We start from the raw sequence: 57,352 nt of genomic DNA, 5'->3' as shown, positions 1-57,352 counted from the left end.
CTCGAATCAAAGCACAGGTGGAGTTTTTAAATTTGACAGCAGTGTAACAGGCAACTATGAAATAGTCATCAGCAGAGATGGTAATGATTTTGATCCTGCTAATCTACAAAACCGAGTCCTGCGGGGAACGATGACGGCATCTGGAGGTCAAACCGTTACCTGGGATGGTAAAGATAATAGTGGCAACTTTTTCCCCGTTGGCACAGACTACCCAGTTCATATCACAACTCATGCTGGTGAATACCACTTTCCTCTTATAGATGCTGAAAACAGTACCAAGGGAGGGCCAACTTTTACTCTCCTCAACGTTACCAATCCTTTGGGAAATAATACAGGATTTTACGACGATCGCGGCTATCGTACCTTGTCTGGAATGGATGTGGGAACACCAGGTAGTGTCCTATGTGGAAATTCCCCACCGTCTATATCTAACAGTAACCTGACAACAGGATTTAATACTACTAGCACTCAGCGTGCCTTCGGTACAGCCAGTGGTGGTAACACTAATACAGTTTGTACAGGCTCCTTTGGTGATGTCAAAGGATTAGATATATGGACTTATGTTCCTAGTAATGCGGTTCTAACCTATTTAAATATTATCCCAACAACTTCTTACCAAGTTTCACCATTAGCGGGACAAGTTATCATCAACGAGGTGCTTTACAACGAAACAGGTACTACTACTGACACCAATGATGAGTTTGTTGAACTCTACAATGCTTCTACATCCCCTGTAGATTTGAGTGGTGTGAGGCTGACAGATGGCAACCTCATTGTCGGTAGTAGCGATGCTGCCAATGGCTTTCATTATACCTTCCCCAGTGGCACGACTTTACAACCTGGGCAATATGCTGTCATTTGGATTGGTAATAATAATGCCAACCATCAAGCAACAGCAGCAGCTTTTCAAGCTTGGTTGGGACAGACTCCCAAACTCAATAATTCCGGTGATGATGTCTGGTTATACGATAACCAGAATAAAATTATTGACTATATCGCCTATGGTGCTGGTAGTGAGGTTAACACACCTCCCCAAAGTTCTCTAAATCTCTGGGACAACACCTATCAGTCTTCCTTAATTGGGGCTAATTCGGGCCAGTCTATCAGCTTGACCCCCAATGGCAAGGATACTAATGTCAGTGCTTGTTGGGAAGCAACCACCAGTGGAAACGCCAAAACCCGGTGTCCAAACTACTTACCAACTAGAGACACTGATACTACAGGTAGCCGTGTTACCAGCGTCGGGGAAAGCAATAACGGTGCTACTGCTGTGAATGCAAAGCTTTTGTTAGTAAAACGCATCACCCGCATCAATAACCAAGATATCACCGACATTGTAGATGGTCGCAGCGACGTTGCGATTACTGCTGCTAATTATGTCCCAGAACCCTATGCCTCTGATGATAACTATCTTACATGGCCTGCTGGTTACCTGCGAGGATTGATTAATGCTGGGACTGTCAAACCAGGAGATGAGTTGGAATACACTATCTACTTTCTCTCTAAGGGCCCGAGTGATGCTACTAATGTTAAATTCTGCGACCTAGTTCCTAGCAGTACTACTTTTATTCCGACTGCGTTTAATGGTTATACTCCTCATGATGGCGGCTTAGGAGGAGCAGATCAAGGTATTGCCCTTGCTGTTAGTTCTAGCAGTCCCACAGTTTACCTCAGCAATATAGAGGATGCAAGCGATCGCGGACGCTTTTATGCTGCTAACGAGCCAACCCCATCATACTGCGGTACTAACACTAATGGAGCTGTGGCGGTGAATATCACGCGGAGTCCAGATTTACCCAATTTAGCCAAAGATTCTTACGGCTTTGTTCGCTTCCGCGCCAGAGTGAAATAATAGCAAGTGAGGAATGAGTAGTTATGAGTTAGAAGTTTTGAATCTTTAACTCATCACTTATCACTCCTAACTCATAACTGTTTTGCTAGCCGCCGCTGACTGGTGGAATCAACACGACTTCATCCCCATCTTGTAGTAGGGTATCTGGTTCGACAAATATTAAATTAATCCCAAAGCGGGTGATGTCACGCCATTGGGAGAGTTCCGGGTGTTCAGCTATGAGGCGATCGCATACTGCTTTGACTGGCATACTTTTAGGAAATTCCAGCACCAGTTCCGAAACCCTAAAGGCTTCTTGATAAACAGCAAACAGTTTGACGGTAACGGTGATTGCAGATTTAGACATACAACATGCTTTGGCAGTACCAGCAAGTAGTTTAATACTTGACAAACACCCTCAACTTTTGGGATTAATTATACATTACTAAGTAGATGATTTCACAAGTCTTAGCTAAAAAAAATTGCCTGACGTAGACGATAATATTTCTTAATCCAACATTTCTGGGTCAATTCCTAAAGCGTTGAGTTGTTTAGCAGAGAGCGATGTCTTCTCTACGAGACGCTACGCGAACGACGGGCTACGCCTACGCAATTTCTCTACAATTCTCTCCCGCTTTTGTCGCTCAACTTCAGTGCCTTCATAACCTGTTAACAATAAATTTACTTGTGCATCCCACCAGCGTAACCAAGGTAACTCTGCATTCTGATAAAATCCCTGCCAGATTCCTAACTCTACCCCCATAGGAACAATTGGGTAATGTCCGCGTTCATTGGGTTTCATCACTTGATAAGCATTATCGACTAGGTGGTAAACTTCTACCTGCGCTTTTGCTACTTCATAAATTCCATAATAAGGCACTCGAATTGCCTGCTCATAAACCCAAAACTTACCAACATTTCCACCTTCCCCTTGAGATGGCGGTGTGTTATCTCGTTCTTCTGAACCATCTCCAGAGACAAATTCCAGCACAATCAAGGGCGCGACATACTCCTTCCACAGGACGTATGAACGCCGCATTTTACTGTCAAGGGTCTTACGATGATTGCGAATATTTTCTATATCCTCCCATCATTTGCATTAAGTAAGTCGGTACGATAAAACCCATGTATGTTTAGTTTTGTAAAAACTATGGAATGACCAATTTATTGGCTATTTGCAGATTTTACATTTTGTCACATAGCTTGATTTTTTGACGCCTACTTACTTAGACTTAACTCTAGCTTATGTCACCTTAGTAGTAGCAAAGGAAATTAGTGACTTTGATTAAAACTTATTCATCCTGTAAACGAGCGCTGGGAATTGTTACAGTGGCATTAATCTTTATCATGCCAACAATTAGTAGTAGTGCTAAAGACAATCAGTGGAGATCGGATAATCAGTGGAGGTTAGGTGGTCAGAACCTAAACAATACTCGCTATCAAGCAGGTGAGAGATACCTCAGTCCAAAGAATGTAACAAACTTGTCTCCCAAATGGATTTTCAGTGCCGGAGGTGAACTCTCTGCTACGCCAGCAGTTGTAGATAAAACTGTATATATGCCTGACTGGGGCGGTAATTTTTTTAAGATTGATGCACAGACGGGTACACAGATTTGGGCAAATAGCATTGCCAGCTATATTAATGATCCAAGTATCCCAAAAGCTGTCTCGCGCACAAGTCCAGCACTTAAAGGGAATAAAGTGATTATTGGTAGCCAGGAAGGTGCTTTCCTGATAGCAGTTAACAAAGATACTGGGAAGCTAATCTGGAAAACAAAACTTGACAAACACCCGTATGCTATTATTACTCAGTCACCGACCATTTATGGCAATCGTGTGTATGTTGGAGTTGCCTCTTCTGAGGAAACAGTGGCTAACAATCCGAAATACCCATGCTGCACATTCCGTGGAAGCATGACGGCGGTAGATTTGAATACTGGAAAGCTTCTGTGGAAAACTTACATCGTACCGGAAAATTATGGTCAATCGGATGGCTACTCAGGTGGAGCAGTATGGGGTAGCACACCAGCAATCGATCCGAAGCGAAATTCGGTATATATTGCAACAGGCAATAACTACAATGTGCCTCAAAAGGTAAGAGATTGTATTGCAAAACTCTCTTCACAGACAGTTCCTGATGAGTCGCAATGCCTCGATTCCAATAATTATATTGACGCGATCATGGCACTTGATCTCGATACTGGCAAGATTAAGTGGGCAAATAAACTACAGGGATACGATACCTGGACTGTTGCCTGCTACTATGGCGTTATCTCCAATTGCCCTGACCCCAAAGGACCAGATTATGATTTCGGTCAGGCACCGATGCTTTTCACTGTTAAAAATGCTGGAAAATCGCGCGATCTACTTGGTGCTGGTCAGAAGAGTGGTGCCTTTTGGGCGCTTGACCGGGATACTGGAAAAGTTGTCTGGAGCCGAATTGTTGGTCCTGGTGGTCCTATTGGTGGAATAATGTGGGGTTCAGCTACGGATTGTCAACAAATTTATGTTGCGATTTCAAACTACGGATTTGAGCAGTACACATTAGAGCCATCACGTAAGACTATTAAGGGTGGGTCATGGAGTGCGCTTGATGCAGCGACTGGCAAAATTATCTGGCAGACAGCAGATCCAACAGGTGAAAGGGATATGGCTCCAATCACAGTAGCGAATGGAGTGGTGTATGGTGGCTCGATGGCATTTGGAGCCGATAAGAATAATATGTATGCATTAGATGCAAAGACTGGTAACATTCTGTGGAATTTTAACAGTGGGGGATCAGTAGTTGCAGGTGCAGCAGTGGTTGATGGTACAGTGTACTGGGGTTCTGGCTACAGCCGCATCCCAGGCGGGTTTAAGTCTAATAATAAGTTTTACGCATTCACAGTCTCGAACCATCGGTGATTAGCACGGGCAGAAAAAAGGATAGCCATCAATATCTTCTCCAACACATAGTAATATTAACTACAAATTGTCTTGAAGAAGATACTGATGGCTATGCCTAAATTTAATCATAATCAATTTCCTTGTGCAATTCCAGGATTTTAGACAAATACTTCATATCATGTCCGCTTGATTGCTTATTAAACTCAGGAGTTCCCCAAAGAGCCAAAGCTATGCTTTGTCTCCCCTCCCGAAGAGCGGGGAGGGGATTAAGGGGAGCCAGTGCGGTCTTCTCCCTACAGCCCTTCTCCTAAAGGAGACGCTCTTGCGAACGGGCATCCTACGGCGGGCGCTAGCCTCTCCCAATGTGAGAAGGGGAGACGCTAAAAGCGATAGCGAAGCGGTAGCGAGTCCGCGTTCGCGCAGCGTCTCGTAGAGAGCGTCTGGGGTCTCCCCAAGTGGAGCATCTGGCGTGTGGGGTGCAATGACTATGGGAATCACAACGAATTATGCGGACATGATATCACAACTGTTTTGAATCATGTAGCGATGCCTGTATGGATTTGTTGGATGCGATCGCGGGTAATATCATGTCCGGTCAATGACTTATCATTTAGACCGCAGGGGGGGAAAAGAGGCTTTTGGGATTTTTGCACAGATCCGGTAATCATAAGTGATTAACCGGACTTGATATAATACAGGAGCCGATTCAATTGTGGAGTTATCTAAACATCCTTAAAGCTAATCGTCAGCAACTCTTCTTAACTTTTACGCACTGAATAATATGATTTTCATGAAACACTAGGCTCATCACCAGTTTTAATCTCTTTCAAGATTCGTTCGACTTGGTTAACTTTTTCACCTCTATTCTGTGCTTTAAAAATATTTAAAGCTTTTTGTAGAGAAGATAGTGCCTCATCTTTTTTATTTGTTTGCCACAATGCCAGTGCAAAATTAGTTAGCCCCTCGCCATAATTAGGATTAATTTCTAGAGCTTTTTTATATTCAGTAATGGCTTCTTCCCAGCGACTTTGGCTAGCATAAACAATACCGATCGCATTGTAGGCTAGAGCATATTTTGGCTGGATGCGAATGGCTTCTCGATAAGAGCTAATTGCTTCTTCTGATTTCTTTTGCCGAAAAAGCACATTTCCCAGTTGAAAGCGTCCAAAGGCATCGTCTGGGAATTTTTTAATTAACTTGCGTAAATTTTCCTCTGCACCTGTTAAGTCTCCCTGATTAAATAAAGCATTGGCTTGTTGCATCATCTGCGATCGCTCTGGTGTCCCTGTATCTGAAGACTGTGCTAGTTTTTGTGGTTGTCTCTGTGCATACTGTTCAGACGAATCCAAAGAAAGTTTTGCAGGAACCGCTAACACTAATGGTGATATCCCCATTACAGTGATGATACTCAGCGTCATGCCGCTAAAAGATTGAACAAATGCTGATTTAGGTTTGTGCTTCAACTTCATCGCCCTGAATGCCTCAATAATGTTCTAATCTTTATGATAAATTGAGGTGCGTTAGCGCGTAAGAAATTACAAGACAGACGGTAAAGGCGCATATATATGCGCCCCTACTAGGCTCATTTGGAATTATTTACGTGCCTTCTCGTAATTTATCCAACACGCTTCTATCTTCCAATGTCGAAGTATCCCCAGATACCTCTTCACCCGCAGCTAGATTCCGCAGCAATCGGCGCATAATCTTACCCGATCGCGTTTTGGGTAAAGCATCCGTAAAGCGAATTTCTCCCGGACGGGCGATCGCACCAATTTCTTTGACAACGTGCTGCTTAAGTTCTTTACTCAGTTCCTCACTTGCCTGATAAGTGCCTTCTAGAGTCACAAAAGCAACTACTTCTTCACCCTTAAGTTCATCCGGTTTACCCACTACCGCTGCTTCTGCAACCGCTGGATGAGAAACTAAGGCTGATTCTACTTCCATTGTACCAAGCCGATGTCCTGATACATTCAATACGTCATCCACACGACCCATTACCCAAAAGTAGCCGTCTTCATCTTGTCTTGCACCATCACCAGCAAAGTAAGTATAGTTACCATCTTTGGGCGGGATATGTTCCCAGTAGGTGCGGCGGAAGCGTTCTGGATCGCCGTAGACTGTTCGCATCATTCCTGGCCACGGATGTAGCACTGCCAGATAACCGCCTTCGTTATTGGGTACGGTGTTTCCTTCTAAATCCACGACATCTGCAATAATTCCTGGGAAGGGAAAAGTTGCTGAACCCGGTTTGGTAGGAATTGCTCCTGGTAGCGGTGTAATCATAATACCGCCTGTCTCCGTTTGCCACCAGGTATCAACAATTGGACAACGTTCGCCACCAATTACTTTGTGATACCACATCCAAGCTTCTGGGTTAATCGGTTCGCCCACGGTTCCCAGCAAACGCAACGAAGACAGGTTTCGCGCCTTAGGATGTTGTTCTCCCATCTTAATAAATGCCCGAATTGCCGTAGGTGCAGTATAAAAAATATTAACGCCGTATTTTTCAATTACATCCCAGAAACAGCCAGGATTAGAAGTACGGGGCGCACCTTCATACATCAGCGTCGTTGCACCGTTGGAAAGGGGGCCGTAGACAATATAGCTGTGTCCCGTAATCCAACCTACATCTGCGGTACACCAATACACATCTGTGTCTTGCAGGTCGAATATCCACTTGGTAGTCATGTGGGTATACAAATTATAACCCGCAGTTGTATGCACTACGCCCTTCGGTTTACCTGTGCTACCTGAAGTGTAGAGGACAAACAGCATATCTTCACTGTCCATTGGTTCGGCGGGACAATCTGCTGATACTCCTTTTTGCAAATCATGCCACCAATGATCGCGTCCGCCCAACTGCATATAAGTTTCCTGTCCGGTGCGCTTGACAACCAGGACATTTTCTATACTGGGAACAGCACCATCAGCTAAGGCTTTGTCTACCTGTTCCTTGAGAGGAACGATCGCATCTTTGCGCCAACCACCATCAGCGGTAATTACCAGTTTAGCTTTAACATCAATCAAGCGATCGCGCAAAGCTTCGGCACTAAAACCACCAAATACCACACTATGGGGTGCGCCAATTCTCGCACAAGCTAACATCGCGATCGCTGCTTCGGGAATCATCGGCAGATAAATACCAACGCGATCGCCTTTTTGTACACCCAGTTGCTTCAACACATTAGCGAACTGGCAAACTTCTCGGTGCAATTGGGCATAGGTGAGGGTACGCGAATCACCTGGTTCTCCTTCCCAAATCAATGCTGCTTTATTTTTGCGCCAGGTAGTGAGATGTCTGTCAAGGCAGTTGTAAGAAATATTAATCTTACCGCCAACGAACCACTTAGCAAAAGGCGGTTGCCAGTCTAATACTGTATCCCATTTTTGGAACCATTCTAATTCTGTTGTCGCCAAGTCTGCCCAAAATTGTTGCGGATCAGCTTTGGCTTGATCATAGAGACGCTGATAGTCATCCAGGCTTTTGATATGGGCGTTCTGTGAAAATTCACTAGGAGGATGAAAGAGGCGGTTCTCTTGTAGGATTGATTCTATAGTTGGTTGAGACATGGTTAGTTATGAGTGCGATCGCTATTGTTACTAAAAACTATTCTTAGCCCAGTTGTGCTAGACAGTGTTTAGATTTTCGTTAAGCTAGGTGGAAATTGCTGAGTTATTTAGTTTACATTCATTTTCATCTATTAAAAGCAAGTGATCAAGAAATGTAAAGACGTTACATTGCAGTCTATCTACCGCGAATGTTGCAAAATATAAGTAGTCTTGACAAACAACGCCTCAAACTATGACACTTACCGTCGAAGCTAGCAGCCTATCTCTCAACGATGTTCATCGCTTTCTTAAACTAGACAAGCTTTCAAATGGTTCATTTACAGATTTCTTAAATTTAGAACCATTAACAGAGTTTGAACAGCAGGATTTATTGCGAATCAGAAGCGACTTTGAACGTTATTTAATGCTGGGTAAAATTTCTGAGGGGTTAGTTAAATTTTTAACAATCGCGCCACTAATGCGGTTAGCAGGATTTTACGATGTACCGATTCGCTTGACAATGGAAGATAGCATTGCGATCGCAGTCGAAGATGAAGACAGAAGAATTACCGGACGGATGGATATTTTAGCAATCAACAGTTTTCAAAGTAAGATTACGCCGCCATTTTGGGTTGTAGTGATTGAAACTAAAAATAGTGCAATCGAAGTTGGTGAGGGTTTACCTCAATTACTCACTTATGCTTTTAAGAGTCTAGAGCAACAAACATCAATTTGGGGACTAGCAACTAACGGACTGCGTTATCAATTTGTTCATTTAACACGTGACGAGCAGTCAACTTATCAGTTAATGCCATTATTAAGTTTAAACGAATCTCCAGATGCAATAGAGTTATTACAAGTTTTCAAAGCCATCTGCAAATTAGCGAATTTTCAGTAAATAAATTGCGGAGCGATCGCTGATGTCTGAACCTGCTACCCTAGAATTCATCTCTGATGGGATTTCAGAGGACGAAGTTATTTTTCCTCTTGGCGATCTACTTAGTGACGAACCACCCTTGGAAAGTGATCTGCATCGTGACCAAATCGATTTGCTGATTCGCATACTTAAATTATGGTGGCGAGAGCGGCAAGATTTCTATGCATCTGGCAATTTGACGATTTACTATAGTCCCAACCAAAGAAAATCAGAACATTTCCGTGGCCCAGACTTTTTTGTAGTTTTGGGAACTCAGAAAAAAGACCGTAAGAGTTGGGTAGTTTGGCAAGAAGACGGCAAATATCCAAATCTGATTGTGGAAATTTTGTCAAGTTCAACGGCAGCAGTTGATAAAGGTTTAAAAAAACAAGTTTATCAGGATACCTTCCGTACACCAGATTATTTCTGGTTTGACCCTGTAACAATGGAGTTTCAGGGATTTCATTTAGTTGATGGTAAGTATCAAGAAATTCAACCCACCACTGATGGACGTTTGTGGAGTCAGCAGTTAGAACTTTATTTGGGAGTTTATGAAGGTAAATTAAGATTCTTCACTACGGAAAACCAATTAATACTATCATCAGAAGAATTGGCTGAACAAGAAAGTTTACGTGCCCAACAGGCAGAAGAACGCGCCCAACAAGCAGAAGAACGCGCCCAACAGGCAGACCAAGAAATTGCTCGACTGCGGGAGGTTTTACGTATACAGGGCATCGACCTAGAGAATATTTAATGACATCAGGAAATTAATTAAGTACATTTTCAAGTTAAGATTTACTTATTAGTGTGTAAAAAAAGCATTATCTTCTGAAAGTAGGGCATCGTTTGCAAGCAAAAGAAATTAAGGATAAGCTAAAGTCCCTTATCGAGCAAGCCTCCTCGATAGATCATAATTTAGCGAGAAAATTAGATGAAATCAATCGTTGGGTAAAGAATATCAAGCCAGGTTCCCTGACTGCAAAACCATTTGTCATTGCATTTCTCTTAGAGGTGATTACGGATTCTACCATTTGGCTGATAATCAAATCCTTACCTTCAGAAGAAGAACAAAAAGCAAAGTTTGAGCAAATGACGCCGATCGAGAGATATTGGTATGCTTATCTCTTTCCTAGATGGATTAATGCAAGTGACTCCAAGTTTTATATTTGGAAGCAAAAATTGATGGCAGGCGAATTTAATCAGGTTGATCATGATATCATTAAATCAATAGCTCAAGATATTGTTCAGCGAGAAGGTAGTTTTTGGCAGCGTTATATCGCCGACCTTTCGATGGCAACAGATTTAATTGTTAGTCGTAACAATCAACCACTGTGTATTCAAGTAACTAGTGTTTCTGAAGAACTTAATCACCAAAAGTACCAAGCTTGGCAAAATACACTGCGATCGTGGGAAATAGAGAGAGGATTGTTCTTAAGTTACAATCCCAAGGATGCTAATTTTGTCAACCAGTTAGTCAACGTGGCCCTGTATAACAGTGATTATCTTTCTGGTGGCAAATATTTAAAATTTTCGTGAATTTTCTGGAATTTGATATTCCAGATTTGTGTTATAGCCTTATATACTTACGTGCCAATTACAGCTTTTATGGCTAATAAAAGAGAAACTCACAGCTGCAACAATCAAGTAGATACATTTGCGGAAGCTTTAGCAACAGCCCGACAAATGCAGCAAAACTGGCTAACTTACGGGGTTAATTTTGTCAATTTTTACGTTGAAGATGTAGATGGAGACTGGCTGGAAACGTGGGGAAATGACGAAATATTAGGTAATTCTCGATTAGATGCTATCAAGGAATTTTTGGTAAGTAATGATAGTGTAGCTGTTAGGGTAAGACAGCATTTAGGAGAGCGATCGCTGTTTGATTTTGCAGTAAACTTAGAAGAATCTTGGAGAATTTCTGAAACCAATGACAGGTTATCTGCGGTAAAAAATCTTTTAGCTGGTGAAGAAAATAGTTTTGATACAGATGATATTAGGTTAGTGGATTTAGCAAATACTCTGGTGGTAAAGTTGGCAGAGATTTTGTGAGATTTTTAATTGAGTAGTGGTAGATTAAATTGCCATTAAACTATAATTTACTGCTTTAGAAACAAAGCCTGCGTAAGCAGACTTTGTTTTCTTTTTCTCAGGCATAACAAGGAAAATAGAGAATGTGCGAATACATTTGGTGATACTCCCAACTTTTTAACACCCAAAGAGGGGCTTGGCATCAGAAATTACTTTTATCAATATAGCTTTATCAAGAAAAGTTAAATAAATTTTCATTTTGGGAATTATAGACCTATTGAAGCTCAGACAAGTAGGTCAAAAGCATTGATTGATGAAACTGCGAAACTATTATACCCTTCTGTGGAGAAATTGGTTGAAGAAATTGTGGCGGTTAACCACGCTTGGAAAGTCGCTTGTGAATTATTTGGGCATGATTCACCCCTATCTACTTCTTCACGGGATTTAAAAACCTGTTTGCAGGTGCGTTTATTGCGAAGCTATGCACCAGAACAGGTTTATCTAATTGAGGACAAAAAGGCAGAAGGTGAGCCAGTTTATAGCTTACGTCTCCGGGAACCTATAGGAAACCGCCTGTATGCAGAACATCTCCCAATGCGGATAGCTGAAGAAGTTCTTGCGGATAAAGAATTAAAGCAATTCAAAAAGATATAACCAAGATAAACAAGAGGTGTACAGCATGGATATAGCAAAAGTTTGGGGCATTATTTGGCATAACGAACCTTTTCATTGGACAGTTGCTTTTGTGTTAGTAGCCGCAATTTTTATTGAATTTTACACATTATGGCAGTATTGGCGCTCAGAGTGTGGCGCGACTGGAGCCTCTATTAAAATTTTGATGAAAAAGGGTAAAAATGTAAACCTTTCAAACGAAGTTCGCAACTGGTTAAAAAAGCATTTAGGAACCGATGATCTAAGTATAATTCAACAAGCGCAAAAGGATGGCAAGTTCGTACTGATAAAGTATCCATCTGTCTTAGCCCGCCCAATACCTCGAAGTTCCCTGCGTTTCGTGACAACCTTGTGTACTGCTATTGGTCTTTTAGGAACCTTTTATGGTATACAACAGGGACTCCAAGGAATTAATTTATCTACAGATAATCCCAAAGAATTGATGACTGCCAGTAAAGAGTTACTGGTGGGAATGAAAACAGCTTTTTCCACTTCCATGATGGGGCTTGGTTCTGGTAGCTTGTTTCTTCTAGTTTTGTTTGGGTGTGATTCACTACGGCAGAAACGGCGTGATAGTTTGCGTCAGAAATTGAAAGCGATCGCAACTTTAAAAACGGCAGATAATAGCAATAGCGATCTAGTTGAGGCATTTATCCGTGTAGGAAATAAATTGTCAGGGTTAAACCAACCCAGTGCAGAAGCCATTGGTCAAGCTGTAGGTAGGAGTATTGCAGAACAAAATGCCAACCGTGAAGTAGCTGAAGCACTTAGTCTTGTAGCAAAAAACTTGACCGGGCTAAAGCAGTTAAGTGCAGAAGGCATTGGTCAAGCTGTAGGTAGGAGTATTGCAGAACAGTTTGCAGGTTTAAATCAGTTATCAGCCCAAGCTATTGCCCTAGCGGTGCGTCAGCAGATATTTCCAGCTTTAGAAGCAATTTTCAAAGAGCAGAAACAACTCCGAGAACTCCAAGAAAATCAGGGACAGAAAGTTTTAGAAGAACTCATCAAGGATCTGCGAGTTCAGGTACTTGAACCCATTGCAGATAGATTAGATAGAAGTGCAGAGTTAACACAGCAAGCTTCCACCGCGGTGCTAACACTGCATAGAGAATTGGGTGGTATATCTCAAAATTTGGCAAGTTCCATCTTGACAATTCAGAACTTTCAAAAAGAAACTTTGGTAGAACTCAAAGTATTCGCGAACCATCTGGGATACACTCTCAATCAATTTCAAACAGATACAAAAGGTGTTTTACAACAAACAGCACAGGAAATTAATCGAGCTGTAGATCAAAGTATCCAAGGAATGACAGCCCAGCGAAGTGCTTTTGAAGCCAGCGCAGTGCAAGCTGCTGCTACCTTCCGAGGAATTCGAGAAGAACTGCAAATAGCGCTACAAGAACGCGCAGTAATAGAACAGAATATGCTTCAAGGATTTGCTAACAATATGGGGCAAACTTTGAGTCAATTCCAAACTGAAACTACGGGAGTTCTACAACAAACAGCCCACGAAATTAATCGAGGTGTAGTTCAGAGTATCGAAGGAATGACAGCCCAACGAAGTGCTTTTGAAGCCAGTGCAGAAAAAGCGGCTGCTACCTTCAAAGGAATTCGAGAGGAACTGCAAACAGCGCTACAAGAACGCGCAGCAGTAGAACAGCTGATGCTTCAAGCTACTCGGACTGGAATTATCCAAATTCTTACCCAAGCAAATACAACCTTTCATGAGCAAACTAATACTCTAAAAACAGTGGGTGATCAAGCCTCTGGCTTGATGAATGATGCAAAGGATAATCTTCTGGCCACTTTAGGAAATATTGACACAACACTCACAGCCACCCGCCAAACAGTAGAGAAAGATTTGACAAAATTCCGGCAAGAATATCAAGCGAATTTACAGATGTTTTTTCAAGAACAAAACAACTTACTTGAGGGGACACTAGGCAAACAACAGGAAGGATTATCTGGGGTTGTGAAAAATCTTGATCAAGTCTTCCGTGAGGAATTTGAAAGACGTAGTAAATTGACTCAAGAAGTAGACAAAAGTATGACTAAAATTCAGGAGTCTGTCGAACAAATTAACAGATTAGTTAGTGCGGCTGGATTAAATGATGCACAACGACTAATACAACTAGAAAATCTGGCTCGTGGTATTGGTCAGGAAGTGCAAAGAGTGGACGATTCGTACAGGAATTTGAATCGAAAATTTGACAATAGCCTTCAGTCTTTGCAGAGTCATCTTGAAGTTTCTATGCAAAGGAATGTTGACTCACAGGTAAGCTTTTTCCAACAAGCAGATACTTCTATGGCTAGAGTTTGCGGAGGTTTACTAGAGACAGCAAAAGTTCTAGTTGCTGCACATGATAACCGCCAATTTGGTACTGGTGGAAGCAATCATGGATGATTTGATCAGAGGTGAAATCAACACAGAGATTATAGAGGATGATGACTCTAGTATCTATCTGTCTATTGCCGATTTAATGTCTAGTTTACTAATGTTTTTTGCTTTGCTATTTATCACTGCCCTACTCCAGCTTGCTCAAAAGGATGTACCAAAACGGGTAGTAATTGGTAATGTTGTGGGACAGATGAAAAGCAATAATAAGCTGTCGCGTCTTTAATTTTCCAGAGTGTTCTCCTTGCAACAAGGGTTCCAGACCATGAAAAGTGCAAGTTATATACGCGACAGCTTATCAACGTCAAAGTCAACCCAGATAATGGGGATGTCAGTATCCAAGAATCAATTCTTTTTGCCAAGGGAAGTACAGAACTTAAACCAGAAGGTAAAGCTTTCCTACGCCGCTTTATTCCTGTTTACAGTGGTGTGATTTTCTCTAAACCAGAATTTGATCAGGAAATTAGCCGTGTAGTTATAGAAGGTCATACTAGCTCAGAAGGAGATGACAAAACCAATCTACAACTAAGCTTGTTGCGAGCATCATCAGTTTATACATACATTTTTTATGACATGAATTTCCCTACCAAAGCATCTTTAAGCCAGAAAATATTAGCTGCTGGTCGTGGAGAGATTGAATCTGATAAGAAACGTGATAATCCAGGCGATCGCAAGGTAGTTTTCCGTTTTCAGTTTCGCAGTGATGAGTTAAAGAAAGATATCACCAAAAGCTCTCTTTAAAGGAGAAACAATTTTGAATTTTCAGTTTTCCATTCCTTCCCTACCTGAAACTCCCCAGTGTAGTCCTAATCAACTTATTCAGCTTGCAAGTAAGTTACCAGATGCAACAATATCAATACCAAGTGTTGATAAAATATTGGAAGCTATTGAACAGGGTAAAGCTGATCAAGTAAGTCCGTTGGACTGGATTTACTGCATCCATGCTAAAGCGCAGTGGGATCAGCAAAATATTGACCGATGCAGGAAAACATCAGCAGCTATTTGGAAGGTAGCAATTTCTAACTTATGGTTGCAACATCAGCTATTGTGGCGTTTAGCTCTTTATTCTAGTGGTCAGGAAGAACAGGTTTTAGCACAGTCTCTAGCTGAATCTTTTGATATTTTTGCTAATTCTGGCTTAGTTAGTCATCTGCTACCAGTTCAAATTATTCGGGCGCTTCGCAGTACACAAGCAGGTAGAGAATTAGCGAAAATTGCTTGCGAAAAGCGTGTTAATCGAACTGGATTGCTAAACAACATCCGAGACATTTTACCTGCTTATATTCCATTGTTTAGCCAATTTATAGAAGATATAACTCCCGATTTCTCTACAATTACTTCTCCAAATCATCAGCAGGTACAATGGCTGTTAATATGTTTAGATGAAATGTCAGATACTCAGCAAATAAAAGCTGTTAGTTATTTACTCACTAATGTTTCCAATAATATAGCAACCAATCATTCTTTACTGGTTGATTGGTTGCGAAATAACTATAGAAATGGTGAAAAGTGGTATAAACTTTTAGATCCAGCAAGGCAAAAACTTAGAGAGTGGATTGGAGGTATCAATTATGGTGACTTCCAAAAGTTAGTAAATCTCATATTGAATAGGCTGGATTTACAAGACTTCGAGTCAAATCAGCTACGTAGACGCAGAGACTTTTGGGCTAATTACAGTAACCGCTTTGAACGGCTTCGCATCTTGTTACCTAAAACATCACAAATTGCCATCGGGTATCAAATTCAAGATGATGTTGATCTACTAGAGGATGATGGTAGCGACCCAACAGAAGTCTGTATATTTGATTTTGGTGAGTGGTTTGTAGTCGAATTCTTTCGTGGAAGAGGTAGTGAGACACGCCTGTTTCCAAAAAATTCCAGAAATGAGCAAATCCTTTTTGGTGAATCCACTCTTTCAGTCAAGCGGATTCGTTGTCTGGGTGGCGATAAGCACGATCATCTATTTCTTTGGCAGGAATTTTCCCCCACTTGGCTTAAAAATCATGGAATTCTGCCTAATCCAAATACCCAGCCTTCCAGAAACCCTACACCAGATCAATTACGAAAGCGAGAAAACAGGCTTGAGCCGTGGAAAAGAGAAATTGAACGTCTAGAACGGGAAGCTAAAGTCTACTGTAACAAGATTTGTTTTTTAATAGACTGAAAATTATTACCTTGAATCATCATCTAAAAACAGCGTCTCTAAATCACGATAGCCACTCACTACCCGCACAACTTCAATCCCCTCTGCAATTGACCGATAAAATATCAAATAATCATCAACTGGAAAGCTACGCAGCGCAGGTAAAAGTTCATCCCGTCTACGTCCCATACTGGGAAACTGTGCTAAAGTATCCAACTTTTGAGTGATGAGTGTGAGCAATCTATCTGCAACATCTGGATTACCAGCAAATAGGTAATCGTTAATTTCTTGTAAGTCTTGGGCAGCTTGGGGCGATAGAAAATATAAACTCATTATTGCGCCTGAGCCTTTCTCAAAGCTTGGTTCTTTTGACGCAGTTGCTCGATTACTTCTCTACCGTCGAGTCGTTCTCCGCTATCAAGTTGCTCAACCCCAATCATAATTTCCCTTTGCAGTTCCTCAAACCGACCTTTATAAATACGTTCCCGTTCTTCCAACAGCCTAATACCTGCAAGAATCACTTCTTCTGATGAGGTGTACTTCCCACTTGCAACCTGACTTTGAATAAACTGCTCAAGCTGGGTTGTTAAGGAAATATTCATGAATTATTACCATATTTTTGTTCTCATATTCTAATTCTAGATGCGAACTGACAGCAGTCCATTGCGATCGCATTGAGCTAGATACTAAAACCTTTGGCGTATTGAATAACACACAATATACCCAAGTTGTACGGCGATCGCATCCATTCAACCCCCTTCAAAATGCACCACAACCACGTTAAGCTGGATTAGAGTAGCAATTTATTGCGCTTTTTAACATGAAAATCTCTGTGACTGCCAAATTTTAATTTTTTCTGCTTGAGAAACCTGGAATGCTAGACCAAATTTTTGATTACCTCAACTTTCATGTCAGCCTTGAAGCCCCAATAGTTCTGCTGATCCTGATATTTTTAGAGGCGGTGTTATCTGCCGACAATGCGATCGCCCTGGCTGCGATCGCTCAAGGGCTGGAAGACAAAGAACTTGAGCGTAAAGCCCTCAACTTTGGTTTAGTCGTTGCATATATACTGCGAATCACCCTGATTCTTACCGCCACCTGGGTGCAACAATTCTGGCAATTTGAATTATTGGGCGCTGCTTACCTGCTGTGGTTGGTATTTCAACACTTTACCTCTCAACAAAGTGAAGACGAGCAGAATCACGAACCGCGTTTTAGTTCGTTGTTGCAAGCAATACCCGTGATTGCATTTACAGATTTGGCATTTTCTTTGGATAGCGTGACAACTGCGATCGCAGTTTCTCAAGAAAAATGGCTGGTGCTGACGGGTGCAACAGTTGGTATTATTACGCTGCGATTTATGGCGGGATTGTTTATCCGTTGGCTAGACGAATTTGAAAACCTAGAGGATGCAGGCTATGTAACTGTAGCCTTAGTGGGCTTGCGCCTATTGTTAAAAGTGGTGAACGATGATTTAGTTCCACCAGAATGGATCATGATTCCTGCGATCTTCCTAATTTTAGGCTGGGGATTTTCCAAGCGTATTGGCACTGAATTACCCCAAGTAGAACCGGAAAAGAGCGAAGTCTCGAAGTAAGGAATAATATCATGTCCGCTTGATTACTTATTAAACTCAGGAGTTCCCCACCCCGCCAAAGCTATGCTTTGTCTCCCCTCCCGAAGAGCGGGGAGGGGCTGGGGGTGGGGTTCTTTTATTATGGGTAATCTGGCGGACATGATATTAAGAATTAAATAACATACAATTTATGTCCCCATCTTACCTCACCCTCAATCCCTCTCCTTATAAAGGAGAGGGATCGTGAGACAGGATGAAGTTTTGCATTTTATTTAATCCACGTTCCTAAGAAGAGGAAGATGAGGGAGATGAGGAAGAATAATAATTGTTCATTTGCTCTCCCCATTACCCCTTATCCCCAGAGGGGACCCCACTCCCCACTCCCTAATGTTTTACTCGTGCAACCAAGGGGTTAAGTGTGGTTGCCAACTTACCAATTCTTCATCCTTAAACCACAGGGCTATTTCCTGTTGCGCGGTTTCTGGAGCATCAGAACCGTGGATCAAATTGCGACCAATATTCAGGCCAAAATCGCCGCGAATCGTTCCCGGCTCTGCTGTTAAGGGGTTCGTCGCACCAATAATCTTTCTCGCAGATGCAATGACGCCATCACCTTCCCATACCATCGCCACCACTGGGCTAGAAGTGATAAATTCCACTAAACCACCAAAAAAGGGACGTTCTCGGTGAACATCATAATGTTGTTCAGCCAATTCCCGACTGACTTTCAGGAACTTTAAACCAACTAGGGTAAAACCTTTAGTTTCAAAGCGACGGATAATTTCCCCCACCAATCCCCGTTGTACTCCGTCAGGCTTAATTGCTAAGAATGTACGTTCCATTGCTGTTTCCCAAAGCTTAATAAAGTTTTTATCTAGTCATTTGTCCTTTGTCCAGAGGTTTTGCACTAATGACCAATGACTAATGACTAATGACTAATGACCAATCAGAGTTTATCTCAGAAATTATCTTTGGGTGCATATACGTTCCCAGATGAATGCGCTAAATTGTTAATTTGTGGGTGAAAAACAGAGGTCAGGAAGAAATGGGTGTTGATTCAACTGCTACATCTGACGAGGTGGTACTACCGTCCAATGGACAAAAATCTGAAGTGAAAAATCATAAGCAAAAAAAACTCTTACCACCTAGTACTACCACAGGAGATTTACCTCGCTCCTGGAAAATTGAGGATAGCGAAGCGTTATACAGGATTGAAGGTTGGGGACAACCTTATTTTTCCATTAGCGCTGCTGGTCACGTCACCGTTGCACCCAAGGGCGATCGCGGGGGATCTCTTGACTTGTTTGAATTGGTCAACGCCATGAAAGATCGCAACTTGGGGCTTCCCATGTTGATTCGCTTTTCCGATATTTTGGAAGACCGGATTGAGCGCTTGAACGCTTGTTTTAATAAAGCGATCGCCCGCTACAACTACCCTGGTGTCTACCGTGGCGTGTTTCCCGTCAAGTGCAATCAAGAGCGGCATTTGATTGAAGATTTAGTGAGATTTGGCAAGCCCCATCAATTTGGTTTAGAAGCTGGTTCCAAGCCAGAATTAATGATTGCTTTAGCTGTCTTGGATACACCAGGAGCATTGTTAATTTGCAACGGCTACAAAGACCGAGAATACATCGAAACGGCAATGTTAGCCCAAAGACTAGGGCAAACACCAGTCATCGTCTTAGAACAGATTGAAGAGGTTGATTTGGTGATTGATGCCAATCGCCAGTTAGGTATTAAGCCGATATTAGGTGTTCGTGCTAAACTCAGTACCCAAGGCATGGGACGTTGGGGAGCCTCTAGTGGTGATCGCGCTAAATTTGGTTTGACAATGCCTGAAGTAATCGAGGCTGTTGACAAGTTACGGGAAGCTAACCTCCTCGATTCTTTGCAGTTGATGCACTTCCACATCGGCTCCCAAATCTCTGCCATCAATGTGATTAAAGATGCCATCCAAGAAGCCAGCCGCATTTATGTGGAATTGTCGATGCTGGGGGCAGATATGAAATACCTTGATGTTGGTGGTGGCTTGGGTGTAGATTACGATGGCTCCCAAACCAACTTCTATGCATCGAAAAATTACAACATGCAGAACTATGCCAACGACATCGTGGCAGAGTTAAAAGATACCTGTGCTGAACGGCAGATTCCCGTACCAACACTGATTAGTGAAAGTGGACGAGCGCTCGCTTCCCATCAGTCGCTGCTGATTTTTGATGTTCTGAGTACTAGCGATGTCCCCCTCGACGCGCCAGAACCTCCGCAAGAAGGAGAATCCCCAATTATTAATTATCTTTGGGAAAGCTACCAATCGATCAACCAAGAGAATTACCAAGAGTTGTACCACGACGCTGCACAATTCAAAGAAGAGGCCATCAGCCGCTTCAACTTAGGAATTTTACGCCTTAGAGAACGAGCCAAAGCCGAACGCCTCTACTGGGCTTGTTGTCAGAAAATTCTCAACATCACTAGACAGCAAGAATACGTACCCGATGAACTGGAAGACCTAGAAAAAATTATGGCTTCCATCTACTACGTGAATATGTCAGTGTTTCAATCAGCACCAGATTGCTGGGCGATCGATCAGCTATTCCCAATTATGCCCATCCACCGCTTAGATGAAGAACCAACGCGGCGAGGAATTTTAGCAGACCTAACCTGCGACAGTGATGGTAAAATCGACCGCTTTATTGACCTGCGCGATGTCAAATCGGTTTTAGAGTTGCACACCTACAAGCCCGGAGAACCCTATTATTTGGGGATGTTCTTGAATGGAGCTTACCAAGAAATCATGGGCAATTTGCACAACCTATTTGGCGACACCAACGCCGTTCACATCCAATTAACGCCCAAAGGCTACCAAATTGAACACGTTGTCAAAGGTGACACCATGAGCGAAGTGGTGAGCTACGTCCAGTATGACTCCGAAGATATGGTAGAAAACATCCGCCAGCGTTGCGAAAAAGCATTAGAAGAAAAGCGCATCACCCTAGCGGAATCTCAGCGACTACTGCAAACCTACGAGCAGAGTCTTAGAAGATATACGTATCTAAATAGTTAGGATTGGGAATGGGGCATTGGGCATTGGGCATTGGGCATTGGGCATTGGGCATTGGGCATTGGGCATTGGGCATTGGGCATTGGGCATTGGAAAACTCTTCCCAACTCCCCACTCCCTATTCCCCATTCCCCATTCCCCATTCCCCATTCCCCATTCCCCATTCCCCATTCCCCATGCCCCATTCCCCACTCCCTAATTTACATTTGTCCCCAGCAATTCCTCTATTGCTTGTCGCTCAACAGGGGTATGTGATGGCACTGTCTGACGGGCATCGGTAATCAGCCAATCTAAAGCAGCCGCTTGAACATCGATCGCAGCGCCAGTTTTATCCACGCAATAACGTCCAAATACCAGCTTATCGACTAACCGGACTCCGGGGCCCAGGCGCGACCATTCAAAAATCACACTGTTATCTACTGTTGCACCACTACATATCCAACAATTGGGGCCAATCATCGCTGGGCCGACAATTTTAGCTCCGTCTTCGATTCTGGTCATCCCACCAATGTAAACTGGGCCTGTGATATCCACTTTGTCCCAATTTACGGCAACATTTAAGCCAGTGTAGATGCCAGGGGCAACTTCATGACCAGGGATTTGCACATTTTTGATTTCACCCAGCAGCACACCGCGAATCGCCCGCCAATAGTCTGGTACTTTACCAATATCTACCCATTCAAAGTCCATAGGAATGGCGTAGAAGGGGGCTTTGATTTCCACCAATTTGGGAAACAATTGGCTACCAATGTCATATTCGACAGCAGAGGGAATATAGTTAAACACCTCTGGCTCAAAGATGTAAATACCTGTGTTGATGTTGGTGCTGAGAGCTTCTTCAGTTGAAGGTTTTTCTTGGAAAGCTTTGACACGACCATCTTCGTCAGTCACAACTACACCGTAGCTAGAAACTTCTTCTTTGGGGACAGATTTTGTAATAATAGTAGCGATCGCCCCTTTAGCTTTATGCCATTTAACCGCCGCAGTTAAATCCAAGTCAATCAAAGCATCACCGCACAAAACCACAAAGGTATCATCAAAAAACGGTGAGAAGTCTTGGATGCGGCGCATCCCGCCAGCTGAACCTATTGCTTCCCCCTCCAGTTTCCCCTCGTCATCAATTTTACCTTCAAAGGAATAGGCAATCTGTACCCCAAACCGTTGACCATCACGGAAATAGTTTTCTATTTCTTCAGCCAAATGACTAACGTTGACCATGATTTGGTCAAATCCATGTTTGCGTAACAGTTCCAGCAAGAACTCCATCACTGGCTTTTGCAGGATGGGAATCATTGGTTTGGGAATTGTATAGGTAATTGGACGCACGCGAGTACCTTTACCAGCCGCGAGAATCATCGCTTTCATAAAAATTTATTCCTCAACCACAAGCCAGTTTACTTTTATCAAGTGATAAGCTAATCATCAGTTTTATTTCTGCTCTAAGTTATCTCTCAAAACAGGGATAACAGGAATTTAGTGGTTATTGCAACCATAGGTATACTTAGATGACAAGCGATCGTTTATCTTTTCAATTTACTCGGATTTTGGGGCTGAAGCACAAATCTATAAATTATCTGTAGGGCTACTTTTGGTTTTCTTAGTTCATCGGGTACTCAAACGGTTTGCAGGTGTTAGCTGAATCTCTAAGTAAGCGAATTTTTATCTCATGGTAAAATTCCTCTTGAAATAGCTCTACTTTCGATTGAGCCGAGAGTAGTAGTAGGGCCCAGAAAACGCTAACTAGTTGACTGCGTTTAGACTCATGTCCAGAGCCATTTTGGTTGGGAAGCTTTGTTTGAGTCCACAACTCTACAAGTTGTTCTAAATTCAACCAATTTTGTTCTAAACTTAGTTCTCTTGCTGACAAATTCAACACCTGCTCTAGTTCCCTGGCGACTTCTGTCAGATTTTCCTGGTGAGCTAACTCCAGCGCCTCCCGCATACTTTGGACGCTAGGCAAACGTCTAGGACGGATAGGTTTGCTGACTTTTTCTACCAGTTTCAGTTGGTTCGCCATAATCTGCAATTGCTTGATTAACTCTTGCAAAGTCACCCGGCGCTTTGGTGGCGGCATTGCCGATGGACGACGACGCAATTGCCGTTCTAATGGTAAACGATGACCCTGATGTGATACACCGTCTTCATCTTCTAATAGAGCATCATCTAATACACCATCTTCTAGAGCTACTACTGTTGACAACTGCGTCAACGTATTAGCTTTGAATAATACCAGCATTGATGCTGACAAAAATGCCTGTCCAGATTGAGATAAATCTGCTTCATAGCCTCTTCCTATTGACTCCGGTGCCATCAGTTCTAAGTAACGGTCAATCACCTCAATCACTTGGACATCCCAAGGGTCAATTTCTCCCTGTTCAGCTTGGGAAATCAGGAGTGTGATTGTTTCTAATAGCTCGGAAGCTTCCATCAACGGGTTCTAAGTTAATTAATGAGAATCAAAAGACCGTAAATTCAACACTAAACTCATTGACTATTGACAAAGCGTGTACTTTATGAATTCCCTTGCGCTTGTTTTATTCAGGAATTGCCTGCTGGCAGTATCTCCCGAAATTTGTAATCAATCACCATTGTGAATTGTGAGATCAGATTGTGCAACTTTTGACTTTGGACATTGGGCAATTCAATTTTGGATTTGGGATTTTAAATTTTGGATTAAATTTCAATCTAAAATCCAAAATCTAAAATCTAAAATTCTTGCTCCCCCTACCCGCTCAATCTAGGGGCGGGTCATGGGCAATAGTGACAGTTGATACAAAGTCACTCGGCTTGCCGCTCTTGATAGCATCGAAAGTGCCTTTAATAGTACCAGCAATGGGAACAGCAACAAGCGTCCCCAACAACCCAGCAATTTCAAATCCCATCAAAATAGAGACAAAAATCCAGATAGGATTCAGTCCAATAAAGTTGCCGAGTAACCTGGGCGCTAACAGGTTATCTTTAACCTGCTGCATGAGAATTGCCGCTATGGCAACTTGAACTGCTAACCACCAATTTTGCAGTAGTACTAAAATCGTCACCAGAGCAATGCCTAGAGACGCCCCGATAAAGGGAATGAGTTCTGAGATACCAATTAATATGGCAAACAACAGGGCAAAGGGCACCTTCATCACTAAGAAAATTGGCGTCAGGGTTAGCACCATGAACAGTCCTAGCAACAACTGGCTGAGGAAGAAGTTCTGGAAATTTAGGCGCAAGGATGCGGTAAGGGGATCTCCAATATTAGAGGGCAAAAGATTGATTAGACCATACCAGACGCGATCGCCATATAAAAGCATATAAAATGCAAGCACAATCACTAACACTACGTCAAGTAATCCTGACAGCAGTGTTCCAGCAAATCCCACTGCACCAGAAGCTAGCTGTTGCACTACATTCTGAATGTTGGCATTGATTTGACTGCTCACAACCCTGAGATCAATTGGCAAACGTCGTTGTTTTGCCAGCATCTCAAACTGCTCTAGGTTTGCTTGACTGGCGCCTAACCAATCAGGGATCTTATTTAACAGTTGGATTGTTTGGTCAATAATCAACGGCACTAGGGTGACACCCAGAATCCCAAGCAGGGTTAATGTTGCAAGTAAAACTATGATCACCGCCTGAGTGTGGGTGATCCGAGCCCGTTCAAAGAACTTAACTAGGTAATTTAGGAGAAAAGCCAGAATCGCCGCAATGCTCAAGACGGTAATGGGATGCTGGAAATAGCGAAAAAGCACAGACAGCAACCAGACATTAAGAGCGATAATAGGACCGCTCAGACCATAAATTAAGAGGCGTTGAAGGGAGGCCGAACGGCGCATTTTATGCAACCTATTTTAGATATACCTTGAGAGAATTTGTAAAATTCTTGATGGCAGTGATTATCATCATAGATTTTTTTAACAAAGATATATATAGAAAAGCATAAGCGTATCTGATAGCAAGGAAGTAAATCAAAATGGACAAAACCGTAGCTGACCTTCGTAAAGACTACACCTTGGAAGGTTTGAGCGAACTCGAAGTAGACCTCAATCCTTTTATCCAATTTAAAAAATGGTTCGATCAGGCTCTAGCAGGGGAACTCCCCGAACCCAATGCTATGACCATTGCTACCGTTACACCAGACGCTAAGCCTTCAGCCAGAATGGTGCTGCTGAAAGATTTCGATGAACGGGGCTTTGCTTTCTTCACCAACTACAACAGCCGCAAAGGACAAGAACTGGCAGAAAATCCTCTGGCGGCTTTAGTCTTCTGGTGGGCAGAACTGGAGCGTCAAGTCCGAATTAGTGGGTATGTGGAAAAAGTTTCCGAAACTGAGTCCGATCAGTATTTTCACACTCGCCCTGCCAATAGTCGCCTGGGTGCGTGGGTATCTAATCAAAGCGAGGTGATAGAAAGCCGAGAAGTTCTGGAGCGACGCTTGCAGGAATTCCACAGCAAATATGAAAATGAGGAGATTCCTCGACCGCCTCATTGGGGAGGCTTACGAGTGATCCCCACACAAATTGAGTTTTGGCAAGGACGCTCTAGCCGTCTGCACGATCGCTTGCTCTATAGCCGTTTAGATAATGGCACTTGGAAAATTGAGCGATTATCACCCTGAAGAAGAGGCACAGGAGCAGGGGGAGCAAGAATTTTAGATTTTAGATTTTAGATTTTAGATTGAAATTTAATCCAAAATTTAAAATCCCAAATCCAAAATTGAATTGCCCAATGTTAAATGCCGATTAGTTTACCACTGGGCGATCGCACCTTGAATTGCTGCCTGTGCTTCTGATAAAGATTGGGTACGGGCAGCATCACCTTCATTCATACTATTAGCGTTGATAAATTGAATGTCTGTAAGCCCAATAAAGCCAAAAATCGCCCGCAGGTATGGTTCTTGGAAGTCATAAGCAGCAGCAGGAGATGTCGCGCTAAAGTCACCACCGCGAGCTGTAATAACAACTGCCTTTTTACCCTCAACTAAACCTCTATAACCGCCTTGAGCATCTATAGCAAAAGTCCGGTTAGGGCGAACGATTTGGTCGATGTAAGCCTTGAAAGTGGAAGGTATATTAAAGTTATACATTGGTACTCCAAAGACGTAGCGATCGGCTGCCAAAAACTCATCAACCAGTTCGTCAGAAATCCTAATTGCCTCAGTTAATTCTGGGGTATGGGTTTCTGGTGGTGAAAATGCCGCCGCAATCCAAGGTTCATTAACGTGAGGAACTGGGTGATGCCCTAAATCTCGATAGGCGATCGCATCTTCAGAATGCGCTGCCCTCCAACCACTGACGAATTCTTTGGATAGTTCTCTTGACTGCGATCGTTCACCACGGGGGCTGGAATCAATATGTAGAATGTTTACCACCAGATATCTCCTGATTAGCTAGGATTTACTGCCTTGACTTTTTTTGAGTCTAAATTTTAAAGCATCACATCAGATACTAAAAGTAACTAGTTACTAAAGTAAAGTAGTTACCATAAAGTAACTGTTGGACAATTTTGGCTAACTCATCGATGTCTGTCTCTAAAAATCCTGATGCTTGCCCTGTCAATATTCTGATGTCCTTACTATCAGGGCCCTGGACAATGTATATACTGTGGGTGTTGTGTAATAGTGGGCCTACTCGCTTTGGTGCATTGAAGCACTTAGTCGAGGGCATCTCCACCAAAGTTCTGACCGAAAGACTGAGGATGCTTGAGGCAGCAAAGATTATTTATCGTCAATATGAACCAACTGTGCCACCCCAAGTAACTTACGGGCTTACAGAACGTGGTCAAGAATTAATTGATGTGCTTCATAAACTCAATGCACTAGCTGAACGCTGGTATGGCAGCGAACAACGAGAACATAGCAACACTAATGTTTAACTGATTGCTTGAATGTAATCTTTAATATAAATAAACTCACCAGGTAGATCGAAGAATCTCATAAAGATACCGGCATGAATATATCTCCCGTGCAGTTTGCGGATGACAGCTGGTTCATAGACTAGTTTTGGTCGGAAATTGATCAATGACGCAATCGGGCAGACACCGAGGATCAGTCGATGCTTGCGGCGATGGCGACCAACAACTTGAGCGTGTTTGTTCATACCCCAGAATCCATTATAGATGTACAGCAATTGACCTTCCGAAAAAGAATGCGTCGATTTTTGGACGTTAGCAGCAACCAGAGGAATGTTATCCTTGGTCGGGTTAATGTCGAGTAATGTACCACCACAGAAGTAGCCAAGTAGAATCTCATTGATCTTCTTGATGTGTTGTTCCTGCATAGAAGGCGTATTTTTGCAAAAAGCTGGGGGAAATGTAAAAAAGCCGATACATTCTGCATCGGCTTCGCTGACAATATTGAATAGATGAATAGTCTACTGTTCCTGAATCGCTGCTACTTTGGCAGGAAACTGAATTCTGGGATCTGGCATGAAATTGTATCTCAAGTACAATCCTCCCCAGACAAACAGGATAATTAACAACGCACCAATACCAAGGGGACTGGGAAGCCAGAATATAGCTTCTATATGGTTTAGCTCACCAGGCTGGAGTTTCCACAGTAGTTGATTGCCATTTTTTTCAGGCGCAATCGCAGTTTCAGTTAGTTGAATGTTTTTGGCTCCCCAAGGAGTCTTCAAGCTAAATTCCAAATCGAGAATTGCACCAGCATTAGCCAGGACATTACCTTTGCTGGCAATTAGAGACAGCGATCGCAAATCCAAATCATAAATCAACCGATTTCGGACTAAAAGTAAAAAATAATTCTGCTCCAAGAGGACATTTGATTCAATTTTCGGCAGTTCTGAGTCAGATTCGCTCTGCATAGACTCAGAGGGTTGATTAATACGGGAGTTAAAAAATTCGTTGAACTTCTCTTGCAATTCCCTACCACTACTAAAAGGAATTGTGACGATGATTTCTTCTTGGGAAACTCGCTGTGTTTTTCCTTCTAGTTGACGGGCGCGGCGCTCTATGCTGTTCAACCATTCGTAAACATAATCGCCACTAAAACTAGTTAGCCGCTCTCCCAATTTAATATGCTGTACTAGTTCGCCACTATTTGAGTTGTCAAAGTTAAGCCCCACATCGTACTTAACACAGCCAGTCAGTAGCAGGGATGTTAACAGCATTAGCCACAGAATAGGATTTCGCATGGGAAAGACGCGGTTGATTCGATTTCGACCATTCAGCCTCAACACAAAACTAAATGCTCTGATTAACCACAAGAAAATCTTTCCTAAAGTTAAAGAATTTGAAACCATAAATCTCCCCAAAAGTCAACATATTTTGGATTTTAAATTTTGGATTTTGGATTAACCCCACCAATAAACGGATGAAGCTCGAAGATTTTAAATTTTGGATGAGAGGATTTGTGTCAGCCACAAGGGTGAAAGCCCGTAGCGGGACGTTAGTCCGACATGAACCAAAAGATTCTTTAATCTAAAATCTAAAATCCAAAATCCAAAATTGTTATCAGCCAGGGGTTCCTGAAAAACTCAACCAAACCAAGTACGAGATGGTTAAACCAATGGCAATTAGCGCCACCCAGATAAAGCGATTATCTCTGGTATTGACCTGACTGAGGTCAACTAATTCTGGCTCTGTAGGTTTAGGCTTCTGCTGCACAGAAGATTTAGTAGGTTTAGCAGCTACAGAAATTTTGAGTTCATTATCAGGTAGTGTACCCAAATCGGGGATTTGGGTCATCCATTCGCTGGGTCTTTTCAGCTTTGGTGCTTTTAAGATGTAAAGCATCTGTCGCGCTTGTTTGCTGGTTTCAAAATGGGGATGGCGTTTGAGTCTTTCGCAAAGAGCGATCGCATCATCCGTGCGTCCAGCTGCTTCATAAGCTGTCACTAGATGAATTTCTACTTCGCCCCCAAGGCGAGAATTACGAGCTAACAGGGCGCTGGCCTTTTCTAAATTTTCTACGGCTTCGCGGTATTGCCCATTTTCAAAGGCAACTTTGCCAGTCTGGTAGCGGGTTTTAGCAATTTCTAAACTTTCTGCACTCACGTCTTATATACAAATCAGCACTGTTTTAATTTTGCCAATGCCAGCAATCTTTTTGGAATCTTTTCAAAGGCTGGCAATCTGAGAGTTGATAAACTTCTAAAATTTTAATAGGTAGCTGCGACTATTTTCTGATTAAAAATTCCGGTATCAAATGCAGGTGAGCAAAATATGTTGAAAATCAAGCATTCGCAACTAAATTGGCTCCTAGCAGGTATGACTTTAGCAGTTATGGGTGTAAGCATTGCTCCAGCTTGGGCCCAGCCTGTGATCGTGATTGATGGTGGTTATGGAGTCAGGCGTAGCTGCGGAGCAGCTTGTCGTCAGACATCGCCTGCTGTCGGTTCCTTTATTTATGGTAGTCCGATTCCCACACCTATGCCTGTAGACCCAGCAACGGGACTAATGCCACAACGCAATTATTACCCCGATTCTTACTATCCCCAGGTAAGGCAGCCCGATTCTTACTATCCCCAGGTAAGGCAGCCCGATTCTTATTATCCCCAGGTAAGGGAGAACGTGAGAAATTCCACCCTGATTAATCCAACTTTGATTAATCCGACAATTCGAGACTCAACCGTAGTTAATCCGGTGATTATCAATAATTCATGGCGTCGTACACCATTTAGCGGTGGGCGATCGCGGGTAATTATTACCTATCCCCGCTAGAGTAGGGAGTGTGGAGCAGAGAAGGAAAACTCCTAACTCCTGTACAGGAGACGCGATTAATCGCGTCTGTACTCCTCACTCCTATGAAGTAAACTGCGAACCGAGAATCATCGTCCCAATCCCAACATCAGTAAAGATTTCTAGTAACAGGGCGTGGGGAATGCGACCATCGATGATATGTGCTGCACGGACTCCTTGAGCAAGCGATCGCACACAACAACTTACTTTGGGAATCATCCCACCGCTAACTATACCATCAGCAATCAACTCGCGGGCTTCGCGGATATCTACTTTCGGAATCAAAGTAGATGGGTCTTTGTAATCTTTTAAAATTCCACTGGTGTCGGTCAGTAAAATTAACTTTTCTGCTCCTAGTGCAGCAGCGATTTCTCCAGCTACAGTATCGGCGTTAATGTTATAAGCTTGCCCTGTTTCGTCTGCGGCGACGCTGGACACTACCGGAATATAGCCATTGCTAGCGAGGGTGTCCAAAATCTTGATATTCACATTGCTGACTTCCCCCACAAAACCGATGCCTTCTTGACCTTGGGGACGGGCTGTAAATAGATTACCGTCTTTACCGCAAAGTCCTACAGCCAATCCACCAGCTTGGTTAATTAGGGCGACAATTTCTTTGTTAACTCGACCAACTAAAACCATTTCCACCACATCCATTGTGGCGGCATCAGTGACTCGCAGACCATTCTTAAATTGTGGTTCGATGCCCAGCTTATCTAACCAACTATTAATTTCTGGGCCACCGCCGTGGACTACAATTGGACGCAAGCCCACACAGGATAAGAATACAATATCGCGGATAACTTTGTCTTTAAGTGTGCTATCTTTCATCGCTGCGCCACCATATTTGACAACAACAGTGCGACCGGCGAATTGTTGAATATAAGGTAGTGCTTCGCTTAGTACACGTACACGAGTGGCTTCAGTTTGCCTGATGTATTCAGAATCGTTGTCCGTCATGAGGAGCCTAACAGAGAGAGTTAAAACCTATTTCAGTCAGTGTAGAAGATTTTGTAACCTGTAACAATAAGGCCAGAGGCGAGAGGAAAGAAGTAAGTTTAGTTAATATTTTGGCGATTTCAAAGCTGATTCATGGTCTGAAGAAGACAATTATTTTTTTGTAAGGTTCCCTGATTTTCCTGGAATTTATCCTGTAGTTCTGAATTGTAAAATGGTTTTTAGATCGTCTTCTTCTTCCTTCAGTACTTTTAAAGTCCATGAATTGCGATTCTACTATCCTAAAATAAGGACTAGCAACCCGAATCGAAAATTATTAGGAGAAATATGGATACATCGATTCTCGATCGGCTAATTGAAGAATTAAAAGTTATGCCTGAAGACTTGCAATATCGAGTATTGGAGTTTGCCAGAACTTTAGTAGGTTCGCAAATTCATGGTGTTCCAGGTAGACGATTATTACATTTTACCGGAACAATATCGCCAAATGATATTCAGTTGATGCGCGAAGCAATTGAACAAGATTGCGAACAGGTAGATATAGATGAGTGGTAGATACCTGCTTGACACTAATATTATTATTGCTTTATTTGCAAATGATAGAGCAGTAAATAATCAGATGGGAAATGCAGAAGAAATTTTTATTCCCAGTGTTGCTATTGGTGAATTATTTTACGGTGCAAGAAAATCAGGGCGATCGCAAGGAAATTTAGAACGTATTGAGGAATTTATTGCCATAAATACGGTCATTGGATGTGATGTAGAAACTGCCCGTAAATATGGTGAAGTTAAGAATAAATTGCGCCTCAAAGGTCGTCCATTACCCGAAAATGATATTTGGATTGCATCTGTTGCAATTCAGTATAATTTAATTCTTGTTACGCGAGATACTCATTTTCAAGAGGTTGAAAACCTACAAACAGTAGCTTGGTGAATACGTCTTGTACACAAGTAGCTTCAGCTTGCCTGATGTATTCAGAATCGTTGACCGTCATGAGCAGCCTAACAGAGAGAGTTAAAACCTATTCCAGTCAGTGTAGAAGACTTTGTAACTCGTCACAATCTCTGATACCAAAGTTGAGTATATTTGTACTGGTATTGAATGAATACAATTTCTGAGCGATGGATGAAGACACAAGAAGAGCGGAAGAAAGAAGAGAACTAAACCGACGTTTTGATACTGGAGATATTGAATTTCTCAATAGATTCTTCACACCCAATACAAGTACTGAAGAATTGCTCAAACGCATTGCTGCTGGAGAAAAAGAGTTTGTTGATATTTCCTTAGATGATCCTAATTTGAGCGGAATCAACTTGGCTGGAGCTAACTTGACTGGTGCTAAATTGTTGGGGGTTAACCTAAGTGGTGCTAATCTGGAGGGCGCTAATCTGAGTTACGCCTTCTTAGATGGAGCTAACTTGAGTGGTGCCAATCTAGAGGGTGCTAATGTTGCTGAAGCTTCCGTAGTTGGTGCTAACTTGGAAAATGCCAATCTTCGAGGAACTATTGGTTCCTTTGGTCACGCTCATGGGGCTTTCTACCACAATACTATTATGCCCAGTGGTAGGATTTTTGTTGGCCCAGATTGGGTTGAAGGGTAAACAATTCTCCGTTTCTGTGTGGAGTCACAGTGCTATTTTAGGAAAACTGTCGGCAACCAGTTCGCCGATTCAATACCTTTATTATCGACTCAAACCTCGCGTTGCAAACATAACAGATATTAGGCGATCGCACCTTCAAGCCTCTAAAATTGAAATCATTCGGCTGAAGCTAGGGAATGAAAATGACCACGCTGCTAATTCAAACTGAAAGCACACCCTTAACGGTAAATTTCCCCTCACTTGTGCAGATGACAACTGAGCAGTTCTATGAATTCTGCCAAGCCAATGGAGATTTACGAATTGAGCGTACTGCCAATGGGGAAGTCATCATCATGCCACCAGCTTTTTCAGATACGGGCAACCGTAACTTTAACATTGCTGCACAGCTTGGGAATTGGACTGAAGAAGATGGCACTGGCATAGGCTTTGACTCCAGTACAGGTTTTACGCTACCTAATGGAGCAATGCGTTCCCCTGATGCTTCTTGGATTGAACTGGAGCGTTGGAACGCCTTAACAGATGCACAAAAAGCCTCATTTGCACCAATTTGTCCCAGCTTTGTGATTGAGTTACGCTCCTCTAGCGACCGGCTGATAAAATTACAAGACAAAATGCAGGAGTATATCGATAACGGTGCATCACTAGGCTGGTTAATTGATCGGCAGAATCGAAAAGTCTGCATTTACCGTCCGAATCGGCAACTTGAAGTTTTGGAAAATCCCGAAGCAGTTAGTGGTAATCCAGAATTACCAGGGTTTATCCTACGGATGGCCAAAATTTGGTAACTTGAGTCTTCCTAATGAGAAACTTGTGTTTTGAGAACGCTAGGAATTGCCTCAAGTACTCGCTTGGCAACGTCTTCAGGTGTATCTCCCTCTCGCTCAATGATGTGCAAATCGGCTTGAGAATAAAGTGGTGTTCGTTGTTCGAGGAGCGATCGCAATTTACCTTTAGAATCAACATCTTGCAAGAGTGGTCTTGTGGTATCCTCAGCTAAACGGCTGTAAATTATCTCCACTGGCGCATCTAGCCACACTATCAAACCGTGGTGCAAGTAACCCCAATTTTCTCGCCGCATTACAATGCCTCCACCGGTTGCTATAGTCAACTTTGTAAAAGCACAAACTTGTGAAAGCACGTCGCTTTCTAACTGGCGAAACCGGGCTTCACCAACTTCTGCAAATAACTGATTGATAGATTTACCTGTTGCTTGGGCAATGACATTATCGGTATCCACAAACCCATAAGCCAATTCCTTTGCCAGTAAGCGCCCTACTGTCGTCTTACCAACGCCCATGATCCCAATTAAGTACAGATTGACTCCTTGTAATAAACTGCCCACCAGTCGCTTCGCTCCAATTATGAATTTTCTTAACTTTTAAATCCTAACTTTTTACTCTACTTTAAATGTCTTAGTTTAAGTTTGGGATGCTCCCACTTTGATTGCATCAATTGTTGGGTGCAGGCATATACTTGATGTTCTATCTGTTGCCGGATTTTAAAGAATTGGTATTAAATCATGCCTTGGGAAATTACTGCTGAGGAGTTGTTGGCTCGGTATGCTGATGGAGAGCGAGATTTTCGAGGGATTGAGTTGATCCAATCTGCTGAGGAACCTCAAGATAACATGATCGACCTCCAAAAAGCTATTTTGCGAGATATCAACTTGCGCGGAGCCTATTTGAGACAAGCCGATTTGAGTGAAGCTGATTTGACTGGAGCCGATTTGTTTGGTGTTTCTTTGGAAAGCGCTTGGTTGAAACGCGCTATTGTCAGGGATGCTAATTTGTATTCTGCCAACTTGCATTGGTGTAGTTTGCATGAAGCTGATTTGCGAGGAACGAACTTGGCTCAGATGAATGCTACTAGCGCTTTCTTTTGTGGAGCAAACATCAGTAGTTTCGAGTTCGCTATTCTGATTAAAACTAACTTCCGAAATGCTTACATCGCTCCAAACATTATTTGGAGTTATGGAAATTTTGTTTACGATACTACTATGCCTGATGGCACTATCAAAAGCGGCCCTTTTTTCGGAGAGTTTTAGCTCGGAGGTTGGGTTTCGTTCCTCAACCAACATTATATGACTGCTATCCAACCAAAACACATCAAACGCGCAAACAATCTCTTGTCCTCTGTTAGTTTTTTGTCCGGTGATTTCTGGCTGGCCTTGTAATCAAACTTTTTTATACCTAGCTTTTGATAATAAGTGAGTCACGCGACTCCAGTTTTTCACCTTGACTGAGTATCTAGTTTGGTTACTCAGCATTTCTTCTATGTATTTATATAATCAATTAGAAAGATAAACTCTAACAGTACTGCTACTACGACTTTGATAACCGACATTAGTAATTTCCGCAGGAATACAACTACAAAGTAAACCTCTGATAAATCTATTTTCAATGTTTTTCAAGGCTTTTGCCTTTACGGACATCAAATTTACGTATAAATTTCCTAACTCCCAATTGGTTTTAATTTCTACAAATTCATCTTCTATTTGAGTTGAATTAACTGCCGTTATTAATGTATTTAAAGTAACTTATGCAATAGATGAAGGATTATTCCGTGAAATTACCATAAATAATCAGCGATAAATTTCTAAGGAATGTAGCAATTTTCCTGAAGTAACTTGGTAATTGCTGCATAGCGATCGCTATGGTTAACGAAAAAATTAACATAGCTTGTTTGAAACTTTATCCACACAATTTCTGTCTATTTAAATAATCAGGATTTTTACTCTGGTGGGTAATTTTAAGTATACACAATACTGTGTTACCAACAGCACAACATATTTATTCTAAAAGTTCAGTTATAACAAGCCTCGCTCAATTAAATCTTTCTGATAAAGGTGTAAATGATGACTTATTTACCGCGATTGCCCAAAAAAACCTTGCAAAGTTGAAGTTTCGGCACAAAGACTACTGCATATTTCACCCCAATAAGCCTGAATGAATAAATATAGTATGAATGAGGTGTCAACTATGACTCGAATTCGTGACGTTGTACAAAAAGCTTTAGCAACTGGCTATTTGACAGTGGAAGCTGAAAATCAACTACGACAACTGTTGGCTACCCGGTATGACCTGGAAGATTTTAATGCTTTCATGACTTTGCAGGAAGCTGCCATGACTGGTAAGGTCAAGCAGGAGTCTAGAGAGCGGTGTGGCATCAAGTAGAGACCTAACCTTCTATATCTCACCGACGGGAGCGTTTATCATCATCCTCAAAATCATCCTCATCATCAAAAAATTCCCAATCATCATCATCCGCTTGATTGGTAGTCGGCGGCTGCTGATAAGGGGGGATGATTACCCGGTAATCAGCATCGTAAATTGATTCAGTTTTTCCCGCAGCCGTATTTTTTGGCTCACGGTAGCTGTAGGAGTAAACTGAACCAGATTTAGAACTACTTTTGGCTTCTGATTGACGTTCGTAAGTTGTTGAGTCTCTAGACTGTTGAGCTTGAGGATTAGGGGTAGGCGCTTCGTCTGACTTTTCATCAAAGTTCCAATCATCATCTCTACTGCCATTTGTCTCCCAATCATCAAATACATCACTGCTAGGCTGTTCTTTTTTACTAGCTGGCGGTGGAGAACTGGCAGGACGAGATGTAGGTTCTTCTCTTTGGGTTGCCTTCGCACGAGGCGAAGTTGCGCTTCGGCGGTTAGGAGTTTGGCGTTGTCCTGCCACAAAATAATTGGATAAGTTAAACAAGGTAGCAATCAATATAGATGTGAAAGCACCAGTGGCAGTACTGAACAAAATCCATATCGCTAGTGGTAATGGTTGAGTTCGCACGCCCAAAAATACTAGCGATAGGGCAGGTGACCAATTTTGGGCTAACAACAGCGTTAGTCCTCCCAGTACCGCCACCAATAGAATTAAGCGAATTACAGCCATAGCAATTTTGTCAGTTGTCAGTTGTCAGTTGTCAGTTGTCAGTTGTCAGTGGTCAGTCTGATTACTCTTCACTAATTACTGTTCACTGACTACTGACACTATCAGCCATCTCTATCATTACCCTTTTAGGACTATTGTGAAATTTACGATAAATCCGCTAAGGGCATTAGCGACGACCTTGCCACCTCTGAATTGGGATGCAGTCAATATCTAGTTGATCTAAAGCACGGGCAACTACAAAATCAACTAAATCCTCGATAGTTTGGGGATTGTGATACCAGGCGGGAATAGCGGGGACAATTCTAACTCCAACTTCTGCTAATGAGGTTAAGTTACGGAGGTGGATGAGGCTAAAAGGTGTTTCACGTGGGACGATGACCAGCTTTCGCCCTTCTTTGAGTTGGACATCCGCTGCGCGTTCTAGTAAATCGGAACTTAAGCCAACCGCTAGCTTTGCCACTGTGCTCATGCTGCATGGAATGATCATCATCCCCAGAGTGGCAAAGGAACCACTGGCAATCCCGGCTCCAACATCACTCCAAGGATGACAGCGGAGTTTCCCGGAAAGTGCAACTCCAGCCTGCTCTCGCCAGAATTGTTCTTGCCCGGTTGGTTCTGGTGGCATCCGAATTTCCTGTTCTGACTGCCAAACCATGTAAGTTGATTTAGAGGCAACCAATTCAATACTATACTCCGCTTCTAGCAAAAATTTGATCGCGCGAACAGCGTAAATCAGACCAGATGCGCCCGATACGCCTAAGATTAAAGGCTTAGTGTTATTTGACACGTAAGTTTGAGTGTATTTTACTCATCCTCAGAGTAAGGGTCTAGGTCATCAGAATCAATGTCATTTGGTAAGTAGAGGTCTGAAAGCTCCTCATTGGAAGCACTGCCAGTTAAACCTTTGGCTACACCATCGCTGCCGACTGTTACCAAATCAATTTGCTGACGGTAGTAATCGACACTTTTAACTTGCACGGCGACGCGATCGCCTAGTCTATAAGAAGCGCGATTTTTGCGACCAAACAGTGCTTGCTGTCTGGCGCGATATTCGTACCAATCATCTTTGAGAGAACTGACGTGTACCAATCCTTCCACTCTTAAAGGCACACCAGGATTACTGCTGGACTCCACCTCAGCTGCTGGTACTTCAATTTCCACAAAGAAACCGTAGGATTGAACACCAGTAATCACACCTTGAAATACCTGACCGATGCGCTGCTTCATCAGTTGGGCTTTTTGCAGTCCGGCTAAATCGGCTTCAGCTTCTTGGACTTCTTTTTCTCGGTCGTTGATTTGGACAATTATCCTAGTCAAATCGCTTTGGAGTTCTTGTTGCAATTCTGGGGGTAAAACGTTCCAGTTAATTTCCTCATGGCTGGAGGAGTGGCGCAGGTTAACGCGCTCTCTGACACGGGTATTGCGGCGATCGCGTCCGTTTTCGAGTAGCGTGTAATACACTCTCTGCATGAGCAAATCTGGGTAACGTCGCAAGGGGGCACTAAAGTGGATATATTGCGGTAGTGCCAGACCAAAGTGAGATCCTTTGGTGGTGCTGTACGCAGACGGCTTAAGTGTATCTTGTAATAAATAGGTAAGAACTTGCTCAGAGGGTGATTCGGCAAAAGCTGTGGTCAAATGCTGATAATCTAAGGGTTGGATATCCACTTCGGGATCTAGTGTGAGGTCAACGCCTAAATTGATTGCCAATTTCAGCATTTCCTGCACATCTTCAACATCGGGTGTGCCTTGGACTCGCCAAATGGCGGGAACACCAAGGGCATTTAAGTGAGTTGCTACCAGTTGATTAACTAGCAGCACCAATTCCGTGAGTAGCGATCGCACTGGTAAATCATTCACCACCACAGCCCCTAGAATTCCCTCATCATAGTAGGCGTTTTGACTTGGTGGCAGATTCAACTGGAGGCTACCACGAGTTAACCGTACCTGTTTCACAGCTGTTTGCAAGGCTTGGAGGTCTTGGAGGATCTGGGAAACCTGTGGAGATTGATCTTGAGCTTCACCTGTGAGAATTGCTTGGGCAAGTTCGGTACTTAGTGCAGCCTCTACGTTGATTACACTGGGTTGAATTTCCCACTCCAGCACTTGTCCAGATTGGGGATCGATTGTAATTAAAAAAGAGATAGTTAAGCGATCGCTCCCAGGTACTAAAGAACAGCGTTCTGCCACAATTGCTGGCAACATTGGCAGCACTAATTCTCCCAGATACACTGATTTGCCCCGTTTAAGTGCTTCTCTATCTAGGGGTTCGTCAGGTTGGACATAGTGAGAAACATCAGTGATATGAACGCCCAAAAGCCAGTTTCCGGCTAAGTTTTTTTCTAAACTAAAAGCGTTTTCTATAACTTTGGTATCGCCATTTACCCCTTCAATGGTGAGAGTAAACAAATTACGTAAATCTAAGCGATTTTTCAGGTCTGCTTTGAGTAGCTTTTTGGGCAACTTGACGGCTGCTTCTAGCACATGATCTGGAAAAGTCCGGGAAAGGTCGTGCTTGCATGTAACTAAATCTATATCAGCAGCAGCTTCGGCATCGCTGCCGAGGATTTGCACTACTCGACCAAGGGGAGGATATTGTGCCAACGGGTAACGTAAGACTTCCACATGAACCAAGTGATCGATCGCTTGTTCCAATTTCGCCCCGTTAGGTTGGATTTTGAGTTCAAACAGCAATCGATCATCTAAAGGCACAGCCCGGAAACCGCTTTCCACCTGCTTAATTCGTGCCAGTAACGTGTGGTTGGAACGTTCTAGAATCAGCTTCACCTCTCCTTCGGGAGAGCGACGGCGACTGCCTTCTTTGAGAACTCTGACCAAAACGCGATCGCCATTCCAAGCATTACTCAAATGACTTTCGCGGATGTAAATATCCTCAGCTCCTTCCACATCTTGAATAGCAAAGCAAAAGCCTTTACTTGAACAACGGAGTTTTGCCTCGATTATTCCCTCTTCTGAAACACGGCGATATTTACCCCGTTCTTTCACTAAAATACCGATTTTTTCGAGAACATCTAAGGCAATGTGAAGTTTTTGTAAACTTTTTTCATCTTCACAGCCAAGTTTCTTTTCTAAAACTTTCCGAGCTACCAATTTATCATCGGTGAAATTGGCAAGGAGTGTAGCGATTGAAAATTCCATGCAGTGAACCGACCTTTGGTCAAAACATCATTTTTTGTTTAATCTGGTTCATTCCTGTATACCCTCACGGCTTACAGAAACAAGCTGGAAACGAATTGCCCTGAATCAAGACTTCCTAAGTTCTAAGGAAAGGAAGCCCGACCCAGCAAGAGCGGGAAACTACTCCCGCAGTTCCGAGCAAAGGAAGCCGACCCACGGACAACTCTGGGCGTCTACGAACTTCTCACTCCACGATGCTCTCAGAGTTCGCCTGCGTTCAAGTCTCTTCACCTAACCAAACTTCAGATTGCACGCCTGATTAAAATTTAGCCCCGCTAGGTAGTTACGCGACGGGTTTTTGAGAAGCTGGTTTAGAGAATCCATGCTGCCCAAAAGCGCTATGCAGGGGAAACTACAGGTGTTTGATTGTCTAGAGTGAAGGTAATTTTACGCCATTAGACTCTGATTTTTAACTAGGAGGAACTGCCGATGAACCCAATTTTCCCACATGTAGAATCGGTAACAATTAGGTGAGCAGCTTTATAAGCAGTGAGGGCGAACCTTATCTTCATTATTGTAGATTTAGAGCGCACTTCCAGAAAATAGTTCTAGATATCGAGTTGGGTAATTAGTATAGCATTGTAGGCAAGACTACCCAGGTAAGTTAGCACTAGCCAAAAATTTCCTCAAAAAAGAGCTACTGCTACAATTGGGACACGGCACAAAGCAAAAATATCACCTTGATCCCTCCCTCAAAGCCTGAATTTTCGCTCAGAATCAGGCATTGAAGAAGGTAGAAATTTTATCGCGATCGCAGCAATCAGTCGTTAGCGGACATTTTGCTTCCAATCCTCTCGCACGCGATATTACAGTGGCACAGATGATCGATAAATTCGCGCTCCTATTAATGCAAAGCTGTACAAAGAATATCTGTAGTTTGCGATTCATAGGGAAATTGAAATGTACGCTATTACGGGAATTACGGGTCAGGTCGGCAGTGCAGTCGCCCGCAAATTGCTGACCGAAAACCAGTCTGTACGCGCTGTGGTGCGCGATTTCAATAAAGGAACCGCTTGGGCAGAACAGGGCTGTGCAGTCGCCCTGGCGGACATGAACGACGCCGACGCGCTCAAAGCGGCTTTTGCAGGTGCCGAGGGTGTCTTCGTGGTGCTGCCGCCGAACTTCGCGCCATCGCGGGGTTTCCCCGAAACACGGGCGATCGTCGCCGCCCTGCATACCGCACTTGCTGCGGCACGTCCGGGCAAGGTCGTTTGCCTATCCACAATTGGGGCGCAGGCAACCCAGCCGAACCTGCTCACTCAACTTCAGATCATGGAGCAGGTACTGGGGGATCTGCCGATGCCGATCGCCTTTCTCCGTCCCGCCTGGTTCATGGAGAACGGCTCCTGGGATGTAGCACCAGCTAGGGAGAGTGGAATCATCCCAAGCTTCTTGCAACCTCTGGACAAACCGGTGCCCATGATTGCTACGGCGGATATCGGTCGCGTCGCATCCGAGTTGCTTCAACAAACATGGAGTGGACGGCAGATCGTCGAGATCGAGGGCCCGCAACGTGTGACGCCGAATCACATTGCCAATAGCTTTTCCAAGCTCCTGGGCCACCCAGTCCATGCAGAGGCGGTTCCTCGCGAAACCTGGGAGGCGCTGTTTAAGTCTCAGGGTACAGCCGACCCGCAGCCGCGCATTCAGATGCTTGATGGTTTCAACGAGGGCTGGATCGAGTTCGAGAGTGGCGAGTCCGGCTCCATCAAGGGCGAAGTCGAACTGGAGACAGTTCTGAAAAGCCTGGTGGATCGTCCAGCTAGACAGCCTTAAGCAGGCAGGAGGAATCCCCATAAATAAATTTAGTTGCTCTCAGACCCTTTTGGCTCTATGGTGAGATATTTTTCCAACGTAACGTCATAACAGTTGGTTCGCTAATTACAGCCGCGAACTATTTTTCTTTTCCACATCCCATGAAAAGTCAGATTTGTGTTTCGTTGCAAGCAATCAAAGACACAAATCTTTTTCTTGCTCCATCAGTGCTGAGTCCTAAGTGGGGAATCTCACTTAGGACTCAGCACTGTTTCGGTAAGCAATTAAAAATAAAGAAATGCAATATTGATAGGCATCCTGGGTATCGAGTGGATGTAAATTAAAGTAAGGGCAGTTTACCTCGCTTGAGCATACAGGCAGTATCGACCCCGTTATTAAAAAGATTTAGATTGGTAGCAGTATTATGTTGGCTCAATTCCAGAGCTTGTATCCCAAGGGCAGTCTGATTTCTGAATTAGTGCAAATTTATCAAGGAAAATATATTGTCCGGGCAAGCGTGCAAATTGAAGGCGTAACCCGTGCTACGGGTATGGCAGCAGCAGAAACAGTAGAAGCAGCAGAAGACCAAGCCAGAACTAGGGCGCTGATAGTTTTGGGTATTACAAATGCCCCACCCGAATCAGTGGCATTTACCTCAAATCCAATTTCCCCCGCGCAGCTAAACCCTTCCTTAAATACCAAAGGTGGATTAAATGAATCTGCCTATTCGTCTGTAAAAGATGAGGATTTTGTTGGTAGTCAATGGCCACCGGTCAGTGACAAAGAAATATCTATGCCGCCTTCCAGAGTCCGCAATATCAAACCAGAAGTAGTAATAAGCAGTAATGAACAGTACGAGTACAGCAATGCTACGCCTCTAGAAAGCGATACCTATAGCCAGGATTTAGGTCAAAACTTTTCTGGGACTGCTAACCGGGAGCTAGAATTTGATCCTCCAGTTGAAAACTTGGAAATAACGTCTAGTGACCAGATGGAAAATCAAACCTTTCCAGCAATTTCTGCCAATAATGTCACACCATTTACACCTCGGAGTTACAGCCCTCAAGAGGATGTCGCCACCCCGTCAGTGACAGGGAAGAGAAAGAAGAAAGCTGAACCAGTGGATTTATCGGATGTCATTGCTAAAACAGATGTCGAACTTCAGCGTTTAGGCTGGACACCAGAACAGGGACGGGAGCATCTGATTGAAACCTACGGTAAAAGGGGGCGTACTTTGCTGACTGAAGAACAATTACACGGATTCCTCAAATACCTTCAATCGCAGCCAGACCCAATAGCGGGATTTTGATTTGTCATTAGTCATTAGTCATTGGTCATTAGTCATTTGTGAGGACTAATGACTAATAAGGGACTTCCAAATAAAAAAATACTCAACTAATTCTTGTGGGGTGGGCATCTTGCCATAGGTGTCAACTTAAGCGCAAACCCTTTTAAAACCTCGTTTCCAGCCTCTGGCTGGAAATGCTCCTCCTGGCGGCTCTGCCGCCAGCAAGGGAGGCGGAGCCTCTAGAATAGCATTCCCAGTCTCCGACTGGGAACGAGATAATCTAAAAGCTGGTTCTAGGCAGGTTTTTACGCTAAGTTGACACCAATGAGCAATGCTGTGCCCTTACCGCGTGGTCTATATTACCTGAAAATAGCTGTAATGTTGAAATCGAACGGTTATGGTGGACAAAAATGGCCGAAGAACAGTATTTCATAACAACTTATACCAAGCCTGTTCGCACTTTGCTTACCCAGGAAGAATTACTGGATTTCCTCAGATACTTGGATCTCGCCCTATACCAGAAGACAACTCTGAGCTTTACGCGGAATATGAAGAGTTACAAGATTTTTCTACATACTCAGACATATCTGAAGTACTGACTAAAACTGATGTCGAAATGCAGCGCTTAGGTTGGACATCAGAGCAGGGACGGGATCATCTGATTAAAACTTATGGTAAGCGATCGCGTACTTTGCTGACCGATGAGGAATTACACGAATTCCTCCAATACCTCCAATCTCAGCCAGACCCGTTAGCGGGATTTTGATTAGTCATTAGTCTTTTGCTAATGACTAATGACTAATGACTAATGACTAATGACTAAACAACAGCAACTGCTGGGCGGCTACCAGCAGCATGGCGGTCAATCACTTGGTCAATCAAACCGTAGTCCCTGGCTTCCTCTGGTGACATAAAGAAGTCACGTTCAGTATCTTCAGCAATGCGCTCAATTGGTTGACCTGTATGGTCAGCTAAATAGTCATTTAGCCGCTTCTTATGGTACAAAATTTCCCGCGCCTGAATTTCAATATCAGTCGCCTGTCCTTGAGCGCCACCTAGAGGTTGATGAATCATAATCCGAGAATGGGGTAGACTCATCCGCTTACCCTTAGCACCAGCACTGAGGAGAAAAGCGCCCATACTCGCCGCCAATCCGGTACAAATTGTACAGACATCAGGGCGAATGTGTTTCATAGTATCAAAAATGCCCATACCAGCCGTCACCGAACCACCGGGAGAATTGATGTACATATAAATGTCCTTCTCCGGGTCTTCAGCATCCAAATACAGCAGTTGGGCAACAATCAAGTTAGCAATGTTGTTGTCAACTTGTTGTCCCAAAAAGATGATGCGCTCACGCAACAGCCGTGAGTAGATGTCAAAGGCGCGTTCACCTCGACCCGATTGTTCAATAACGATAGGAATCATGGAAGCGTGTTTGTGGCTACTTTAAATACATTTTATCGGTGACAGCACGAAACTGGGGTTTATCTCTACTGTTCCCAGGTGGATATAAGTCAATCTTGGCTATTCTGTCTTATTCAACAAAGGAGCAAAGTGTGATTTTGCAATAGATTCAACCTCCAAGGGCACTTTTTAGCAACAAAAGCTGTCTCAGAGAATATCCCGATTTAGGGAAGAATAAATCAAAAAACTTCAATTGTCGCCAATCTTACATCTCGGACTTTGCTGCACAACCTTGGCGATGTATTGATTAGACCGATAACCGAAATCCGACTTGCTTAGGGAATTATGTTAACTTCCAGTAACATTTTAAAAATTTTTTTAGGATTTCCTTCAGCATTCATCAAGTTATTTTTGTTAGATTCGGTAAATCGGGAGTACGAGGTGTATTTAGAATAACTAGTCGTAGTTGAAATGCTATCCATTCAGAGAGAGACGTGCCATGCTGGAAAAACTTATACAAGCCGCCATCATCACCTTCTTGCTCTACCTGATAGCAGGACTTAGCCCAAATACTTTAATTCAGACAAAGACAGCATCCCCTGTGCGAGAAACGCCACCAAATATGGTTAGCTTACTATTGCAATCTTTTCAGTAAAAATATTTCACAAATTGTACAGGTGTCGGCGATATCAAAGACATGCACTACTACCTCCTACCCAAAAAGTAATTCGCTCGGAGGGTTTCTTGCATATACATAGCCGTCTAGGCTAACACTCCTGGGAACAGGGTAGACTGAGCAAAGAAGGCAACTATTTGCATTTGATCATGACTAATCGCCTTGCTGAAGCTAAGAGCCTCTATCTCCGCAAACACGCCGAAAACCCGATTGATTGGTGGCCTTGGTGTGACGAAGCACTTGCAACTGCAAGGACGCAAAATAAACCGATTTTTCTCTCCATTGGCTATTCTAGTTGCCACTGGTGTACTGTCATGGAAGGCGAGGCTTTTTCTGATATTGCGATCGCTGACTACATGAATGCCAATTATCTTCCCATTAAAGTAGACAGGGAAGAAAGACCTGACCTCGATAGCATCTATATGCAGGCTTTGCAGATGATGAGCGGTCAAGGGGGTTGGCCTTTGAATATCTTTCTTTCCCCAGAAGATTTAGTGCCGTTTTACGCTGGGACTTATTTCCCTGTAGACCCGCGCTATGGTCGTCCGGGATTTTTGCAGGTGTTGCAAACGCTTCGCCGTTATTACGATACAGAAAAAGAAGACTTACAGCAACGCAAAGCCTTAATTATTGAGTCTCTGCTCACGTCTGCGGTGTTGCAATCCGGTACAACAACCGAGCTTGAAGACCATGAATTACTCCGCCAAGGTTGGGAAACCAGCACAGGTGTAATTACTACTAGGCAATCTGGCAATAGCTTTCCGATGATTCCCTATACAGAATTAGCATTACGGGGAACTCGATTTAATTTTGAATCTCGGTATGATGGCAACCAAGTTTCTACTCAGCGGGGACTAGATTTAGCGCTGGGAGGCATTTATGACCATGTGGGTGGTGGTTTTCATCGCTATACTGTTGACCCTACTTGGACAGTACCGCACTTTGAAAAGATGCTCTACGACAATGGACAGATTGTGGAGTTTCTGGCTTCTTTGTGGAGTACAGGAATACAAGAAGCAGCGTTTGAGAGGGCAATTACTGGTACTGTACAATGGCTCAAGCGGGAAATGACCGCGCCGGAAGGTTACTTCTATGCGGCTCAAGATGCCGACAGCTTCACTGAACCCACGGCAGTAGAACCAGAAGAAGGAGCCTTTTATGTCTGGAGTTACAGCGAATTACAACAACTGTTAACACCTGAAGAACTAAGGGAATTAGAACAGTTTACGGTGACACCTAACGGCAACTTTGAAGGACGTAATGTCTTGCAAAGACGCCATTCAGCGCAACTGGGTGCAACGCTGGAAACGGCACTGAGCAAGCTGTTTACCGCTCGCTATGGCGTTAGTTCTGAAGAAGAGGAAACTTTTCCCCCGGCTCGTAACAACCAGGAAGCAAAAACCGCTAACTGGCCAGGTCGCATTCCCTCGGTGACAGATACGAAGATGATTGTCGCTTGGAATAGCTTGATGATTTCTGGGCTGGCTAGGGCTGCTGGGGTTTTCCAAGAACCGTTATATCGGGAATTAGCAGCACGAGCGGCGAATTTTATCTGGGAAAATCAGTTTGTGGATGGGCGTTTCCACCGACTCAACTATCAAGGAGAACCGACCGTTTTAGCGCAGTCTGAAGATTACGCTTTTTTTATTAAAGCTCTCTTGGATTTACAAGGTTCCAACCCTGAGCAGAAGCAATGGTTAGAAAAAGCGATCGCTATCCAAGATGAATTCAACGAATTTCTCTGGAGTGTCGAGTTAGGTGGTTATTATAACACATCTAGTGATTCTAGTCAAGATTTAATTGTCAGAGAGCGCAGTTACGCGGATAATGCTACACCATCAGCTAATGGAATTGCGATCGCTAACCTTGTCCGTCTGGCCCTACTCACCGATAATCTAGATTATTTGGATTTAGCGGAACTTGGTTTGAAAGCTTTTAGGAGTGTCATGCATAGCGCTCCCCAAGCTTGTCCCAGTTTATTTACAGCTTTAGATTGGTATCGTAACTCTACCTTGATTCGCAGCACAAGTGAGCAAATAAACGCTTTGATCCCCAAGTTTCTGCCAGCAGCTGTGTTTGCCGTAACATCTGATTTACCAGAGGGAAGCGTTGGGTTAGTTTGCCAAGGTTTGAAGTGTCTTGCACCAGCAGAAAATGTAGAGCATTTATTACAGCAAGTGCAGCAAAGTCAAAATAGAGGATAATTTTGGCAACATCAGACGCATAACCGTGAATTAGGTGAAGTGACAATGACGACCCGTAGCGAATTAACTGCCATAGTCTTAGCAGGCGGTAAGAGTTCTCGCATGGGTCGAGATAAAGCCTTGATTCCAATTCAAGGGGTGCTGTTGTTACAGCGAGTTTGTGGTGTTGCTCAAAGCTGTGCTGATGCTGTTTATATAGTCACTCCCTGGCCAGAACGCTATCAAGACTTGCTTTTGCCTAGTTGTCGGTTTATCCGGGAAGTACCTTTGTCTGGAGAATCTGTAGCCCACGGGCCTCTAGTTGGGTTTGCCCAAGGGCTAGCCGAAGTACAGACAGGTTGGGTGCTGCTGCTAGCTTGCGATTTGCCGAGGTTGCGGGTTGAGGTGTTGCAAGATTGGGTAACTAAACTTGATAGCGTGGGGGATAATGCGATCGCAGCTTTAGCTGATCATCCTAAAGGTTGGGAACCTCTATGTGGTTTCTATCGCCGTCGCTGTTTGCCACAACTCCTAGAGTTTATCAACCAAGGGGGGCGATCGTTTCAGCAGTGGCTTCGGCAATATCCTGTAGAAGTTTTGCCCTTATCAGAACCAGAAATGCTGTTTAACTGTAATACACCAGACGACTTGGCTTTAAGTTAATTCCGAGTATAAAATATATTAGGCACGCAAGGAGTGATCATGGGGCAGATACAGGAGCTAGGACAGATTATCATCCTGAATGGTGTCCCGCGAGCGGGGAAGTCGAGCATTGTCGCAGTCATCCAGGAGACATTTGATGGCGTGTGGATGAACTTGGGTGTCGATAGGTTTATGCAAATGACTCCCGCACGATACCTGCCTGGGATCGGTCTGCGGCCAGGGGGAGAACGCCAGGACATCGAACCCCTCGTTCCCATTCTGTACAGCGCCATGTATGAGTCCATCGCCGCCCACAGCCGCTTGGGTCTAAATGTCGTGGTTGATGTCGGACACCATGACGCCTACGCAATGGAGCGGGGCATTCTGGCCGATAGTGCCCGGCGTTTGAACGGATTGCCGGTCTTGTTCGTAGGCGTTAGCTGCCCCATCGAGATCATTATGGAACGACGACAAAATACGGGGTGGAACGTGGGAAGTGCAGCCGACTCCCCGATGCCACGTCCGGTTCAGTTATGGCAACTTGAAGTCCATATCCCTGGCATCTATGACCTTGAAGTTGATACCTCGTTATTAAGCCCAGGTGCGTGTGCCGAGGTGATCCGCCAGCACCTCGCAGATAGTCCAGCACCGTCGGCATTCCAACGACTCACTGCCCACTATACTTAAGCTGTAGTTATGACTGTGTTTAGTATATTTGGTATGAATTTGTAAAGTGTGTGATTCTATAAGTTGAAAGGGAAATTCAATCCCTTTCACTACTTCTGCAAAAAGTCTACTTAACCCGACAGAATTTGCGATCGTTATCACTCTCAGGATATTGCCAAGAATAGGCAAAATGGCTAACTCCCTTCAGTTGGGGAGCAAATTGGTGAAGTGCCTGCATTTGTACTTCTAGGGATGGACGATTACTGACGGATTTTCCCCACTGACCAGCTAAAGCTGGGATTATTTGAGTACCCGGTTTTGCCATACTCAAAACCCGCTGCACTTGCGCGACAATACAACTAACATTACCGCAATTCCCATAAGACATGGGATGCCACTCTAATGTTGTGGGGAACCGATCCCAAGGTTGTAAACGGGAATCATATCCTTGTCCGACAGTTTGGTTGCCATCAGGAAAAAACACCACTCCTGTGGCAATACCTTGCTGCTTTGCTGGGTAACTAGCGATGGTGACAAAATCCAGAATTCCTTGCATGGCGTGGGCAACGGCAAGCTGCCACAACTCCCACTGTAAAAGTGGTTGTCTGTCGGTTGCAGCCAGGATTGACTTTTGCGCTGATGGGAGAGTGCGTCCTTGCCAGAGGGGTTCCCCTTCTTGGGGATAAAGTTTATCAACTTCCGCTATATCTCCCGCAGTGACGTATCCCTTACTCAAAAAGCGGCGAATTAAGTCTAGCCCTTTGTAATTCTGTGCCCGTTTAAATAAAGCTTCTTGGGTTGCGGGAGTAAATAGCCATAAATCTGAAACTTTGGTGGCGATGGAATCACTTCCCATTTGGCGCGGATAGCGCACGTAGTCTAATAGCAAGCCATCTGGGCGACGGCGCAAAATTTGTTGTACTAATTGGTAGTAGTCGCGTTTTGCTTGCAGGTTGTAGGGGTCGATAAATAGTTGAGAGCCGTTATCAACAACATATAGGCTCGTTTGACCTTTGCCATTACGAGCGATCGCACTTTCTCTATCTCGGCGCTGGGCGTAAGTATAGCCGAAATTTGTGGTAAACATCCAGGCGTAGACCTTCAAACCGCGTTGCCGACCTTTTTTAATTGCTGTGGCGAGTAAGTCAGCGTTTTCTGCCCCTGGAGTGCGAATCACAGAAGGCCAAACCGTCGGGTTAGCTTTTACTGGCAATAATACCTGCCCGTCGTAAAATACTTCTAAATAAACTTGGTTATAGCCACGGTTGACAATCCGATCCATAACCTGATCAATTGTTCCTGGCTGAATGTCACAGGGATACAAGCGCAACCAAATGGCTTGGATTTGTGGCCAAGTTCGAGTGCGGCACTCCCGTAATTCTTGTGCCTGTTTTTGTAGAATGTTTTGGTAGCGCGTTTGAGCATCTTGCTTACCTTTGAGGGCTGATAAACGTAAGTTTTCTTTTTCTTGCGCCGCCGCTGATGGTAACTGACAATACTGGGTTACTTGCGCCCTTGCTGGTTCGCTGACAAAGTTGGGGAGCAACGAACTAGTAGTGAAAATAACAGCGAATAGACGCCGCCAAAATAATGTTGATCTTGCAATGTTCAAAGGATGGTTAGACATACCTACCAGTAGATGGACACAATAATCATCGACCCCAATTCAGATAATTGTAGGCAACGTGTATCGAATTATATAGTTAAGTAGTAAGGGTTTTAAAACCTATTTTTTCAAGACCGCCAAAGCCCTATTTGTGTTGCCGCATTTTTTTATGAATACATAAACGCATACAGGGCAGGATAAAACATCTGAATACAAAGCAAGTTTAGTCTACTATTGGGTAGATTCCGTCTTTACCTTAGTTAATGAAAATCTACCAAAACCAGTATGATTTTTGAACCAAGGATACCCTAACTTTTAGCTGTTGTCATTAGCCACATCTTTTCAATCTCTGGCTTCGTTGATCCCGCTTGGTAATTTATAGCTGCTAAAAGCTACATTTGCGATTTTTGAATATGGTGCTGAGTATGCTTCTTATGCCATTATTACCCCAGAAGGAACTTTAATATGCATCGTCGTTGGCTCTTATCTGCTTTAGCACTTTTGATGAGTATAGTTTTAGCTGCTTGCACTACTGCAACCACTCAGCAGCCACAAACAAAAGTCACAAACCCTACTGAGACGATAAACACAAATTCTCAACAATTACCAAAAGCTTCAGCAAAAAGAGTTGTTGCTCTTTCTTCTCTTGCTGCTGACATTATCTCTCGACTTGATCAAACAAAAATTGTCGGAATCACTGGTAGCAGATTATTTAAGAATGACTCCAGATTCCAGGATATTCCCCGTGTTAGTGAAGGTCAAAGTCCGCCAAATTTAGAAAAAGTGGTAGCACTCAAACCAGATTTAGTTATTGGTGCAGAAGGTTTTTCTAACATCCCAATTCAAAAACTTCAGCAGCTAGGAATTCCGACCTTTCTCACTAAGGTAAATAACTGGGAATCTCTAGAAGAACTTACTAAAACACTTGCTAAATCAATTGACGCTGATCCTCAGCCTTTGTTAAATCGTTACAAAACTTTCTTGCCAGAAAAGCCAACTCAGGGTTTTTCTACTCTAGCGCTGGTTAGTCGTCAACCAATTTTAGCGCCGAATAAAAATAGTTGGGCAGGGGATTTGCTGGCGAAATTCCAGGCGAAAAATATAGCAGCAGATTTACAAGGAAAAAGTCCAATTGGTGGCTATGTGACGCTTTCGGCTGAGAAAGTTTTAGAAGCAAATCCAGAGGTGATAATCTTAGTTAATCCTCCACAAGGAAATTCGGAAGCGGCGCTTTTAGATTCGCTGAAAAAGGAAGCTTTTTGGCAGCAACTGCAAGCAACTAAAAATAACCGAGTTTATGTGTTTGATTATTTTGGTCTGGTGAATCCAGGTAGTATAGATGCAATTCAAAAGGCTTGTCAGCAGCTTAAGCAAGTGTTGTTTGCACCATAAGGGACTTAGCTCAATAAATATAATTTAAAATCTTGTTTTCACCTTCTAAGTAAGTGGACGTGAATAATTAAAGCTTACTTCTTATATATATTGGGGAACTGTGATTGCAGTTGAGCCAACTTCGGCAAGTCATTTACCACCACGTAAGGGTAATTCGGATTGCGGTCAATAAAGTTTTGATGGTACTCTTCGGCTTGATAAAAACTCTTTAAGGGAAGTAGTTGAGTCACTATCTGCTTGTGAAAGATGTGTGCTTTGTTTAGTTGATTGATATAATCAAGGGCGACCCGCTTCTGCTCGTCATTAGCAAAATAAATCACTGAACGATATTGCTTTCCTGAGTCGGGGCCTTGTCGATTCAACTGTGTTGGGTCATGTGCCACCAGAAAGTAAATTTTCAAAAGCTGCTCATATGAGATTTGTGATGGATCATAGGTGATTTTTACTGACTCAGCATGACCAGTCAATCCAGAACTGACAAGTTCGTAGTTTGCGGTTGCTGCACTGCCACCAGAAAAGCCAGAAACAACATCAGAAACACCTTTGAGATGCTCAAAAACCGCTTCCATTCCCCAAAAGCATCCTCCTGCGAGAACTGCCGTCTGTTTTCCCTTAGCTGTAGAAGTTGAGATATCAGTAGCGGGATTAAAAAGTATTGCATAGGACGCACTACGCATTATTACAACAGATGTCAGCGAAATGATGCACAAGCAGAGTAATAAGTATCGGGAGAGAGTAAAACTGCGAATTGACATAAGACTTTAAAGCCCTGCGTTTATTGAATAGCAAACCGACACTACTAACTCCGAATAATTTTGTGGAGTTTCATCGGTGATTCTTTACTAATGTTGTCATCACTATAGGATTCATTTCTGAAAGCAAGATTAAAAAAATATTAGAAGTTGCCTGAGAGGATGCTGAGAATTTTCGGACTTTTATCGCTGCTGATGGAAATGCTTGCTGGGGTTGAGATTAATACTTTTTGGTTAAGGAAAGTTATCTGTTTAGGCAAGCTGTTCTTGAGTGGGAGCCTCCCAGATCTTAACCATTTAAGCCAATACATTTACAGGTTTTTTTCAGGTAAATGAGGGGCACAACATTGTTCATACGTGTCAACTTAAGCGCAAACCCTTTTAAAACCTCGTTTCCAGCCTCTGGCTGGAAATGCGCCTCCTGGCGGCTCTGCCGCTTTTCAAGAGGCTCCGCCTCTTGAACGGCATTCCCAGTCGGAGACTGGGAACGAGACAATCTAAAAGCTGGTTATAGGCAGGTTTTTACGTTAAGTTGACACCTATGAACAATGTTGTGCCGTTACAATAATCTGTACGTGTATGTATAGGGTTCTCCCCCTGCCCCTTTTCCTCTTCGATGACTGTGCTTTTAATCCTTTGCAGAACTAATTGGTTTTTGAGCAAAGGGGATATTTTTTTTACCTTCAGGAGAAGCACCTCCAAGGCTGCGGAAATACAGTCCGCCAATGGTGAGTAAAAAGGTCACATATCCCACTGCTTGGACAAGATAGAGATTGTCTCTGTAACCAAATAAAGATTTGAGGATAATGCCAGGAAACTGTTCGTCAGGCAAGATTGTAGAAGTATTTGCAACCATTGGCCCCAAAATACAGGAGTGGACTTTAGTAAAGCGTTCGTAATAGAAACAAAGGTTTTCTGTGGCACGACTGCTAAGGGCAAGGTTAGCCACAGCCTCGTCAAAATGTTTCAAGGCTGAAACCACCAATCCAGCCACAATCAACACTAATAAAACGCCCATTACCTGGAAAAACTGGCGGATGTTAATGTTGACACCCCATTTAAATAGCAGCACCCCAATGGCAAATGCCCCTACCAAACCACCAATAGCACCCAACGCTGGCATTAATCCTTGTTGAAAATTAGCAGCAACAAACAAAACAGTTTCAAAGCCCTCGCGGACAACGGCAATTAAAATTAAGGTAAAAACGCCCCAACCAGCATTTGAGTTTTGTGTCAGCGCTTCTGTTACCGCTCCTTCAACTGTAGCTTTCATGAATCTGGCTTGTTTAGTCATCCAGATTAGCATCCAACTGAGCATGGCGATCGCTAACACACTAAACACACCTTCTAGCGCTGGCTCAACTACGGTGGTGTATTGAGGATTCGCCGCTCCCAGTACTTGAATTACCCAACTGAATAGCACTCCTATTAAGGCACTGACGACAATGCCAACGCCGACACCAGCATATACCCAAGAGTTGAGTCGGGATTGTTTAGCTTTTTTTAGCAAAGCTAGCACAATGCCAACAACAAGGGCAGCTTCCACTCCTTCTCGGAGTGTTATTACAAAAGTAGGTAGAGCAGTACTAAAATTCATCTTTTGTCCTTTGTCTTTTGTCCCCAAAGTTATTATGGTCAGAAGCCAAATATTGAAAAATCCAGAGCGGAGGTTTCCTCCACTCCGGTTTTTAGCTCCGTTCAGACTTCTATCTTTGTCATTAGTCCCTAGCCAATAATTAATGACTAATAACTATTAACCAAAATCGCGTAGCATCTTTTTCAGTTCGAGATTATGCATCTCTTCTTGCCCAATCATGCCGCGAGCGAATTCTTCAAGATAAATGCTGGCATTGGTGACGGTTTCGAGCAGATTTTTATACAGTTCCAACGCCTTTTTTTCATGGGATAAGCTTTCTGCCAAGATATCCTTGACTTTATGCTGGTAGGTTTCTTCCATTGGGGCTATTTTCAGGGAGGGATGCCCATCTAAACCGGTAAGAATTTCTCCCACTTGTTCGGCATGAAGTAAAGACTCACTTGCCTGTCCTTTGAAAAAAGCCACAATTGGAATACGGTTAGGGCCAGTCACCATCAAAGAATAATGTGTATAGCGCACTACCCCTGCTAGTTCAAATTCCATGATGGAGTTCAGCAAGTCAATGGTTTTTTTGTGGTCAAGTTCTTGCATCAGTTGTTAGTTCAAGTAACGAATGGGGTGTAATTAGGAAGAAGTTAGGAGTTAGGAGTTAGAAGTGAGGAGTTGAAAAATAGGCAAGGGAGCAGATCGGGATTCTTAACTCAGAACTCTTAATTCATAACTCCCGACTCATAACTCCTAACTCTTACCTCCTAACGATTTCATTATTTTAAACTCCTTACCCTATGCTTCCCATTAAATCAAAGTGTTATAGCTGTGCTTGGGTATTGGATTTGTCAACCACTTTTTGAGAGTTTTCCTCAATGGTTTTCACCAGTTTGGTAACATCATTAGGAGTTTTGACTGCTTTTGCTGGTGGGATGGCGGCGGGCCAAACTTTTATTAGTTCAGCGAAACTAGCATCGATCGCTTTATGTGCTTCGGGATCTGCTTGCGCTACTTGACTAGAAATTCCTTTGTATAAATCATTGGCGTAAACCACAAAACCACGAGAGTCTTGATACTCAATTGGCGCGGTTACTTTACCATCTGCGATCGCAGCGCCATATTCGGAGTTAGCTGAATCTAGCAATTCGTTAATTACCTGTAGCACAAATCCTGGTTTTGAGCGTTGATCTGCTGGCAAAGCTGCGATCGCTCCGTCAACGGCTTGTACCGAAGAAGTAAAATTAGTTTTAACTTTGCTATTCTTAGGATTAGATTTCACTAAATCTTGCAAACTCACCAAAGTTGTCTTAAATTCTTTGACTTTGCGCTCATTCAATTGTTCTTCTACGTCAACGTAAATCTCCTCAACTGGATGTCCTATATGAGGTTCTGCCTGTTTCGGCTGATTTTGATCCAGGAGTTCTTGTGCTACCAAAAGATGCCCTTTCATTAAACCTAATTTAGACATATAGTCAACATCTTTTGCTTCACCTGTGAGTACCACTTCCTGAACACCAACCTGGTCTTTAATTTGGTTGAACTGCTCTTGAGTAATTACTTTTTTAGTAACTAAATCTTCTGGGCTGCCATAGGGACGATTTGCCTGGATTTTGTTCGATAAAGCCGGAACACCTAGTTTGGCTTCCAACTTATCCAATTCTGACAATATAGCAGTGTTAATGTTAATTTTTTCTTTGCCACCGTGACTACTATGACTGTTTTCACTTACTGCCTCTGTAGCTTGAGGGCTAGTAATTGGTGCTGATGGATTTTCTGCGGTTGGTGTACTGCTACATGAACTCAAGGTAACTATTAAGGCTGCTGCTGCTGTTAAACAGATATAACGAAGTTTTCTCATCTTTGCTCCTCGCACAACTAAAAAAGGTATTAATTGAAACATTTCAAACTATTACTATCAGGTAATTTGTTTGACACATTGTCATAGATTGTACTGTCGCATATAATGAGATTTTTTATCAACTATTTACCTAAAACTTTAAGGAATTAATTACGAATTACTAATAATATTGTCAAGAATTTTTAACAGGATTTTGAGATTTGCTCTCGGTAACTACTTCAAATTGACCCATGCAACCGTTTTCTGCGATCGCATCCTGATGGGGATGGAACATATACTTACCTGGATAGCGAAAAGCAAATTCTAAGATGTGCCTTTCTGCTACACCCATCGTAATCACATCACTTTTCTCGCTAGGAGTCATACTCATGCCGTAGCGATAGACATCAAAGAAGTTGGCGTGGAGATGAAACGTTACTGCCGGATCGTATTCAATAATGTTGAGAACATACAGCCGAATCAACTGATTTTGATAAATAGGAATGGGATGATGCATGTAATGATGGGGCGAACCGTTGAAGGCATAATAATCATTATGGCCATCATCATTTACGTCATACCCACCCATCACTAATACAATCTCATCAGCCAGGGGACGGGGAGTAGGTGGATCGATGATAAACATTCCGTACAGCCCCTTAGCGATGTGACGGGTGACGGGTTGAATATGGCAGTGGTATAAGTGAACGCCATAGGGTTCAGCATCAAATTCATAAATTGTGGCTTTGCCATTGCTGATTGGGCGAACACCATCCATTTCTGCGGGATGAACGCCATGAAAATGCAAAGAGTGAGAATGTCCGGCGTTGTTGAGAAATAGTACCCGGATGCGATCGCCCTGTTTGGCCCGTAGCGTTGGCCCTGGTATGCGACCGTTTAAATCCCAGATGTTGTAAGAAACAGCACTATTGAGTTTTATTATGGAAGTACCCGCAGTTAACTGAAATTCCCGGATAGTCCGCCCATTTTCTTGCTTCACCGTCCCATAATCAAAATCCCTTAACATCTTCATCGGGTTAGTACCATCGTCTGGTACTTCCATGTCGAGTGGTGGCACTTTGACGATTGACTTACTTTGTAGATTTAACATCTGCCAAAGTCCAGCTGCACCAATCACTCCAGCACCTGCTAGGCCCAGCTTCAGTAATTGACGGCGGCTCCACAGTTTTTCGTTACCTAGAGCGAAGTTGTTGGGCATGAGATTTAGTTACGGTTAGCGCCAAAAGAGAATTGCAAAAGATTTGCAATTGCTTTTAAATATTAGAGGAATTAATAATTATTGTCAATAATTTTGAAGTGCTTCAAAACTGCTACTAAAATTATTAGATTCAGGTCTAGCTAGAATCTGTCTTGAAAATAGGGAGTAGGGTATTTCTTTTTCGTTCTTGGTTGTAGGATTTTACCGTGATTATCTGTCTTGCAAAACTCTAGGCAATTTTCTCATTTAATTGGTATTTTTACTTAAATAAAAAGTATAAATAAATTAAAAATAAAATAGTTTTTTGTATCTATTCCTGATCTGACTAATGCTTTAACAGTAATAGGATTACAAACAATGCATATAGCGTTTCCAAATCAGATGAGGTACATCATAGCCCCCTATCGAAGAGCGGGGAGGGGGTTGGGGGTGGGGTTCTTGTACCTCACAAGGGCCGAGAACCGCTATATCATAGTATTTAGGAACTAAATACCAGCAATAAACTATTGGTAAGGTGTAAGATATTTAATTAGCTTAGAGATAAAAATACATCGCATTTCAATAAATTTTCGATACTTAGCAAAATGAGTATTTTGAATTTTTAATTAATTTTGTTCATCAGGAATTAAGTTAAAGTCTATAGCAATTTTGTGTTGTCTTTGTCTGATGCCATCTGGCAATCGGTTTTGAAGTCCTTTATTTATATCTAACTCCAAAGAATTCAAGTCCTCATATTTTTCTAAATGGTAATGAACGCCATTACTTATGAAAGCAACAAGTACTTACATAAGTGTTTAGGGAACTTATTAAAATGTCTATTCACACGGCGGCAGAGGTGGAATCCGGGCGATCGCTCCGGCTCTGAGCAGTTCCGGGCGCTCGGCATAGGGGAGCAAACCATCCGGCTTGGCGTGATACTGACTAGCACACTCAAGTACGGCAGTTGCTGTCTTCTCT

The 57,352-nt window shown here is 43.1% G+C and carries 58 protein-coding genes and 3 pseudogenes (2 of these 61 only partly in view); 32 read left to right on the top strand and 29 right to left on the bottom strand.

Features of this window, described 5'->3' with window-relative positions:
• Positions 1-1,852: the 3' portion of a lamin tail domain-containing protein gene (locus V7K30_RS29800; protein WP_335005551.1), read on the top strand. 1,022 nt of this gene lie to the left of the window's left edge; 1,852 of the gene's 2,874 nt are visible here — the last part of the coding sequence; its start codon lies beyond the left edge, outside the window; its stop codon occupies positions 1,850-1,852.
• An 85-nt stretch (positions 1,853-1,937) separates the two neighbouring features.
• Here the strand turns inward: V7K30_RS29800 and V7K30_RS29795 are convergent, their stop codons facing one another.
• Both V7K30_RS29795 and V7K30_RS29790 read right to left on the bottom strand, forming a co-directional pair.
• Positions 1,938-2,198: a MoaD/ThiS family protein gene (locus V7K30_RS29795; RefSeq protein ID WP_335005549.1), complete on the bottom strand. Its 261-nt coding sequence runs from the start codon at positions 2,196-2,198 to the stop codon at positions 1,938-1,940.
• Between the two features lie 141 nt (positions 2,199-2,339).
• Positions 2,340-2,903 (bottom strand): annotated as a pseudogene (locus V7K30_RS29790) (Uma2 family endonuclease); the annotation flags it as partial.
• 203 nt (positions 2,904-3,106) lie between these two features.
• Here V7K30_RS29790 and V7K30_RS29785 point away from each other — a divergent pair.
• Positions 3,107-4,735 (top strand): outer membrane protein assembly factor BamB family protein, encoded by a 1,629-nt coding sequence (locus V7K30_RS29785; RefSeq protein WP_335005547.1) that lies wholly within the window; start codon positions 3,107-3,109, stop codon positions 4,733-4,735.
• A gap of 518 nt (positions 4,736-5,253) precedes the next feature.
• Here the strand turns inward: V7K30_RS29785 and V7K30_RS29780 are convergent.
• From V7K30_RS29780 to acs, 3 genes are all read right to left on the bottom strand, one after another.
• Complete coding sequence (locus V7K30_RS29780; protein ID WP_335005545.1) at positions 5,254-5,385, bottom strand: hypothetical protein; 132 nt, start codon at positions 5,383-5,385, stop codon at positions 5,254-5,256.
• A gap of 120 nt (positions 5,386-5,505) precedes the next feature.
• A complete protein-coding gene (locus V7K30_RS29775) occupies positions 5,506-6,186 on the bottom strand; it encodes a tetratricopeptide repeat protein (protein WP_335005543.1) in 681 nt (226 codons plus the stop codon).
• A gap of 127 nt (positions 6,187-6,313) precedes the next feature.
• Positions 6,314-8,287 (bottom strand): acetate--CoA ligase, encoded by a 1,974-nt coding sequence (acs, locus tag V7K30_RS29770; RefSeq protein ID WP_335005541.1) that lies wholly within the window; start codon positions 8,285-8,287, stop codon positions 6,314-6,316.
• A 232-nt stretch (positions 8,288-8,519) separates the two neighbouring features.
• Here acs and V7K30_RS29765 point away from each other — a divergent pair, with 232 nt between their 5' ends.
• From V7K30_RS29765 to V7K30_RS29725, 9 genes are all read left to right on the top strand, one after another.
• On the top strand, positions 8,520-9,164 hold the full coding sequence (locus tag V7K30_RS29765) for a restriction endonuclease subunit R (protein WP_335005539.1): 645 nt from the start codon (positions 8,520-8,522) through the stop codon (positions 9,162-9,164).
• Between the two features lie 22 nt (positions 9,165-9,186).
• Positions 9,187-9,936 carry a Uma2 family endonuclease gene (locus tag V7K30_RS29760; protein ID WP_335005537.1) on the top strand — a complete coding sequence of 250 codons (750 nt, stop codon included), beginning with the start codon at positions 9,187-9,189 and terminating at the stop codon, positions 9,934-9,936.
• Between the two features lie 92 nt (positions 9,937-10,028).
• Complete coding sequence (locus tag V7K30_RS29755) at positions 10,029-10,718, top strand: hypothetical protein (RefSeq protein ID WP_335005535.1); 690 nt, start codon at positions 10,029-10,031, stop codon at positions 10,716-10,718.
• Positions 10,719-10,787: 69 nt separating this feature from the next.
• Positions 10,788-11,231, top strand: coding sequence for a hypothetical protein (locus tag V7K30_RS29750; RefSeq protein ID WP_335005533.1), 444 nt, complete (start codon positions 10,788-10,790; stop codon positions 11,229-11,231).
• A gap of 285 nt (positions 11,232-11,516) precedes the next feature.
• The gene (locus V7K30_RS29745) at positions 11,517-11,864 is read left to right on the top strand and encodes a hypothetical protein (RefSeq protein WP_335005531.1); all 348 of its coding nucleotides are present in this window, start codon (positions 11,517-11,519) and stop codon (positions 11,862-11,864) included.
• Between the two features lie 25 nt (positions 11,865-11,889).
• Positions 11,890-14,286 carry a hypothetical protein gene (locus V7K30_RS29740; RefSeq protein WP_335005529.1) on the top strand — a complete coding sequence of 799 codons (2,397 nt, stop codon included), beginning with the start codon at positions 11,890-11,892 and terminating at the stop codon, positions 14,284-14,286.
• Positions 14,279-14,503 carry a hypothetical protein gene (locus V7K30_RS29735; RefSeq protein WP_335005527.1) on the top strand — a complete coding sequence of 75 codons (225 nt, stop codon included), beginning with the start codon at positions 14,279-14,281 and terminating at the stop codon, positions 14,501-14,503. The genes V7K30_RS29740 and V7K30_RS29735 overlap by 8 nt, the downstream gene beginning before the upstream one ends.
• The gene (locus V7K30_RS29730; protein WP_335005577.1) at positions 14,503-15,018 is read left to right on the top strand and encodes an OmpA family protein; all 516 of its coding nucleotides are present in this window, start codon (positions 14,503-14,505) and stop codon (positions 15,016-15,018) included. The genes V7K30_RS29735 and V7K30_RS29730 overlap by 1 nt, the downstream gene beginning before the upstream one ends.
• Before the next feature lie 13 nt (positions 15,019-15,031).
• Positions 15,032-16,441, top strand: coding sequence for an EH signature domain-containing protein (locus tag V7K30_RS29725; RefSeq protein WP_335005526.1), 1,410 nt, complete (start codon positions 15,032-15,034; stop codon positions 16,439-16,441).
• A gap of 6 nt (positions 16,442-16,447) precedes the next feature.
• Here the strand turns inward: V7K30_RS29725 and V7K30_RS29720 are convergent, their stop codons facing one another.
• Entirely contained in the window at positions 16,448-16,753 is a 306-nt protein-coding gene (locus V7K30_RS29720) for a type II toxin-antitoxin system RelE/ParE family toxin (protein WP_334869434.1), read from the bottom strand.
• A complete protein-coding gene (locus tag V7K30_RS29715; protein WP_334869436.1) occupies positions 16,753-17,022 on the bottom strand; it encodes a type II toxin-antitoxin system ParD family antitoxin in 270 nt (89 codons plus the stop codon). Before V7K30_RS29715 ends, V7K30_RS29720 begins: the two co-directional genes overlap by 1 nt.
• A gap of 17 nt (positions 17,023-17,039) precedes the next feature.
• Here V7K30_RS29715 and V7K30_RS29710 point away from each other — a divergent pair, with 17 nt between their 5' ends.
• A complete protein-coding gene (locus V7K30_RS29710) occupies positions 17,040-17,204 on the top strand; it encodes a hypothetical protein (RefSeq protein ID WP_335005524.1) in 165 nt (54 codons plus the stop codon).
• Between the two features lie 90 nt (positions 17,205-17,294).
• A complete protein-coding gene (locus V7K30_RS29705) occupies positions 17,295-18,017 on the top strand; it encodes a TerC family protein (RefSeq protein ID WP_335005522.1) in 723 nt (240 codons plus the stop codon).
• 371 nt (positions 18,018-18,388) lie between these two features.
• Here V7K30_RS29705 and ndk read toward each other — a convergent pair whose 3' ends face one another.
• Entirely contained in the window at positions 18,389-18,838 is a 450-nt protein-coding gene (gene ndk / locus V7K30_RS29700; protein ID WP_335005520.1) for a nucleoside-diphosphate kinase, read from the bottom strand.
• A gap of 203 nt (positions 18,839-19,041) precedes the next feature.
• On the opposite strand from ndk, the gene speA reads away from it, so the two are divergent.
• Complete coding sequence (speA, locus tag V7K30_RS29695; RefSeq protein WP_335005518.1) at positions 19,042-21,057, top strand: biosynthetic arginine decarboxylase; 2,016 nt, start codon at positions 19,042-19,044, stop codon at positions 21,055-21,057.
• A gap of 192 nt (positions 21,058-21,249) precedes the next feature.
• Here the strand turns inward: speA and V7K30_RS29690 are convergent, their stop codons facing one another.
• The 3 genes from V7K30_RS29690 to V7K30_RS29680 all read right to left on the bottom strand — a co-directional run bounded on the left by V7K30_RS29690 (position 21,250) and on the right by V7K30_RS29680 (position 24,872).
• Positions 21,250-22,419 carry an NDP-sugar synthase gene (locus tag V7K30_RS29690; protein WP_335005516.1) on the bottom strand — a complete coding sequence of 390 codons (1,170 nt, stop codon included), beginning with the start codon at positions 22,417-22,419 and terminating at the stop codon, positions 21,250-21,252.
• A 232-nt stretch (positions 22,420-22,651) separates the two neighbouring features.
• The gene (locus V7K30_RS29685) at positions 22,652-23,482 is read right to left on the bottom strand and encodes a ScpA family protein (protein ID WP_335005514.1); all 831 of its coding nucleotides are present in this window, start codon (positions 23,480-23,482) and stop codon (positions 22,652-22,654) included.
• A 304-nt stretch (positions 23,483-23,786) separates the two neighbouring features.
• Entirely contained in the window at positions 23,787-24,872 is a 1,086-nt protein-coding gene (locus V7K30_RS29680; protein ID WP_335005512.1) for an AI-2E family transporter, read from the bottom strand.
• 137 nt (positions 24,873-25,009) lie between these two features.
• Between V7K30_RS29680 and pdxH the strand changes: the two genes are divergently transcribed.
• Positions 25,010-25,654 (top strand): pyridoxamine 5'-phosphate oxidase, encoded by a 645-nt coding sequence (gene pdxH, locus V7K30_RS29675; RefSeq protein WP_335005510.1) that lies wholly within the window; start codon positions 25,010-25,012, stop codon positions 25,652-25,654.
• A 129-nt stretch (positions 25,655-25,783) separates the two neighbouring features.
• On the opposite strand, the gene V7K30_RS29670 is transcribed toward pdxH, so the two are convergent.
• Positions 25,784-26,407 (bottom strand): FMN-dependent NADH-azoreductase, encoded by a 624-nt coding sequence (locus V7K30_RS29670; RefSeq protein WP_335005508.1) that lies wholly within the window; start codon positions 26,405-26,407, stop codon positions 25,784-25,786.
• A gap of 149 nt (positions 26,408-26,556) precedes the next feature.
• On the opposite strand from V7K30_RS29670, the gene V7K30_RS29665 reads away from it, so the two are divergent.
• Complete coding sequence (locus V7K30_RS29665) at positions 26,557-26,910, top strand: winged helix-turn-helix transcriptional regulator (RefSeq protein ID WP_335005506.1); 354 nt, start codon at positions 26,557-26,559, stop codon at positions 26,908-26,910.
• Here V7K30_RS29665 and V7K30_RS29660 read toward each other — a convergent pair.
• The 3 genes from V7K30_RS29660 to V7K30_RS29650 form a co-directional block, all read right to left on the bottom strand.
• Positions 26,907-27,314, bottom strand: a complete 408-nt coding sequence (locus V7K30_RS29660) for a hypothetical protein (RefSeq protein ID WP_335005504.1) — start codon at positions 27,312-27,314, stop codon at positions 26,907-26,909. The two genes, V7K30_RS29665 and V7K30_RS29660, sit on opposite strands and share 4 nt — an antisense overlap.
• Positions 27,315-27,407: 93 nt before the next feature.
• Positions 27,408-28,295, bottom strand: a complete 888-nt coding sequence (locus V7K30_RS29655; RefSeq protein WP_442941119.1) for a DUF3153 domain-containing protein — start codon at positions 28,293-28,295, stop codon at positions 27,408-27,410.
• A gap of 211 nt (positions 28,296-28,506) precedes the next feature.
• Positions 28,507-29,049: a tetratricopeptide repeat protein gene (locus V7K30_RS29650; protein WP_335005502.1), complete on the bottom strand. Its 543-nt coding sequence runs from the start codon at positions 29,047-29,049 to the stop codon at positions 28,507-28,509.
• Positions 29,050-29,217: 168 nt separating this feature from the next.
• Here V7K30_RS29650 and V7K30_RS29645 point away from each other — a divergent pair, with 168 nt between their 5' ends.
• Entirely contained in the window at positions 29,218-29,715 is a 498-nt protein-coding gene (locus tag V7K30_RS29645) for a hypothetical protein (RefSeq protein WP_335005500.1), read from the top strand.
• A gap of 81 nt (positions 29,716-29,796) precedes the next feature.
• On the opposite strand, the gene argB is transcribed toward V7K30_RS29645, so the two are convergent.
• Entirely contained in the window at positions 29,797-30,693 is an 897-nt protein-coding gene (gene argB / locus V7K30_RS29640) for an acetylglutamate kinase (protein WP_335005498.1), read from the bottom strand.
• A gap of 324 nt (positions 30,694-31,017) precedes the next feature.
• Here argB and V7K30_RS29635 point away from each other — a divergent pair, with 324 nt between their 5' ends.
• The 5 genes from V7K30_RS29635 (at position 31,018) to V7K30_RS29615 (ending at position 33,077) form a co-directional block, all read left to right on the top strand.
• Positions 31,018-31,245, top strand: coding sequence for a hypothetical protein (locus V7K30_RS29635; RefSeq protein WP_335005497.1), 228 nt, complete (start codon positions 31,018-31,020; stop codon positions 31,243-31,245).
• Complete coding sequence (locus V7K30_RS29630) at positions 31,235-31,624, top strand: type II toxin-antitoxin system VapC family toxin (RefSeq protein WP_335005495.1); 390 nt, start codon at positions 31,235-31,237, stop codon at positions 31,622-31,624. Before V7K30_RS29635 ends, V7K30_RS29630 begins: the two co-directional genes overlap by 11 nt.
• Positions 31,625-31,812: 188 nt before the next feature.
• Positions 31,813-32,292 carry a pentapeptide repeat-containing protein gene (locus V7K30_RS29625; protein ID WP_335005493.1) on the top strand — a complete coding sequence of 160 codons (480 nt, stop codon included), beginning with the start codon at positions 31,813-31,815 and terminating at the stop codon, positions 32,290-32,292.
• Positions 32,264-32,500 (top strand): hypothetical protein, encoded by a 237-nt coding sequence (locus V7K30_RS29620; protein WP_335005491.1) that lies wholly within the window; start codon positions 32,264-32,266, stop codon positions 32,498-32,500. The genes V7K30_RS29625 and V7K30_RS29620 overlap by 29 nt, the downstream gene beginning before the upstream one ends.
• Positions 32,475-33,077 (top strand): Uma2 family endonuclease, encoded by a 603-nt coding sequence (locus V7K30_RS29615; RefSeq protein WP_335005489.1) that lies wholly within the window; start codon positions 32,475-32,477, stop codon positions 33,075-33,077. The genes V7K30_RS29620 and V7K30_RS29615 overlap by 26 nt, the downstream gene beginning before the upstream one ends.
• Positions 33,078-33,088: 11 nt before the next feature.
• Here the strand turns inward: V7K30_RS29615 and V7K30_RS29610 are convergent, their stop codons facing one another.
• Positions 33,089-33,634 carry a shikimate kinase gene (locus V7K30_RS29610; protein WP_335005487.1) on the bottom strand — a complete coding sequence of 182 codons (546 nt, stop codon included), beginning with the start codon at positions 33,632-33,634 and terminating at the stop codon, positions 33,089-33,091.
• A gap of 177 nt (positions 33,635-33,811) precedes the next feature.
• On the opposite strand from V7K30_RS29610, the gene V7K30_RS29605 reads away from it, so the two are divergent.
• Positions 33,812-34,336, top strand: a complete 525-nt coding sequence (locus V7K30_RS29605) for a pentapeptide repeat-containing protein (RefSeq protein WP_335005485.1) — start codon at positions 33,812-33,814, stop codon at positions 34,334-34,336.
• Positions 34,337-34,471: 135 nt separating this feature from the next.
• On the opposite strand, the pseudogene V7K30_RS29600 reads toward V7K30_RS29605, so the two are convergent.
• Positions 34,472-34,810 (bottom strand): annotated as a pseudogene (locus V7K30_RS29600) (NB-ARC domain-containing protein); the annotation flags it as partial.
• 460 nt (positions 34,811-35,270) lie between these two features.
• Between V7K30_RS29600 and V7K30_RS29595 the strand changes: the two are divergent.
• Positions 35,271-35,465 (top strand): hypothetical protein, encoded by a 195-nt coding sequence (locus V7K30_RS29595; RefSeq protein WP_334969594.1) that lies wholly within the window; start codon positions 35,271-35,273, stop codon positions 35,463-35,465.
• A gap of 19 nt (positions 35,466-35,484) precedes the next feature.
• Here V7K30_RS29595 and V7K30_RS29590 read toward each other — a convergent pair whose 3' ends face one another.
• From V7K30_RS29590 to V7K30_RS29580, 3 genes are all read right to left on the bottom strand, one after another.
• Positions 35,485-36,189, bottom strand: coding sequence for a LapA family protein (locus V7K30_RS29590; protein ID WP_335005483.1), 705 nt, complete (start codon positions 36,187-36,189; stop codon positions 35,485-35,487).
• Positions 36,190-36,355: 166 nt separating this feature from the next.
• Positions 36,356-36,976, bottom strand: coding sequence for a flavin prenyltransferase UbiX (locus V7K30_RS29585; protein ID WP_289797221.1), 621 nt, complete (start codon positions 36,974-36,976; stop codon positions 36,356-36,358).
• A 17-nt stretch (positions 36,977-36,993) separates the two neighbouring features.
• Positions 36,994-39,348 carry a ribonuclease R family protein gene (locus V7K30_RS29580; RefSeq protein WP_335005481.1) on the bottom strand — a complete coding sequence of 785 codons (2,355 nt, stop codon included), beginning with the start codon at positions 39,346-39,348 and terminating at the stop codon, positions 36,994-36,996.
• Between the two features lie 939 nt (positions 39,349-40,287).
• Here V7K30_RS29580 and V7K30_RS29575 point away from each other — a divergent pair.
• The 3 genes and pseudogenes from V7K30_RS29575 to V7K30_RS29565 form a co-directional block, all read left to right on the top strand.
• Positions 40,288-41,163 (top strand): NmrA family NAD(P)-binding protein, encoded by an 876-nt coding sequence (locus V7K30_RS29575; protein WP_335005479.1) that lies wholly within the window; start codon positions 40,288-40,290, stop codon positions 41,161-41,163.
• Positions 41,164-41,566: 403 nt separating this feature from the next.
• A complete protein-coding gene (locus tag V7K30_RS29570; protein WP_335005478.1) occupies positions 41,567-42,451 on the top strand; it encodes a hypothetical protein in 885 nt (294 codons plus the stop codon).
• Positions 42,452-43,010: 559 nt separating this feature from the next.
• Positions 43,011-43,196: pseudogene (locus tag V7K30_RS29565) on the top strand (hypothetical protein); the annotation flags it as partial.
• Positions 43,197-43,249: 53 nt separating this feature from the next.
• Here the strand turns inward: V7K30_RS29565 and clpP are convergent.
• Entirely contained in the window at positions 43,250-43,858 is a 609-nt protein-coding gene (clpP, locus tag V7K30_RS29560; RefSeq protein WP_335005476.1) for an ATP-dependent Clp endopeptidase proteolytic subunit ClpP, read from the bottom strand.
• 478 nt (positions 43,859-44,336) lie between these two features.
• Between clpP and V7K30_RS29555 the strand changes: the two genes are divergently transcribed.
• The 4 genes from V7K30_RS29555 (at position 44,337) to V7K30_RS29540 (ending at position 48,025) form a co-directional block, all read left to right on the top strand.
• Entirely contained in the window at positions 44,337-44,492 is a 156-nt protein-coding gene (locus tag V7K30_RS29555) for a hypothetical protein (RefSeq protein ID WP_335005474.1), read from the top strand.
• A gap of 170 nt (positions 44,493-44,662) precedes the next feature.
• Entirely contained in the window at positions 44,663-46,717 is a 2,055-nt protein-coding gene (locus tag V7K30_RS29550) for a thioredoxin domain-containing protein (protein WP_335005472.1), read from the top strand.
• A gap of 45 nt (positions 46,718-46,762) precedes the next feature.
• Positions 46,763-47,359: a molybdenum cofactor guanylyltransferase gene (locus V7K30_RS29545; protein WP_335005470.1), complete on the top strand. Its 597-nt coding sequence runs from the start codon at positions 46,763-46,765 to the stop codon at positions 47,357-47,359.
• 39 nt (positions 47,360-47,398) lie between these two features.
• Positions 47,399-48,025, top strand: coding sequence for a chloramphenicol phosphotransferase CPT family protein (locus V7K30_RS29540; protein WP_335005469.1), 627 nt, complete (start codon positions 47,399-47,401; stop codon positions 48,023-48,025).
• 106 nt (positions 48,026-48,131) lie between these two features.
• Here V7K30_RS29540 and V7K30_RS29535 read toward each other — a convergent pair whose 3' ends face one another.
• Positions 48,132-49,631 carry a family 10 glycosylhydrolase gene (locus V7K30_RS29535; protein WP_335005467.1) on the bottom strand — a complete coding sequence of 500 codons (1,500 nt, stop codon included), beginning with the start codon at positions 49,629-49,631 and terminating at the stop codon, positions 48,132-48,134.
• 444 nt (positions 49,632-50,075) lie between these two features.
• Between V7K30_RS29535 and V7K30_RS29530 the strand changes: the two genes are divergently transcribed.
• Complete coding sequence (locus V7K30_RS29530; protein ID WP_335005465.1) at positions 50,076-51,002, top strand: ABC transporter substrate-binding protein; 927 nt, start codon at positions 50,076-50,078, stop codon at positions 51,000-51,002.
• Positions 51,003-51,076: 74 nt separating this feature from the next.
• Here the strand turns inward: V7K30_RS29530 and msrA are convergent, their stop codons facing one another.
• The 6 genes from msrA to V7K30_RS29500 all read right to left on the bottom strand — a co-directional run.
• Positions 51,077-51,757 carry a peptide-methionine (S)-S-oxide reductase MsrA gene (gene msrA / locus V7K30_RS29525; RefSeq protein WP_335005463.1) on the bottom strand — a complete coding sequence of 227 codons (681 nt, stop codon included), beginning with the start codon at positions 51,755-51,757 and terminating at the stop codon, positions 51,077-51,079.
• 625 nt (positions 51,758-52,382) lie between these two features.
• The gene (locus V7K30_RS29520; protein WP_335005461.1) at positions 52,383-53,351 is read right to left on the bottom strand and encodes an FTR1 family iron permease; all 969 of its coding nucleotides are present in this window, start codon (positions 53,349-53,351) and stop codon (positions 52,383-52,385) included.
• A 156-nt stretch (positions 53,352-53,507) separates the two neighbouring features.
• Positions 53,508-53,942: a ferritin-like domain-containing protein gene (locus V7K30_RS29515; protein WP_335005459.1), complete on the bottom strand. Its 435-nt coding sequence runs from the start codon at positions 53,940-53,942 to the stop codon at positions 53,508-53,510.
• A 217-nt stretch (positions 53,943-54,159) separates the two neighbouring features.
• Positions 54,160-55,197 carry a ComEA family DNA-binding protein gene (locus tag V7K30_RS29510; RefSeq protein WP_335005457.1) on the bottom strand — a complete coding sequence of 346 codons (1,038 nt, stop codon included), beginning with the start codon at positions 55,195-55,197 and terminating at the stop codon, positions 54,160-54,162.
• 172 nt (positions 55,198-55,369) lie between these two features.
• Entirely contained in the window at positions 55,370-56,395 is a 1,026-nt protein-coding gene (locus V7K30_RS29505) for a multicopper oxidase domain-containing protein (protein ID WP_335005455.1), read from the bottom strand.
• 815 nt (positions 56,396-57,210) lie between these two features.
• Positions 57,211-57,352, bottom strand: the end of a protein-coding gene (locus V7K30_RS29500) for a DUF1636 domain-containing protein (protein ID WP_335005454.1). Its footprint extends 260 nt past the window's final position; the window shows 142 of its 402 coding nt (coding positions 261-402); its start codon lies off the right edge, out of view; its stop codon occupies positions 57,211-57,213.

Origin of the sequence: Nostoc sp., from assembly GCF_036917655.1 — a bacterium.
Lineage (GTDB): Bacteria > Cyanobacteriota > Cyanobacteriia > Cyanobacteriales > Nostocaceae > Nostoc.
This window is presented reverse-complemented; position numbering and strand designations above follow the sequence as displayed.

Bases quoted from the DNA above. Each gene is read 5' to 3' on its own strand.
- V7K30_RS29795 (WP_335005549.1), bottom strand. From the start codon at position 2,198: ATGTCTAAATCTGCAATCACCGTTACCGTCAAACTGTTTGCTGTTTAT.
- V7K30_RS29780 (WP_335005545.1), bottom strand. From the start codon at position 5,385: ATGATTACCGGATCTGTGCAAAAATCCCAAAAGCCTCTTTTCCCCCCC.
- V7K30_RS29775 (WP_335005543.1), bottom strand. From the start codon at position 6,186: ATGAAGTTGAAGCACAAACCTAAATCAGCATTTGTTCAATCTTTTAGC.
- acs (WP_335005541.1), bottom strand. From the start codon at position 8,287: ATGTCTCAACCAACTATAGAATCAATCCTACAAGAGAACCGCCTCTTT.
- V7K30_RS29765 (WP_335005539.1), top strand. From the start codon at position 8,520: ATGACACTTACCGTCGAAGCTAGCAGCCTATCTCTCAACGATGTTCAT.
- V7K30_RS29760 (WP_335005537.1), top strand. From the start codon at position 9,187: ATGTCTGAACCTGCTACCCTAGAATTCATCTCTGATGGGATTTCAGAG.
- V7K30_RS29750 (WP_335005533.1), top strand. From the start codon at position 10,788: ATGGCTAATAAAAGAGAAACTCACAGCTGCAACAATCAAGTAGATACA.
- V7K30_RS29740 (WP_335005529.1), top strand. From the start codon at position 11,890: ATGGATATAGCAAAAGTTTGGGGCATTATTTGGCATAACGAACCTTTT.
- V7K30_RS29735 (WP_335005527.1), top strand. From the start codon at position 14,279: ATGGATGATTTGATCAGAGGTGAAATCAACACAGAGATTATAGAGGAT.
- V7K30_RS29720 (WP_334869434.1), bottom strand. From the start codon at position 16,753: ATGAGTTTATATTTTCTATCGCCCCAAGCTGCCCAAGACTTACAAGAA.
- V7K30_RS29715 (WP_334869436.1), bottom strand. From the start codon at position 17,022: ATGAATATTTCCTTAACAACCCAGCTTGAGCAGTTTATTCAAAGTCAG.
- V7K30_RS29705 (WP_335005522.1), top strand. From the start codon at position 17,295: ATGCTAGACCAAATTTTTGATTACCTCAACTTTCATGTCAGCCTTGAA.
- ndk (WP_335005520.1), bottom strand. From the start codon at position 18,838: ATGGAACGTACATTCTTAGCAATTAAGCCTGACGGAGTACAACGGGGA.
- speA (WP_335005518.1), top strand. From the start codon at position 19,042: ATGGGTGTTGATTCAACTGCTACATCTGACGAGGTGGTACTACCGTCC.
- V7K30_RS29690 (WP_335005516.1), bottom strand. From the start codon at position 22,419: ATGAAAGCGATGATTCTCGCGGCTGGTAAAGGTACTCGCGTGCGTCCA.
- V7K30_RS29685 (WP_335005514.1), bottom strand. From the start codon at position 23,482: ATGGAAGCTTCCGAGCTATTAGAAACAATCACACTCCTGATTTCCCAA.
- V7K30_RS29680 (WP_335005512.1), bottom strand. From the start codon at position 24,872: ATGCGCCGTTCGGCCTCCCTTCAACGCCTCTTAATTTATGGTCTGAGC.
- pdxH (WP_335005510.1), top strand. From the start codon at position 25,010: ATGGACAAAACCGTAGCTGACCTTCGTAAAGACTACACCTTGGAAGGT.
- V7K30_RS29665 (WP_335005506.1), top strand. From the start codon at position 26,557: ATGTCTGTCTCTAAAAATCCTGATGCTTGCCCTGTCAATATTCTGATG.
- V7K30_RS29660 (WP_335005504.1), bottom strand. From the start codon at position 27,314: ATGCAGGAACAACACATCAAGAAGATCAATGAGATTCTACTTGGCTAC.
- V7K30_RS29655 (WP_442941119.1), bottom strand. From the start codon at position 28,295: ATGGTTTCAAATTCTTTAACTTTAGGAAAGATTTTCTTGTGGTTAATC.
- V7K30_RS29645 (WP_335005500.1), top strand. From the start codon at position 29,218: ATGTTGAAAATCAAGCATTCGCAACTAAATTGGCTCCTAGCAGGTATG.
- argB (WP_335005498.1), bottom strand. From the start codon at position 30,693: ATGACGGACAACGATTCTGAATACATCAGGCAAACTGAAGCCACTCGT.
- V7K30_RS29635 (WP_335005497.1), top strand. From the start codon at position 31,018: ATGGATACATCGATTCTCGATCGGCTAATTGAAGAATTAAAAGTTATG.
- V7K30_RS29630 (WP_335005495.1), top strand. From the start codon at position 31,235: ATGAGTGGTAGATACCTGCTTGACACTAATATTATTATTGCTTTATTT.
- V7K30_RS29625 (WP_335005493.1), top strand. From the start codon at position 31,813: ATGGATGAAGACACAAGAAGAGCGGAAGAAAGAAGAGAACTAAACCGA.
- V7K30_RS29615 (WP_335005489.1), top strand. From the start codon at position 32,475: ATGACCACGCTGCTAATTCAAACTGAAAGCACACCCTTAACGGTAAAT.
- V7K30_RS29605 (WP_335005485.1), top strand. From the start codon at position 33,812: ATGCCTTGGGAAATTACTGCTGAGGAGTTGTTGGCTCGGTATGCTGAT.
- V7K30_RS29595 (WP_334969594.1), top strand. From the start codon at position 35,271: ATGACTCGAATTCGTGACGTTGTACAAAAAGCTTTAGCAACTGGCTAT.
- V7K30_RS29590 (WP_335005483.1), bottom strand. From the start codon at position 36,189: ATGGCTGTAATTCGCTTAATTCTATTGGTGGCGGTACTGGGAGGACTA.
- V7K30_RS29580 (WP_335005481.1), bottom strand. From the start codon at position 39,348: ATGGAATTTTCAATCGCTACACTCCTTGCCAATTTCACCGATGATAAA.
- V7K30_RS29575 (WP_335005479.1), top strand. From the start codon at position 40,288: ATGTACGCTATTACGGGAATTACGGGTCAGGTCGGCAGTGCAGTCGCC.
- V7K30_RS29570 (WP_335005478.1), top strand. From the start codon at position 41,567: ATGTTGGCTCAATTCCAGAGCTTGTATCCCAAGGGCAGTCTGATTTCT.
- clpP (WP_335005476.1), bottom strand. From the start codon at position 43,858: ATGATTCCTATCGTTATTGAACAATCGGGTCGAGGTGAACGCGCCTTT.
- V7K30_RS29555 (WP_335005474.1), top strand. From the start codon at position 44,337: ATGCTGGAAAAACTTATACAAGCCGCCATCATCACCTTCTTGCTCTAC.
- V7K30_RS29550 (WP_335005472.1), top strand. From the start codon at position 44,663: ATGACTAATCGCCTTGCTGAAGCTAAGAGCCTCTATCTCCGCAAACAC.
- V7K30_RS29545 (WP_335005470.1), top strand. From the start codon at position 46,763: ATGACGACCCGTAGCGAATTAACTGCCATAGTCTTAGCAGGCGGTAAG.
- V7K30_RS29540 (WP_335005469.1), top strand. From the start codon at position 47,399: ATGGGGCAGATACAGGAGCTAGGACAGATTATCATCCTGAATGGTGTC.
- V7K30_RS29535 (WP_335005467.1), bottom strand. From the start codon at position 49,631: ATGTCTAACCATCCTTTGAACATTGCAAGATCAACATTATTTTGGCGG.
- V7K30_RS29530 (WP_335005465.1), top strand. From the start codon at position 50,076: ATGCATCGTCGTTGGCTCTTATCTGCTTTAGCACTTTTGATGAGTATA.
- msrA (WP_335005463.1), bottom strand. From the start codon at position 51,757: ATGTCAATTCGCAGTTTTACTCTCTCCCGATACTTATTACTCTGCTTG.
- V7K30_RS29520 (WP_335005461.1), bottom strand. From the start codon at position 53,351: ATGAATTTTAGTACTGCTCTACCTACTTTTGTAATAACACTCCGAGAA.
- V7K30_RS29515 (WP_335005459.1), bottom strand. From the start codon at position 53,942: ATGCAAGAACTTGACCACAAAAAAACCATTGACTTGCTGAACTCCATC.
- V7K30_RS29510 (WP_335005457.1), bottom strand. From the start codon at position 55,197: ATGAGAAAACTTCGTTATATCTGTTTAACAGCAGCAGCAGCCTTAATA.
- V7K30_RS29505 (WP_335005455.1), bottom strand. From the start codon at position 56,395: ATGCCCAACAACTTCGCTCTAGGTAACGAAAAACTGTGGAGCCGCCGT.